60 protein-coding genes and 1 tRNA gene (2 of these 61 running past the window's edge) are annotated in these 54600 nt (G+C 71.0%); 27 read left to right on the forward strand and 34 right to left on the reverse strand.

The window, feature by feature from the left end:
• Both gcvH and ACFFR3_RS02000 read left to right on the forward strand, forming a co-directional pair.
• A protein-coding gene (gene gcvH, locus ACFFR3_RS01995) for a glycine cleavage system protein GcvH (RefSeq protein ID WP_345397800.1) crosses the window boundary here: on the forward strand, positions 1 to 226 show its 3' portion. It extends 164 nt beyond the left edge of the window; the window shows 226 of its 390 coding nt (coding positions 165–390); its start codon lies beyond the left edge, outside the window; it ends in the stop codon at positions 224 to 226.
• Between the two features lie 57 nt (positions 227 to 283).
• Positions 284 to 1660: an L-serine ammonia-lyase gene (locus tag ACFFR3_RS02000; RefSeq protein ID WP_379482500.1), complete on the forward strand. Its 1377-nt coding sequence runs from the start codon at positions 284 to 286 to the stop codon at positions 1658 to 1660.
• Here ACFFR3_RS02000 and ACFFR3_RS02005 read toward each other — a convergent pair.
• Together ACFFR3_RS02005 and ACFFR3_RS02010 are read right to left on the reverse strand one after the other, a co-directional pair.
• Positions 1641 to 2156, reverse strand: coding sequence for a hypothetical protein (locus tag ACFFR3_RS02005; RefSeq protein WP_364378665.1), 516 nt, complete (start codon positions 2154 to 2156; stop codon positions 1641 to 1643). The two genes, ACFFR3_RS02000 and ACFFR3_RS02005, sit on opposite strands and share 20 nt — an antisense overlap.
• Positions 2156 to 2755, reverse strand: a complete 600-nt coding sequence (locus ACFFR3_RS02010; RefSeq protein ID WP_345397791.1) for a DUF6286 domain-containing protein — start codon at positions 2753 to 2755, stop codon at positions 2156 to 2158. Before ACFFR3_RS02010 ends, ACFFR3_RS02005 begins: the two co-directional genes overlap by 1 nt.
• Before the next feature lie 137 nt (positions 2756 to 2892).
• Between ACFFR3_RS02010 and ACFFR3_RS02015 the strand changes: the two genes are divergently transcribed.
• Positions 2893 to 4086, forward strand: coding sequence for an alanine racemase (locus tag ACFFR3_RS02015; RefSeq protein ID WP_379482501.1), 1194 nt, complete (start codon positions 2893 to 2895; stop codon positions 4084 to 4086).
• Positions 4087 to 4090: 4 nt separating this feature from the next.
• On the opposite strand, the gene ACFFR3_RS02020 is transcribed toward ACFFR3_RS02015, so the two are convergent.
• Complete coding sequence (locus ACFFR3_RS02020; RefSeq protein ID WP_364378673.1) at positions 4091 to 4423, reverse strand: DUF3618 domain-containing protein; 333 nt, start codon at positions 4421 to 4423, stop codon at positions 4091 to 4093.
• A 147-nt stretch (positions 4424 to 4570) separates the two neighbouring features.
• On the opposite strand from ACFFR3_RS02020, the gene bcp reads away from it, so the two are divergent.
• Complete coding sequence (bcp, locus tag ACFFR3_RS02025; RefSeq protein WP_364378676.1) at positions 4571 to 5044, forward strand: thioredoxin-dependent thiol peroxidase; 474 nt, start codon at positions 4571 to 4573, stop codon at positions 5042 to 5044.
• Between the two features lie 155 nt (positions 5045 to 5199).
• Positions 5200 to 5272: transfer RNA gene (locus tag ACFFR3_RS02030), tRNA-Leu, on the forward strand.
• Between the two features lie 38 nt (positions 5273 to 5310).
• On the opposite strand, the gene ACFFR3_RS02035 is transcribed toward ACFFR3_RS02030, so the two are convergent.
• Positions 5311 to 5772 carry a hypothetical protein gene (locus ACFFR3_RS02035; protein WP_364378679.1) on the reverse strand — a complete coding sequence of 154 codons (462 nt, stop codon included), beginning with the start codon at positions 5770 to 5772 and terminating at the stop codon, positions 5311 to 5313.
• Between the two features lie 164 nt (positions 5773 to 5936).
• On the opposite strand from ACFFR3_RS02035, the gene ACFFR3_RS02040 reads away from it, so the two are divergent.
• The 4 genes from ACFFR3_RS02040 (at position 5937) to ACFFR3_RS02055 (ending at position 11136) form a co-directional block, all read left to right on the forward strand.
• Positions 5937 to 7109, forward strand: a complete 1173-nt coding sequence (locus tag ACFFR3_RS02040) for a sensor histidine kinase (protein WP_364378682.1) — start codon at positions 5937 to 5939, stop codon at positions 7107 to 7109.
• Complete coding sequence (locus tag ACFFR3_RS02045) at positions 7106 to 7783, forward strand: response regulator (protein WP_345397773.1); 678 nt, start codon at positions 7106 to 7108, stop codon at positions 7781 to 7783. Before ACFFR3_RS02040 ends, ACFFR3_RS02045 begins: the two co-directional genes overlap by 4 nt.
• A gap of 112 nt (positions 7784 to 7895) precedes the next feature.
• Entirely contained in the window at positions 7896 to 8648 is a 753-nt protein-coding gene (locus ACFFR3_RS02050) for an ABC transporter ATP-binding protein (protein ID WP_364378688.1), read from the forward strand.
• A gap of 1 nt (position 8649) precedes the next feature.
• Positions 8650 to 11136 carry an ABC transporter permease gene (locus ACFFR3_RS02055; RefSeq protein WP_379482502.1) on the forward strand — a complete coding sequence of 829 codons (2487 nt, stop codon included), beginning with the start codon at positions 8650 to 8652 and terminating at the stop codon, positions 11134 to 11136.
• Positions 11137 to 11318: 182 nt separating this feature from the next.
• Here ACFFR3_RS02055 and ACFFR3_RS02060 read toward each other — a convergent pair whose 3' ends face one another.
• From ACFFR3_RS02060 to rph, 6 genes are all read right to left on the reverse strand, one after another.
• On the reverse strand, positions 11319 to 11588 hold the full coding sequence (locus tag ACFFR3_RS02060) for an SUKH-4 family immunity protein (RefSeq protein ID WP_379482503.1): 270 nt from the start codon (positions 11586 to 11588) through the stop codon (positions 11319 to 11321).
• Positions 11585 to 12445: a toxin glutamine deamidase domain-containing protein gene (locus ACFFR3_RS02065; RefSeq protein WP_364378697.1), complete on the reverse strand. Its 861-nt coding sequence runs from the start codon at positions 12443 to 12445 to the stop codon at positions 11585 to 11587. The genes ACFFR3_RS02060 and ACFFR3_RS02065 overlap by 4 nt, the downstream gene beginning before the upstream one ends.
• A 95-nt stretch (positions 12446 to 12540) precedes the next feature.
• Entirely contained in the window at positions 12541 to 14190 is a 1650-nt protein-coding gene (locus tag ACFFR3_RS02070) for a molybdopterin-dependent oxidoreductase (protein ID WP_379482504.1), read from the reverse strand.
• Positions 14191 to 14248: 58 nt separating this feature from the next.
• Positions 14249 to 14833 carry a GNAT family N-acetyltransferase gene (locus tag ACFFR3_RS02075; protein ID WP_345397759.1) on the reverse strand — a complete coding sequence of 195 codons (585 nt, stop codon included), beginning with the start codon at positions 14831 to 14833 and terminating at the stop codon, positions 14249 to 14251.
• 168 nt (positions 14834 to 15001) lie between these two features.
• Complete coding sequence (rdgB, locus tag ACFFR3_RS02080; RefSeq protein WP_364378703.1) at positions 15002 to 15592, reverse strand: RdgB/HAM1 family non-canonical purine NTP pyrophosphatase; 591 nt, start codon at positions 15590 to 15592, stop codon at positions 15002 to 15004.
• Positions 15589 to 16308 carry a ribonuclease PH gene (rph, locus tag ACFFR3_RS02085; protein ID WP_355421280.1) on the reverse strand — a complete coding sequence of 240 codons (720 nt, stop codon included), beginning with the start codon at positions 16306 to 16308 and terminating at the stop codon, positions 15589 to 15591. The genes rdgB and rph overlap by 4 nt, the downstream gene beginning before the upstream one ends.
• 92 nt (positions 16309 to 16400) lie before the next feature.
• Here rph and ACFFR3_RS02090 point away from each other — a divergent pair, with 92 nt between their 5' ends.
• Positions 16401 to 17639 (forward strand): MFS transporter, encoded by a 1239-nt coding sequence (locus ACFFR3_RS02090; protein ID WP_364378706.1) that lies wholly within the window; start codon positions 16401 to 16403, stop codon positions 17637 to 17639.
• A 22-nt stretch (positions 17640 to 17661) separates the two neighbouring features.
• On the opposite strand, the gene ACFFR3_RS02095 is transcribed toward ACFFR3_RS02090, so the two are convergent.
• The 3 genes from ACFFR3_RS02095 to ACFFR3_RS02105 form a co-directional block, all read right to left on the reverse strand.
• Positions 17662 to 18414: an MBL fold metallo-hydrolase gene (locus ACFFR3_RS02095; protein ID WP_345397751.1), complete on the reverse strand. Its 753-nt coding sequence runs from the start codon at positions 18412 to 18414 to the stop codon at positions 17662 to 17664.
• The gene (gene murI / locus ACFFR3_RS02100; protein WP_364378709.1) at positions 18411 to 19235 is read right to left on the reverse strand and encodes a glutamate racemase; all 825 of its coding nucleotides are present in this window, start codon (positions 19233 to 19235) and stop codon (positions 18411 to 18413) included. The genes ACFFR3_RS02095 and murI overlap by 4 nt, the downstream gene beginning before the upstream one ends.
• Positions 19236 to 19337: 102 nt before the next feature.
• A complete protein-coding gene (locus tag ACFFR3_RS02105) occupies positions 19338 to 20129 on the reverse strand; it encodes a thioesterase family protein (RefSeq protein WP_364378712.1) in 792 nt (263 codons plus the stop codon).
• A 101-nt stretch (positions 20130 to 20230) separates the two neighbouring features.
• Here ACFFR3_RS02105 and ACFFR3_RS02110 point away from each other — a divergent pair, with 101 nt between their 5' ends.
• Positions 20231 to 20557 carry a hypothetical protein gene (locus tag ACFFR3_RS02110; protein WP_364378715.1) on the forward strand — a complete coding sequence of 109 codons (327 nt, stop codon included), beginning with the start codon at positions 20231 to 20233 and terminating at the stop codon, positions 20555 to 20557.
• Between the two features lie 85 nt (positions 20558 to 20642).
• A complete protein-coding gene (locus tag ACFFR3_RS02115; protein ID WP_379482505.1) occupies positions 20643 to 22532 on the forward strand; it encodes a DUF3352 domain-containing protein in 1890 nt (629 codons plus the stop codon).
• 69 nt (positions 22533 to 22601) lie between these two features.
• On the opposite strand, the gene ACFFR3_RS02120 is transcribed toward ACFFR3_RS02115, so the two are convergent.
• The 5 genes from ACFFR3_RS02120 to clpS all read right to left on the reverse strand — a co-directional run bounded on the left by ACFFR3_RS02120 (position 22602) and on the right by clpS (position 25300).
• Positions 22602 to 23549, reverse strand: coding sequence for a PLP-dependent cysteine synthase family protein (locus tag ACFFR3_RS02120; protein WP_379482506.1), 948 nt, complete (start codon positions 23547 to 23549; stop codon positions 22602 to 22604).
• Position 23550: 1 nt separating this feature from the next.
• Entirely contained in the window at positions 23551 to 23823 is a 273-nt protein-coding gene (locus ACFFR3_RS02125; protein ID WP_345397736.1) for a MoaD/ThiS family protein, read from the reverse strand.
• A gap of 207 nt (positions 23824 to 24030) precedes the next feature.
• Positions 24031 to 24432: a M67 family metallopeptidase gene (locus ACFFR3_RS02130; RefSeq protein WP_345397733.1), complete on the reverse strand. Its 402-nt coding sequence runs from the start codon at positions 24430 to 24432 to the stop codon at positions 24031 to 24033.
• A 9-nt stretch (positions 24433 to 24441) separates the two neighbouring features.
• Positions 24442 to 24966, reverse strand: coding sequence for a DUF2017 domain-containing protein (locus tag ACFFR3_RS02135; RefSeq protein WP_345397730.1), 525 nt, complete (start codon positions 24964 to 24966; stop codon positions 24442 to 24444).
• A gap of 40 nt (positions 24967 to 25006) precedes the next feature.
• A complete protein-coding gene (gene clpS / locus ACFFR3_RS02140) occupies positions 25007 to 25300 on the reverse strand; it encodes an ATP-dependent Clp protease adapter ClpS (protein ID WP_345397727.1) in 294 nt (97 codons plus the stop codon).
• Positions 25301 to 25346: 46 nt separating this feature from the next.
• Between clpS and ACFFR3_RS02145 the strand changes: the two genes are divergently transcribed.
• The 3 genes from ACFFR3_RS02145 (at position 25347) to ACFFR3_RS02155 (ending at position 27864) form a co-directional block, all read left to right on the forward strand.
• Positions 25347 to 26630 (forward strand): nicotinate phosphoribosyltransferase, encoded by a 1284-nt coding sequence (locus ACFFR3_RS02145; protein WP_364378728.1) that lies wholly within the window; start codon positions 25347 to 25349, stop codon positions 26628 to 26630.
• Positions 26631 to 26645: 15 nt separating this feature from the next.
• Positions 26646 to 27215, forward strand: coding sequence for a nicotinamidase (locus ACFFR3_RS02150; RefSeq protein WP_345397718.1), 570 nt, complete (start codon positions 26646 to 26648; stop codon positions 27213 to 27215).
• Positions 27216 to 27339: 124 nt separating this feature from the next.
• Positions 27340 to 27864 (forward strand): hypothetical protein, encoded by a 525-nt coding sequence (locus tag ACFFR3_RS02155; protein WP_345397715.1) that lies wholly within the window; start codon positions 27340 to 27342, stop codon positions 27862 to 27864.
• Positions 27865 to 27870: 6 nt separating this feature from the next.
• Here ACFFR3_RS02155 and ACFFR3_RS02160 read toward each other — a convergent pair whose 3' ends face one another.
• The 7 genes from ACFFR3_RS02160 to ACFFR3_RS02190 form a co-directional block, all read right to left on the reverse strand.
• Positions 27871 to 28248: an STAS domain-containing protein gene (locus ACFFR3_RS02160; RefSeq protein WP_364378732.1), complete on the reverse strand. Its 378-nt coding sequence runs from the start codon at positions 28246 to 28248 to the stop codon at positions 27871 to 27873.
• A gap of 179 nt (positions 28249 to 28427) precedes the next feature.
• Complete coding sequence (locus ACFFR3_RS02165) at positions 28428 to 30179, reverse strand: DEAD/DEAH box helicase (protein ID WP_345397709.1); 1752 nt, start codon at positions 30177 to 30179, stop codon at positions 28428 to 28430.
• A 124-nt stretch (positions 30180 to 30303) separates the two neighbouring features.
• Complete coding sequence (locus ACFFR3_RS02170) at positions 30304 to 31416, reverse strand: hypothetical protein (RefSeq protein WP_379482507.1); 1113 nt, start codon at positions 31414 to 31416, stop codon at positions 30304 to 30306.
• A gap of 83 nt (positions 31417 to 31499) precedes the next feature.
• The gene (locus ACFFR3_RS02175; protein WP_345397700.1) at positions 31500 to 32885 is read right to left on the reverse strand and encodes an MFS transporter; all 1386 of its coding nucleotides are present in this window, start codon (positions 32883 to 32885) and stop codon (positions 31500 to 31502) included.
• A 23-nt stretch (positions 32886 to 32908) separates the two neighbouring features.
• Complete coding sequence (locus tag ACFFR3_RS02180) at positions 32909 to 33694, reverse strand: zinc metalloprotease (protein ID WP_364378742.1); 786 nt, start codon at positions 33692 to 33694, stop codon at positions 32909 to 32911.
• Between the two features lie 345 nt (positions 33695 to 34039).
• Positions 34040 to 34297: a DUF3039 domain-containing protein gene (locus tag ACFFR3_RS02185; protein ID WP_237101223.1), complete on the reverse strand. Its 258-nt coding sequence runs from the start codon at positions 34295 to 34297 to the stop codon at positions 34040 to 34042.
• An 84-nt stretch (positions 34298 to 34381) separates the two neighbouring features.
• Entirely contained in the window at positions 34382 to 35977 is a 1596-nt protein-coding gene (locus ACFFR3_RS02190; RefSeq protein ID WP_379482508.1) for an MFS transporter, read from the reverse strand.
• A 150-nt stretch (positions 35978 to 36127) separates the two neighbouring features.
• Here ACFFR3_RS02190 and ACFFR3_RS02195 point away from each other — a divergent pair, with 150 nt between their 5' ends.
• Complete coding sequence (locus ACFFR3_RS02195; RefSeq protein WP_364378749.1) at positions 36128 to 36751, forward strand: TetR/AcrR family transcriptional regulator; 624 nt, start codon at positions 36128 to 36130, stop codon at positions 36749 to 36751.
• Between the two features lie 26 nt (positions 36752 to 36777).
• Here ACFFR3_RS02195 and ACFFR3_RS02200 read toward each other — a convergent pair whose 3' ends face one another.
• Positions 36778 to 37356 (reverse strand): YqgE/AlgH family protein, encoded by a 579-nt coding sequence (locus tag ACFFR3_RS02200; protein ID WP_364378752.1) that lies wholly within the window; start codon positions 37354 to 37356, stop codon positions 36778 to 36780.
• Between the two features lie 111 nt (positions 37357 to 37467).
• On the opposite strand from ACFFR3_RS02200, the gene ACFFR3_RS02205 reads away from it, so the two are divergent.
• A complete protein-coding gene (locus ACFFR3_RS02205; protein WP_345397683.1) occupies positions 37468 to 37974 on the forward strand; it encodes a hypothetical protein in 507 nt (168 codons plus the stop codon).
• Between the two features lie 92 nt (positions 37975 to 38066).
• Here the strand turns inward: ACFFR3_RS02205 and ACFFR3_RS02210 are convergent, their stop codons facing one another.
• Positions 38067 to 38696 (reverse strand): TetR/AcrR family transcriptional regulator, encoded by a 630-nt coding sequence (locus tag ACFFR3_RS02210; protein ID WP_345397680.1) that lies wholly within the window; start codon positions 38694 to 38696, stop codon positions 38067 to 38069.
• 99 nt (positions 38697 to 38795) lie between these two features.
• Between ACFFR3_RS02210 and ACFFR3_RS02215 the strand changes: the two genes are divergently transcribed.
• The 4 genes from ACFFR3_RS02215 to ACFFR3_RS02230 all read left to right on the forward strand — a co-directional run bounded on the left by ACFFR3_RS02215 (position 38796) and on the right by ACFFR3_RS02230 (position 43338).
• Positions 38796 to 39545: an IclR family transcriptional regulator gene (locus ACFFR3_RS02215; RefSeq protein WP_345397677.1), complete on the forward strand. Its 750-nt coding sequence runs from the start codon at positions 38796 to 38798 to the stop codon at positions 39543 to 39545.
• 86 nt (positions 39546 to 39631) lie between these two features.
• Entirely contained in the window at positions 39632 to 41116 is a 1485-nt protein-coding gene (gene glpK, locus ACFFR3_RS02220; RefSeq protein ID WP_345397674.1) for a glycerol kinase GlpK, read from the forward strand.
• Positions 41113 to 42663 (forward strand): glycerol-3-phosphate dehydrogenase/oxidase, encoded by a 1551-nt coding sequence (locus ACFFR3_RS02225; protein WP_379482509.1) that lies wholly within the window; start codon positions 41113 to 41115, stop codon positions 42661 to 42663. Before glpK ends, ACFFR3_RS02225 begins: the two co-directional genes overlap by 4 nt.
• A 177-nt stretch (positions 42664 to 42840) precedes the next feature.
• The gene (locus tag ACFFR3_RS02230) at positions 42841 to 43338 is read left to right on the forward strand and encodes a hypothetical protein (protein ID WP_364378760.1); all 498 of its coding nucleotides are present in this window, start codon (positions 42841 to 42843) and stop codon (positions 43336 to 43338) included.
• A gap of 15 nt (positions 43339 to 43353) precedes the next feature.
• Here ACFFR3_RS02230 and ACFFR3_RS02235 read toward each other — a convergent pair whose 3' ends face one another.
• The 6 genes from ACFFR3_RS02235 to ACFFR3_RS02260 form a co-directional block, all read right to left on the reverse strand.
• Positions 43354 to 44487 carry a CU044_5270 family protein gene (locus ACFFR3_RS02235; protein WP_379482510.1) on the reverse strand — a complete coding sequence of 378 codons (1134 nt, stop codon included), beginning with the start codon at positions 44485 to 44487 and terminating at the stop codon, positions 43354 to 43356.
• Positions 44484 to 45104, reverse strand: a complete 621-nt coding sequence (locus ACFFR3_RS02240) for an RNA polymerase sigma factor (RefSeq protein WP_364378766.1) — start codon at positions 45102 to 45104, stop codon at positions 44484 to 44486. The genes ACFFR3_RS02235 and ACFFR3_RS02240 overlap by 4 nt, the downstream gene beginning before the upstream one ends.
• Before the next feature lie 217 nt (positions 45105 to 45321).
• The gene (locus ACFFR3_RS02245; RefSeq protein WP_345397665.1) at positions 45322 to 46731 is read right to left on the reverse strand and encodes an NAD-dependent malic enzyme; all 1410 of its coding nucleotides are present in this window, start codon (positions 46729 to 46731) and stop codon (positions 45322 to 45324) included.
• 56 nt (positions 46732 to 46787) lie between these two features.
• Positions 46788 to 47417 (reverse strand): cytidylate kinase-like family protein, encoded by a 630-nt coding sequence (locus ACFFR3_RS02250; RefSeq protein WP_345397662.1) that lies wholly within the window; start codon positions 47415 to 47417, stop codon positions 46788 to 46790.
• Between the two features lie 9 nt (positions 47418 to 47426).
• Positions 47427 to 48365 (reverse strand): tetratricopeptide repeat protein, encoded by a 939-nt coding sequence (locus ACFFR3_RS02255; protein WP_345397659.1) that lies wholly within the window; start codon positions 48363 to 48365, stop codon positions 47427 to 47429.
• The gene (locus tag ACFFR3_RS02260; protein WP_345397656.1) at positions 48349 to 48900 is read right to left on the reverse strand and encodes a MarR family winged helix-turn-helix transcriptional regulator; all 552 of its coding nucleotides are present in this window, start codon (positions 48898 to 48900) and stop codon (positions 48349 to 48351) included. The genes ACFFR3_RS02255 and ACFFR3_RS02260 overlap by 17 nt, the downstream gene beginning before the upstream one ends.
• A gap of 229 nt (positions 48901 to 49129) precedes the next feature.
• Between ACFFR3_RS02260 and ACFFR3_RS02265 the strand changes: the two genes are divergently transcribed.
• The 4 genes from ACFFR3_RS02265 (at position 49130) to ACFFR3_RS02280 (ending at position 52057) form a co-directional block, all read left to right on the forward strand.
• Complete coding sequence (locus tag ACFFR3_RS02265; protein WP_364378773.1) at positions 49130 to 50515, forward strand: hypothetical protein; 1386 nt, start codon at positions 49130 to 49132, stop codon at positions 50513 to 50515.
• Between the two features lie 63 nt (positions 50516 to 50578).
• Positions 50579 to 51250 carry a DUF4230 domain-containing protein gene (locus ACFFR3_RS02270; RefSeq protein WP_345397650.1) on the forward strand — a complete coding sequence of 224 codons (672 nt, stop codon included), beginning with the start codon at positions 50579 to 50581 and terminating at the stop codon, positions 51248 to 51250.
• Positions 51251 to 51392: 142 nt separating this feature from the next.
• Positions 51393 to 51545, forward strand: a complete 153-nt coding sequence (locus tag ACFFR3_RS02275; RefSeq protein ID WP_345397648.1) for a hypothetical protein — start codon at positions 51393 to 51395, stop codon at positions 51543 to 51545.
• 209 nt (positions 51546 to 51754) lie between these two features.
• Entirely contained in the window at positions 51755 to 52057 is a 303-nt protein-coding gene (locus ACFFR3_RS02280) for a hypothetical protein (protein WP_345397645.1), read from the forward strand.
• Positions 52058 to 52065: 8 nt separating this feature from the next.
• Here ACFFR3_RS02280 and ACFFR3_RS02285 read toward each other — a convergent pair whose 3' ends face one another.
• On the reverse strand, positions 52066 to 53253 hold the full coding sequence (locus ACFFR3_RS02285) for an acetyl-CoA C-acetyltransferase (protein ID WP_379482511.1): 1188 nt from the start codon (positions 53251 to 53253) through the stop codon (positions 52066 to 52068).
• An 85-nt stretch (positions 53254 to 53338) separates the two neighbouring features.
• Here ACFFR3_RS02285 and mce point away from each other — a divergent pair, with 85 nt between their 5' ends.
• Positions 53339 to 53761, forward strand: a complete 423-nt coding sequence (mce, locus tag ACFFR3_RS02290; protein WP_364378782.1) for a methylmalonyl-CoA epimerase — start codon at positions 53339 to 53341, stop codon at positions 53759 to 53761.
• A gap of 204 nt (positions 53762 to 53965) precedes the next feature.
• Positions 53966 to 54600: the start of a DivIVA domain-containing protein gene (locus ACFFR3_RS02295; protein ID WP_345397642.1), read on the forward strand. Its footprint extends 664 nt past the window's final position; only the first 635 of its 1299 coding nucleotides appear in the window; the start codon lies at positions 53966 to 53968; its stop codon lies beyond the right edge, outside the window.

Genomic DNA, 54600 nt, shown 5'->3' on the forward strand with positions numbered 1-54600 from the left:
GGGTGACTCCGTCGGCGAGGTGGAGTCGACCAAGTCGGTGAACGAGATCTACACGCCGGTCGGCGGTGAGGTCGTCGAGGTGAACCAGGCGGTCGTGGACGACCCGAGCCTGGCCAACAGCGACCCGTACGGCGAGGGCTGGATGTTCAAGGTCCGTGTGGAGGGCGACCCCGAGGAGCTGCTCTCGCCTGAGGAGTACACCGCCCTGACCGCGGGCGACTCCTGACCCACCCGCCGGGGCCCGCCGAGCCGGGCCCCGGCCCTTCATGAAGGGCGCACATCAATGGCGATCAGCGTCTTCGACCTCTTCAAGATCGGCATCGGCCCGTCGAGCTCCCACACGGGCGGCCCGATGGCCGCCGCTCACAAGTTCGCCCGCGGCCTGCACCAGGACGGAATGCTCGACCAGGTGTCCCGCGTGGAGGTCATCCTGTACGGCTCGCTCGGCCTGACCGGCAAGGGCCACGGCAGTGACAAGGCCGTCCTGCTGGGCCTGTCGGGCGAAAAGCCGGAGCTGGTCGACGTCGACACCGTGGACGCCCGCATCGCCGCCATGCGCGAGTCGGGCACGGTCCCGCTCTTCGGCACTCATGAGATCCCGTTCGTCGTCGGCGAGCACCTCGTCTTCGAGCGTAAGATCTCGCTGCCCGAGCACCCCAACGGCATGCGCTTCACCGCCTGGGACGCCTCGGGCGAGCGGCTGCGGGAAAAGGTCTACTTCTCCGTCGGCGGCGGCTTCGTGGTGGACGAGCAGGCCACCGGCGCCGACCGCATCAAGCCCGACGACACCGTCCTGCCCTACCCGTTCACCACCGCCGAGGAGCTGCTCAAGCACTGCTCCGCCACCGGCCTGTCGATCTCCGCGCTGATGCTGGAGAACGAGAAGGCGTTCGGCCGCACCGAGGAGGAGATCAGGGGCGGCCTGATGAACCTGTGGCGGGTGATGTCCGAGTGCGTCACGCGCGGCATCGCCAAGGAGGGCGTGCTGCCCGGCGGCCTCAAGGTCAAGCGCCGCGCCAACCAGCTGCACCGCCGCCTGCAGTCCGAGCCGCCGGAGAAGGACCCGTTGCAGGCGATGGACTGGGTGACGCTGTTCGCGCTGGCCGTCAACGAGGAGAACGCGGCGGGCGGCCGGATCGTCACCGCCCCGACCAACGGCGCCGCCGGCATCATCCCGGCCGTGCTGACCTACTACACCCGGTTCGTCCCGCACGCCGACGACGACGGCGTCATCAGGTTCCTGCTGACGGCGGGCGCGGTCGGGGTGCTGTTCAAGGAGAACGCCTCGATCTCCGGCGCCGAGGTGGGCTGCCAGGGCGAGGTGGGCTCGGCCTGCTCGATGGCCTCTGCGGGGCTCACCGAGGCGCTGGGCGGCACGCCCGAGCAGGTGGAGAACGCCGCCGAGATCGGCATCGAGCACAACCTGGGGCTGACCTGCGACCCGATCGGCGGCCTGGTGCAGATCCCGTGCATCGAGCGCAACGCGGTGGCCTCCAACAAGGCGATCACCGCGGCCAGGATCGCGCTGCGCGGCGACGGCAAGCACTTCGTCTCGCTCGACCGGGCCATCAAGACCATGCGCGACACCGGCCGCGACATGCTCGACAAGTACAAGGAGACCTCGCGCGGCGGCCTCGCGGTCAACGTGATCGAGTGCTGACCTGACGCCGTACGTGCAGGCGGACCACGGCGGGGCACTCGTCGTCGCGGACCTCGCGCCGGATCCGCCCCACGATGTCCTGGTCCAGCTTGCTCACGATCGCGCCCACGTCGGCGGCGGCCGGGCAGGTCAGGCCGATGCGCAGGCCGTCGGCGGCCACCCGGACCCCTGCCCTGCCGAGCCCGTCCACGCCCTTGAGCCCGACGAACAGCATCGCGGTGCCGGTGCCGTTGTGGGTGCCGCGGCGGCCCCAGCCGAGGCTGAGCAGCAGCCAGCGCAGCGCCAGCAGGGTCAGGAACAGCAGGGCGAAGGCGACGAACCAGAGCGGCCACGGCTCCTCGGCCAGCGTCTTCCTGGCGGCGGCCGGCAGCACCTTGGCGCCCGGCGGCAGGTCGAAGAAGCGGTCCTGGCCGCGCAGCCACGCGTACCCGCCGAGGGCCAGGAGGATCGCCCCGACGACGGCGAGGCCCACCCGGTTGCCCGCGTACTGGCGCATCAGGCGGCCCTCCTGCGCAGACGGACGACGACCTCGCAGGTGCTCAGCGTGCCGACGCCGGCCAGGCGGTCGCCCACGACGGTGCCGACCTGCCTGAGCATCTGCCCCGAGCTCTCCCCGCTGGTCATGACCGTGACCTCGATCGTGCGGCGGCGCAGCCTGACGCTCGCCCGCTCCACGCCGGCCACCTGCTGGGCGGCGGCGCGCAGGGTGCGGCGCAGGCCCGCGCGGGTGATGCCGATGACGATGAGCGGGTCGTCGGTCTCCACCGGCACCAGCCGGGTACGTCCCGGCATGATCGCGAGCAGCAGCATGAGCGTGCCCGCTCCGGCCAGGCCCATCGCCACGATCTCCAGCTCCGGCCAGGTGCTCCGGCTCGCCAGCTCGATCAGCTCGTTGACCGGCACCCAGCCGAGCGGCCTGCCGAGCAGCGCGGCGACCACCTCGGCCGCGGTCGCCCCCAGGCCGGCGGCCAGCGTGAGCGCCACGAGGGCGCCGGGAACGGTACGCGCCGGCCGCAGCGCCCTGGTCGCCCGGCGCAGCCCGGTGTTCCGCGGGGCGACGACGGCACCGGGCAGGAGCTGCTGAAGCGTGGTCATCACACCGACAGACGTACATGCAGGGCGCCGGGGCGGTACCGCGCCCTCGCCGCCGGTTTGCCCGAACATTACGGGGACCGCAACTAACACGAACAAGCCTCATGTTCATTTGCCCGATATGCGGATACGCTGCCGGTATGGATGATCGGCAGCGGTACGACCGGGCCACCGCCGCCCTCGAACCGCCGTTCGCGCTGCTCGACCTCGCCGCCCTGCGGGCCAACGCCGCCGGCCTCGTACGCCGCGCCGCCGGCAAGCCCATCAGGGTGGCCACCAAGTCCGTACGCAGCCGGGCACTCCTCGACCGCGTCCTCGCCATGGACGGCTTCCGCGGCCTCATGGCCTTCACCCTGCCCGAGGCGCTCTGGCTCGCCGGGCACGGCCACACCGACATCCTCGTCGCCTACCCCACCGCCGACCGGCACGCCCTGGCCGCACTCGCGGGAGACGCGCGGGCCGCAGAACGGATCACGGTCACCGTCGACTCGGCCGCCCACCTCGACTTCGTCGAGGCCGCCGTGGCGGGCGTCCGGCCGCGCGCCGAGATCAGGCTCTGCCTCGACATCGACGCCGGCTACGTCGCCTTCGGCGGCAGGTTCAGGGCCGGCGCGCTGCGCTCCCCCGTCCGCGAGCCCGACCAGGCCGCCGACCTCGCCGCGAGCATCGCCGGACGGCCCGGCCTCCGCCTCGCCGGGCTGCTGGCGTACGAGGCGCAGATCGCCGGCGTCGGCGACGACCCGCCGGGCAACGCCGTCCACACCCGGCTCATCAGGCTCATGCAGGCCCGCTCCGCCAGGGACCTCGTGCTGCGCAGGGGCAGGATCGTCAACGCCGTACGCCAGGTCGCCGACCTCGAGTTCGTCAACGGCGGCGGCACCGGCAGCGTCGAGCGGACCGTCCGCGAGAAGGCCGTCACCGAGGTGGCCGCCGGGTCCGGCCTGTTCCATCCGCGGCTCTTCGACTTCTACCGCGCGTTCACCGGCGTGCCCGCCGCCCTCTTCGCACTCCCCGTCGTACGCCGCCCGGCCAGGGACGTCGTCGCCGTGCTGGGCGGCGGTTACATCGCCTCGGGGTCACCGGCGCCCAGCAGGGCGCCGCAGCCCTACCTACCGGCCGGGCTGCGCTACGCGCCCGACGAAGGCGCGGGCGAGGTGCAGACCCCGCTGCTCGGCCAGGCGGCCGAGGACCTGCGGATCGGCGACCGGGTCTATTTCCGGCACGCCAAGGCGGGCGAGCTGTGCGAGCGCTTCGACACGCTGCATCTGGTCGAGGGCGACGCGCTGGTGGAGTCGGTGCCGACCTACCGGGGCGAGGGGCGTACGTTCCTCTGAGCGGTCAGCGGCGCCTGCGGCGGCGGCGCATGAGCACGATGGCCGCCCCCACGACCAGCACCGCGCCGATCCCGATCAGCACCGGGCCCAGGTCGGGCCGCTCGTCGTCCCACATCTCGTCGGGGTTGTCGCCGAACTCCGCGGGCCTGGCCGTCACCCCCAGCGCGTCGCCCACCGACGCGACGAAGTGCCCCGCCCTGGTCTTGACGTCTTCCACCGTGCGCTCGGCGACCCGCTTCGGGCTCACCCGGTCGGCGATGGCGTCGACCGTCCGCGCCAACTCCGCGCGCGTCCGCGCGATCTGCCGCTCCAGCTCATCGGGATCGGTGTCAGCCATGGCTCTCCTTTCGACCGTACGCGTGCCCTCAGCGGCGAGGCGTTCGTTCTGGTCGTGATCAGTCTGTCAGGTCGGCGCCCCGGACGGCACGGCGGCCGCACAGTGAGTCGGGCCGGTAGGTTGGTGGCAGTTCATCAGGAGGACCCAGTGACAGAAACCAAGCTCGCGCCCGGCGACGCCGCACCGGAGTTCGCGCTTCCCACCGCCGACGGCGGCACCGTCTCGCTCGACGCCTACCGCGGCAAGCGCGTGATCCTCTATTTCTACCCCGCCGCGATGACCCCCGGCTGCACCAAGCAGGCGTGCGATTTCCGCGACAACCTCGGGCAGCTGACCGATGAGGGTTTCGTCGTCCTCGGCGTGTCGAAGGACAAGCCGGCGAAGCTCGCCAAGTTCGCCGAGCGCGACGCGCTGACCTTCCCCCTGCTGTCCGACCCCGAGCTGACCGTCCACCAGGCCTACGGCGCCTACGGCACGAAGAAGCTGTACGGCAAGGAGGTCGTGGGCGTGATCCGCTCGACGTTCGTCATCGACGGCGACGGGAAGATCGAGCAGGCGCTCTACAACGTGAAGGCGACGGGTCACGTGGCCTCGCTGAAGAAGAAGCTCGGCCTCGCCTAGACCTCTCCGGCGGGCGGCGTTATTCGCGTGATAACGCCGCCTACCGGGCGGGCGCCGGACCGCGTACGCAAGCGGTAAGATTGGCGGCACGTGGCACTTCCCGTGCCCGAATTGTCATTTCCCGACCGAAACTCTCGGGGCATGGCAATGGCAAAGGGGTCGTAGCCCAATGGCAGAGGCGCAGTCTTTAGGTGGCTGTTAGTGTGGGTTCGAATCCCACCGGCCCTACAAGCGATGGTGATTCCGCGCCCCTGACCGGCCGTTTCTCAGTCGTCGTGGGTGGGCGCGACGGGCGCCGCAGGGGCTTCCTCGGGGCGCGGCGGTCGTGGCACTCGGGGCGGCGAGGGCGCACTGCAGCGCACCTCGTTCTCGCGCCCCCAGCAGCTCACGTCAGGCACGGTGTGGATGCGGAAACGGTCCGGGCGCGACATGTCGTACCGGACGCCGAACCTGTCGTGATCATGGTCGGCATCGTTGACGGCGGCCACGCTGACACCGCCGATCAGAGCTCCCGCGAGCAGCCCGACGAGTCCCGCGCCGATGAGCCTCTTGCGCCCGCGACGGCCGCCGCTTCGCGGCGTCTCCCAGTCGGCATGCTGCGTCGGAGGGATCTCGGCGTAGGCCTGATCGGCCTGTTCGCCGTACTTCAGAGCCGGCTGCTCGGGACTCGGGTCGCGCGGCGCTTCCTCATCGCCGCGCGACCCGACATCGCGATCATGATCCGCCATCACGATCTCCCTTTACTCGCCCCGCAGGGGGCGCTCCCGGTAATGAGAATGCCAAATACACCGTAAGCCGTGCGTAAGCTCCCCGCCATGTAAGACCTGGGTCGTACTCACACTTCAGTCTTCAGGCGGACAGAAACGTCGGATGCGCTGCATATCGTGAGGATGTGTTCGGCAGGGTACGGGCGTGGTCGCGACGCCACGAGAAGCTGGCGGGCGCCCTGTGGGCGAGCCCTCTGGCGCTGTTCTGCGTCCTGACCGGGGTGGCGGCGGAGGGCGCCGCGCAGCTGGGCGGCGGTTCCGCGCCCGGCCTGCCCGGTTACCTCGCCCTGACGGCGCTCCTGCTGCTGCCGCTGGTGTGGCGCGACCGCCCGCTGCTGTCGTTCTCGGCCGTCGCGCTGGTCAGCTTCGGGCAGTGGCTGGCCGGCCTGGCCCCGGTGCCCGCCAACCTGGCCGTGCTGGTCGCGCTCTACGCGGTGGCCTCGCAGTGCCTGTTCCGCTGGGCGGTGGCGGCCTGCCTGGTGGCGGAGCTGGGGGTGGCGCTGGCCATGGTCAACTGGTACCGCCCCACGTTCGGCATGTTCTTCAGCTGCTCGATCCTCGTGGTGACGGTCTGGCTGACCGGCCTGTACGCCAATACCCGCCGCCGCTACCTGGAGAGCCTGGAGGAACGCGCCGAGCGCGCCGAGCGCGAGCGCGACCAGCAGGCCAGGATGGCCGCGGCGGCCGAGCGGGCCAGGATCGCGCGGGAGCTGCACGACGTCGTGGCCCACAACGTCAGCGTCATGGTGGTGCAGGCCGACGGCGCGAACTACGCCCTCGGCACCGACCTCGACCAGGCCCGCGCGGCCGTCGCGACCATCTCGGCCACCGGCAGGGCCGCTCTGGCCGAGATGCGCAGGCTGGTCGGCGTGCTGCGCGAGAACGAGACCGCGCCCACCGACTACACCCCGCAGCCCGGTCTCGGTCAGCTCGACGAGCTGGTCAGCGGCTTCGCGGTGCCCGCCAGCCTGCGCGTCGCGGGGACGCCGGCCGAACTGCCCGAGGGGCAGCAGCTCGCCGTCTACCGCATCGTCCAGGAGGCCCTGACCAACGCGCTCAAGCACGGCGGCCCCGGCGTCAGCGCCACGGTCGAGATCGACTACAGCGGCACGGACGTGCTCGTCCGGGTCACCGACGACGGCAGGGGCGCCGCCGCGCCGCGCGGCGCCGGCGGCCACGGCCTGATCGGCATGCGCGAGCGGGCCGGCATGTACGGCGGCGCTGTGTCGGCCGGGCCCCGCCAGGGCGGCGGCTTCGAGGTGCTGGCCAGGCTGCCCCTGGCGAAGGAGGCGGCGTGATCAGGGTGATGCTGGTCGACGATCAAGAGCTGCTGCGGGCCGGCTTCAGGATGGTGCTCGGGGCGCAGCCCGACATCGAGGTGGTGGCCGAGGCGGGCGACGGCGCGGCCGCCCTGCGGCTGCTGGAGCGGGTCCAGGTGGACGTCGTGCTCATGGACGTCCGCATGCCGGTCATGGACGGCGTGGAGGCCACCAGCCTGATCAGAGGACCTCGGGTGCTCATCCTGACCACGTTCGACCTCGACGAGTACGCCTTCGCGGCGGTCAAGGCGGGCGCGGCCGGGTTCCTGCTCAAGGACGTACCGCCCGCCGACCTGGTCAGCGCGATCAGGGTGGTGCACGCGGGCGAGTCAGTCATGTCGCCGAGCACGCTGCGCCGCATGCTCGACCGCTTCGCCGCCCAGCTCCCCAGCGGGCAGGCGCCGCCCGGAGCGGGCGACCTGACGCCGCGCGAGCGCGAGGTGCTGCTCATGGTGGCGCGCGGCCTGTCCAACACGGAGGTCGCGGCCCGCCTGGAGGTGGCGGAGGCGACGGTCAAGACGCACCTCGGCCGGGTGCTGGCCAAGCTGGGGCTGCGGGACCGGGCGCAGGCGGTCGTGTACGCGTACGAGGCGGGGTTGATCGTCCCCGCCCAACCGCCCGCCCAGCCGCCCGCGCATCGGCCGGAAGGCTGACCCTGGGTCATCTGGCGGCGCACACGAAGTCCCTCCTCAAGGCCCAGGGAAAGGGACATTTCCGCTCCTAGCGTTGGTCGCGTTCCACGACCCCCGCGACCAAGGAGTGAACGTGACGCTCACCGAGACCCGGCGGCAGGCACCGGCCGCCGTGGTGGCAACAGAACTGACCAAGGTGTACGGCCAGGGCGGCGCCCAGGTCCACGCGCTGCGCGGGGTGAGCGTGTCCTTCGCCACGGGGGCATTCACCGCGATCATGGGGCCGTCCGGGTCCGGCAAGTCGACGCTCATGCACTGCCTGGCCGGGCTCGACACGGCCACCTCCGGCACCGTGCACGTCGGCGACGTCGAGCTGACCGGGCTGAGCGACCGCCGGCTGACGCTGCTGCGCCGCGAGCGGATCGGGTTCGTCTTCCAGGCGTTCAACCTGCTGCCGACGCTGACGGCCGAGCAGAACATCCGCCTGCCCCTCGACATCGCGAGCCGCCAGGCCGACGAGACGCTGTTCGAGCGGGTCATCGACACCGTCGGGCTGCGCGAGCGGCTCGCGCACCGGCCCGCCGAGCTGTCCGGCGGCCAGCAGCAGCGGGTGGCGGTGGCCAGGGCACTGATCAGCAAGCCGCAGGTCATCTTCGCCGACGAGCCCACCGGCAACCTCGACTCGCGCAGCGGCGCCGAGGTGCTGGCCTTCCTGCGGACGTCCGTACGCGAGCTGGGCCAGACCATCGTCATGGTCACGCACGACCCGGTGGCGGCCTCGTACGCGGACCGCGTGGTCTTCCTGCGCGACGGCGAGCTGGTCACCGAGGTCGCCGCGCCGACGCCGCAGTCCGTGCTGGACACGCTCGTCCGGCTGGAGGCGTGAGGTGCTGAGGACCACGCTGGCCGGGCTGCGCGCGCACCGGCTGAGGTTCCTGCTGACGTCGCTGGCGATCCTGCTCGGGGTGGGCTTCATCGCGGGCACGTTCGTGCTGAACGACACCGTCGAGGCCGGCTTCGCCCAGCGGGTGACAGCCGACGCGGGCAAGGTGGACGTGGCCGTGCTGCCCAAGGGCTCCGGCGACCCGCTGCCCGCCGGCCTGCTCGACCGGATCAGGAGCCTGCCGGGCGTCACCGAGGCGCAGGGCATCGTACGCGGCCCCGCGCCCCTGCTCGGCAAGGACGGCAAGGCCGTCGGCACCCTGCCCACCACGGCCGTCTCGGTCGTCACAGGCCCGCTCGACCGTACCGACGTGGTCGCGGGCACCGGGCCCGGCACCGACGACCACGCCGCCGTCCTGGACGAGAACACCGCCGAGGCCCAGGGCCTGCGCCTCGGCGACACGATCACCGTGCTCGACTCCCGCCGCAGGCCGCACGCCTTCCGCCTGGTCGGGCTCATCGACACCGGGCTCGACCAGCAGCTCGCCTTCACCGGCGCGGTCGGCTTCACCACGGACACCGCGCGGCGCATGACCGGCGCCGAGGGGTACGCCGAGATCGACGTCAAGGGCTCCGGTGCCGGGCTGAAGCAGGCCGTCGCGGCGGCGGCCGGCGGCTCGTACGCGGTCAGAACCGGCGCCGAGCTGGCCGACGAGCTGGCCGCGTCCGCCGGCGTGGACACCCGGCTGCTCACGGTGGGGCTGCTGATGTTCGGGCTCGTCGCGATGCTGGTGGCCGCGCTCGTCATCTACAACACCTTCACCATCCTCGTCGCCCAGCGCACCCGCGAGATGGCGCTGCTGCGCTGCATCGGGGCGACGCGCGGGCAGGTGTTCTCCCAGGTGCTGCTGGAGTCGGCCGCCGTGGGCCTGCTGGCCTCGCTGGCCGGTCTCGCCGCCGGGTACGGCCTGGCCGCGCTCACGCTGACCGTGCTCGGCGCGCTGGACGCCCCGTTGCCCACCGACGCGGCCGTCACGCTCTCCCCCGTCACCGCCGGCATCGCCCTGACCGTGGGCGTGCTGGTCACGGTGGGCGCGGCGGTGCTGCCCGCGAGGTCCGCGACCCGCGTGGCGCCGGTCGCGGCGCTGCGCAGCGAACCTGAGGAGCGCACGTTCCGCGCCGGGCGGGTGCGGATGCTGTTCGCGGCGTTCTTCCTGCTGGCAGGAGCCGGTACGACCGGCGCGGGCGCGTTCGCGCTGCCCCCGGGGCAGGTCGCGCTGGTCGTCGTCATGGCCGGGGGCGCGCTCACCTTCCTGGCGGTGCTGATCCTTGGGCCGGTGCTGGTCAGGCCGCTGAGCGCGGTCGTGGGATGGGTGCCGCGCCGCTCGTTCGGGGTGCCGGGCAAGCTCGCGGTGGAGAACTCCGTCCGCAACCCCAGGCGGGCGGCCACCACCACGGTCGCGCTGACGATCGGGGTGACGCTGATGACGCTCATCTCCGTGATCACCGCCTCGACCCGGCTCACCATGACGGCCAAGCTGGACGAGCAGTTCCCCGTCGACTACCTGCTGGTGGACCAGGAACGCGAGCCGCTCATCCCGCGCTCGGTGGGCGAGGAGCTGCGCACCCGGCCGGAGCTGGCCTCGGTGGGGCAGATCCGCAGGGTCGAGGCCGGTTTCGGCGGCAGGACGCAGAGCGTGGGGACGTTCGCCGGGCACGTGGAGCCCTACGTGACGGCCGGGTCCCTGCGCGGGTTCGCGGCCGGGCAGGTCGCGGTCGATGAGCGGACGGCGGCCCGGCTCGGGCTGCGGCTCGGCGGCACGGCGACGCTCGCGACCCAGCGGGCGGGCACGGTCTCCCTGCGGATCGTCGCGCTGCTCGACGGCGACCAGACGATGCTGCCCTCCGTCACCGTGCCCGAGCGCGCGTTCGACGCCTACTTCGGCGCGGTGCCCGACACGCAGGTGCTGGTCACGATCGCGGACGGCGTGCCCGCCGCGCGGGCCCGCGCGGTGGTGGACGCCGCCACGGCCCCCTATCCGACCGTGCTGGTCAACAGCGCGACCGAGGTACGCGGGCAGTTCGACGAGACGCTCGACATGGTGCTGATGATCATGACGGGGCTGCTCGGGCTCGCCATCCTCATCTCGTTGCTCGGCATCGCCAACACGCTGTCGTTGTCCGTCCACGAACGCACCCGCGAGTCCGCCCTGCTGCGCGCCCTCGGCCTGACCCGGCCGCAGTTGCGCCGCATGCTGTCCGTCGAGGCGCTGGTGCTCGGGCTGATCGGGGCGCTGGTGGGCGTCGCGCTCGGGCTCGTCTTCGGGTGGGCGGCGACGCGGGCGATGCTGGAAGGCTCGCGGTACGCGGTGCCCGTCCCCCAGGTGCTGCTGTTCGTGGTGCTGTCGGGGGCGGCGGGGGTGCTGGCGGCGGTGATCCCGGCGCGGCGGGCGGCGCGGGCGTCCATCGCGGGGTCGCTGGCGGCCGGCTGACTTCGGACGAATAACGACATTCTCGAATAAACCCGAAAAAGCCGGTTAGAGGGTACGAAGCAGGTCGGGCGTCCGATGGGGGCGACGCCCGGCCTCGCCCGTGAACGCTCACCGGAACAACGCCCCATACCCGCCGACTGCCGGCCGGAGGCCCGGCTCGGCGCCCTTCGGTCGTTCGGGGGTCAGCGGGGGGTGCGACCGGGCCACAGCTCCGCGACGGTCTCCACGTCCAGCAGCGGGCGCGCCACCACCTCGCCGGTCGCCCGGTCGATCACGATGCAGGCGCCGCCGGCCGTATCCGGCAGACTGGCCGGGTCGTCGGGCTCCAGGTCGCGGACCCAGCCGACGTACCCGCCCTCGAAGCCGTACACGCCCACGGGGACCGCCTCCTCGGGCGGGCGCACCCCGTTGTAGTACTCCTCGGCCAGCGCCCTGGCCTGCTCCAGGTTCATCGCGGCCGCCCCCACCGGTCGAGGATCACGCAGAACACCCCGGTCACCGTCCGGTACGGCGGCTCGACCGACATGTGACCCCGCTGCGCGTCGATCCAGATGACCTCGCCGTCGAAGTTGACCGCGTTCCAGGCGTGACTCCCGCCGCCCGGCCAGCGCACCACGATCACCGCGCTCGCCCCGTGGCCGGCCTCGACGAGCCGGTGGGCGATCATCGGGTAGGCGTGCCGCCCCTGCCCGGCGTACTGCAGGCGGTGGCCCACCCAGCTCTCGATCCTGGCCACGCTCCCCTGCTCGCCGGTCAGCACGGGGCGGCCGATCCGGTCGTACTCGGGCAGCCGGGGCGCGGCCGCCGCAGGCTCGCCGTGCCAGGTGGACAGCACGGCCAGCGCGCAGTCGGCGGCGTTGGAGGCCCGGAACGGGTCGTCGGCGGGCCCGCCCCCGTTGACCAGGCGCACCCAGGTGCCGCGCGGGTCGGGGAAGCGGGCGCCGCCGCGTACGGCGTCGGCGAGGTCCCGCTCCACCTGCGGGTCGGGCTGCGCGAGCCCGCCCGGCACGCCGTACGGGCGGCTGTCGGCCAGCCTGGGCGGCCGGTTCGGGCCGTCGAACCAGTCACCGTCCTCACCGCCGGTCAGGGGCTCGGCGGCGAAGGACCCGTCAGAGGGCCCGGCGGTGGACCCGGCTGAGGACCCGGCTGAGGCGGCTGCAGGCGAGTCGGCATCGGTCTCGGCGGCGTGCTCGTAGTCGAGCCACCGCATCCCGTCGGCCACGACGGGGTTGTATCGGCCATCGGGAAGAACCCATCGGACACTCGGCTTGTGCTCGCGGAACACGGCCTGCCTCCTGTCATGCTTCAACGAACGATCGTAGAGGCGACGCGGTGACAAGGGGGCGAAGTCGGAGAGATTCTCCGTCCGAGCTAGGCGCTCTACCTGGGCAAACGGGGCATACCTCAGCTCACTTGCACGGTGACCGTGTGCCAGCCGGTGGCGCCGTCGGGAGCCGGCGGGGCGAGCTGGTCGGTCTGCGTACGCCCGGCCGCGTCGGTCGCGCGCACCTGGATCGCGTGCTCGCCCGGAGTCGCGTCCCAGTCGATCGACCACTGCCGCCAGGTGTCCGGGCCCGGCACCTCGGCCAGCTTCGCCACCCGCCACTGGCCGCTGTCCACCCGCACCTCGACGGCGTCCACGCCGGTGTGCTGCGCCCAGGCCACCCCGGCGATCGTGGTGCGGCCCGCCTTGAGCCGGTCGCCGTAGCCGGGGATGTCGATGCGCGACTGGGTCTTGATCGGGCCCTTGGCGGCCCAGCCGCGCGGCGTCCAGTAGGCCTCGTCCTCGTCGAACCTGGTCACCTTGATGTCCACGACCCACTTGGTGGCCGAGACGTACCCGTACAGGCCGGGCACCACCTGACGTACCGGGAAGCCGTGGTCCACCGGGAGCGCCTCGCCGTTCATCGCGATCGCGAACAGCGCGTCGCGGCCGTCCATGATGACGTCCACCGGGGTGCCGCAGGTGAAGCCGTCGGCGGAGGTGGACAGCAGCATGTCGGCGTCGGAACGCAGGCCCGCCTCGCGCAGCACGTCGGCCATGCGCACGCCCAGCCAGCGGGCGTTGCCGACGTACGGGCCGCCCACGTCGTTGGAGACGCAGGTCAGGGTCACGTCGGCCTCGGTGAGCGGGCGCCCAAGCAGATCGGCGTAGGTGAGCTCGACGGGACGGTCGACCAGGCCGTGGATGCGCAGCGTCCAGTCGTCGGGGTCCACCTGGGGGACGACGATCGCGGTGTCCACCCGGTAGAAGTCCTTGTTCGGCGTGACGAACGACGACAGGCCGGGGAGCTTGAAGTCGACGCCCGCGGGGAGCGGTTTGGCCGGGGTGGCGGGCTTGGGCAGGGCCACGCTGGTCCTGGCGGCGTCCACCGCCTGCCGGCCGCCGAACTCCCGGCCCAGCCAGGTCGCGGCGCCCGCCACGACCACGCCGCCGGCGACGCCGGTCAGCAGCCGCCGCCGGTCGAACTCGGGCACCCAGCCACCGGCCCGCATCACCGCAGGACGCTCGGGCTCGTCCTCCGGCCCCTCTTCGAGCCGCGCGTCCTCATCGTCCACGGATGCGCCCGGCACCATCGCGGGCTGGGGAGCCCGGTCGTAGGCGGGGGCCAGGGCTGGGGTGAACGTGGTGGCGCGGCGCAGCAGCGATCTGAGGGCCCACGCGCCGGCGAGCGTGCCCACGACGGTGGGCAGCAGGTCGAGCACGCCCGTGTCGGGCCTGGTGAGCACGGCCAGCAGCCCGACCACCCCGAACACCGCGAACCCGGCGAACCCCAGGCTGAGCCGACGCCTGGCCAGCACCCCGATGAGCGCCGCCACCACGGCCAGCACCACCAGCACGCCACCGACCAGCACGGCCTTGTCGTTCTCGCCGAACGCGGCGATGGCGAAATCCTTGAGCGGCGCGGGCGCCGCGTCTACGGCGGCGTCTCCGACGGCCACCACGGGAAACGCCGCGGGCCCGACGACCCCGGCCACGAGCTGCGCGACCCCGAGCGCCACACCGCCCGACACCAGCCCCACAAGCCCGCCCGCCCAAGCGGGAACGCTCACATTCCTCATCACAACCCGACGCTACGCCCCCGCACGCGGCAGGTTTCTTACGCGATGGTTACGGGTGCCCTCCGAGCGTGGGCCATTCCTCGGCCAGGAGCGCGTACGAGAGACCGTCGACCCATCCCCTGGTGCGGTGGAGTGAGTCTTTCACCGTGTGCTGTTCGCGGCGCATGCCGACCCGCTCCATCAGCCGCCACGAGGGCTCGTTGTCATAGAAGCAGTCCGCGTGCAGGCGGCGCAGGCCAAGACGCTTGAAGGAGATGTCAATGAGGGCGCGTACCGCTTCGGTGGCGTAGCCCTTGCCGCCGTAGGCGGGATCGAGCGTCCACCCGAGCTCCCCTTGGACGCTTCTCGCCTGGTCAGCGACCTCTTCCTGGGCCCAACCGTCCTGGACCCTCAGTGTCAGGTCGCCGATCACCCGGCCGTCCAGTTCCACGATGAGCAGGTCTGCGAGGCGATCCTCGCGCAGGAAACGCTCACGGTAGTCGTCGTAGGTCTCTGTGGCGGCCGCGATCCATTCGTGAGTCTCCGGCAGCTGCCGGAAGGCCCACGTTGCGTCGAGGTCGCCGGGGGCAGCCCGGCGCAACAGCAGCCGCTCGGTGAGAATCGGCCAGTCCAGCGTGTCAAGAGGGTGAGGCATGGGCCCTCATACTGACAGCGGGCCGTGGTGACAGACAAACGGATTATCGCGGACGGCGTCTCCGACAACGACGCGGCGATCGCCCTGCAGAAACCGACCGCCGAGAGCACGAAGGCCGGATGGGGTTGAAAGCCACCCCACTACCGCCGAGAGCAGGAGGGGTGGGGGTCAGGTGGTGAGGAGGGTTTCGACCATGGGGGCGAGGGCGCGGAAGGCGCGGCCGCGATGACTGATCGCGTCCTTCTCCTCAGGCGCCATTTCCGCTGTGGTGCGCTCTTCGCCCTCGGGGACCAGGATCGGGTCGTAGCCGAAGCCGTTGGTGCCCCGGGGTGTCCTGATCAGGCGGCCGGGCAGGGTGCCGCTCGCGACGCGGTGCTCGCCCGAGGGCAGGGCCAGGGCGGCGGCGCAGGCGAAGTGGGCGGTGAGCTTGTCTTCAGGCACGTCGGAGACCTGGGCGAGCAGCAGCTCAAGGTTGGCCTGGTCGTCGCCGTGGCGGCCGGCCCAGCGGGCCGAGAAGACGCCTGGCATGCCGTTGAGCACGTCGACGCAGAGCCCCGAGTCGTCGGCGACGGCGGGCAGGCCGGAGCCCTGGGCCACGGCGTGCGCCTTGAGCAGGGCGTTCTCCTCGAACGTGACCCCGGTCTCGGCGACCTCGCCGATCGAGGGGAACTCTTCGAGCCCGACGATGTCGAACCCGTCGAGGATGCGGCGCAGCTCCGCGATCTTGCCCGCGTTGCGGGTGGCCAGGACGATCTTCATGACGCCAGCGCCTCCTGCTGCAGCAGGGTCAGCTCGGCGCAGCCGGTGACGGCGAGGTCGAGGAGCTGGTCGAGCACGCCCCGGTCGAACGGCGTGCCCTCGGCGGTGCCCTGCACCTCGACGAAGCGGCCGTCGCCGGTCATCACGACGTTCATGTCGGTCTCGGCGGCGACGTCTTCGCCGTAGCAGAGGTCGAGCATCGGGACGGTGCCGACCACGCCGACGGACACGGCCGCGACGGAGCCGATGAGCGGCTCACCCGGGCACATGCGGCGCTGGCGCATCCACGCGACGGCGTCGGCGAGCGCGACGTAGGCGCCGGTGATGGCGGCCGTCCTGGTGCCGCCGTCGGCCTGCAGGACGTCGCAGTCGAGCAGGATGGAGTTCTCCCCCAGCGCCTTGTAATCGACGCAGGCCCGCAGCGACCGACCGATCAGCCGGGAAATCTCATGAGTGCGCCCGCCGATTTTCCCGCGGACCGATTCGCGATCGTTACGAGTATTGGTCGCCCGCGGCAGCATCGCGTATTCGGCCGTAACCCAGCCCTGGCCGCTGCCCCTGCGCCAGCGAGGCACGCTGTCCTGCACGGACGCCGCACAAAGGACCTTGGTGCCGCCGAATTCGACCAGCACCGATCCTTCGGCGTGGGCCAGCCACTGCCGGGTGATGGTGATGGGACGGAGCTGGTCAGGGTTGCGGCCATCCTGTCGAGACATACTGCGGCCATCCTGTCGGGACATACAGATCACCCTATCTCCGCGCCACCGCACGCTTGACCAAATGTGTCCGCCACATGGATCCTTACGCAATGACAACGGGGGTGTTGCGTAACCCTGACTTCCTCCGGTTCCTCAGCTCGCACGCCGCGAACGAACTCGGAGCGAACATCTCGCGTGTGGCGCTGCCGCTCGTCGCGGTCATGACGTTGCACGCCGGTCCGGCTCAGGTCGGTCTGTTGTCGTCGCTGCAGACGGTGGCGTTCCTCCTGCTCGGCCTGCCTGCGGGGGTGTGGGTCGACAGGCTGCGCAAACGCCGCGTCATGATGGCGTCGGACCTCGCGCGGTTCGTGCTGCTCGGCAGCATCCCGGTGGCGGCCGGTCTCGACCTGCTCAGCATCGAGCTGCTGTTCGTGGTGGCGCTGCTGGCGGGCGTCTCGCAGGTGTTCAACGACGTGGCCGACTCGACGTACCTGCCCAACCTGGTCAGCACCACGCAGCTGAGCGACGGCAACGCGAAGCTGGAGACCGTACGGGCGAGCGCGTTCCTCGCCGGCCCCGGCGTGGGCGGGGCGCTGGTGCAGTTACTCGGCGCGCCCCGGACGGTCCTGACCACCGCTCTCGGGGCGCTCGCGTCAGTGTTCTTCCTGTCCACGGTGAAGGTGCCGGACAAGCCACCGGCCGACACCGAGCGCGGCCCGATGCTGCGGGGCATCAAGGAAGGACTGGCGTACGTGTGGCAGGACCGCCTGATGCGGGCCTTCGGCGCCTCGTCCGCGCTCGGCAATCTGTGCGTGAGCGGCGTGCTCGGCCTGTCGGTGCTGTTCCTGGCGGAGACGGTCAAGCTGGCCCCGGGCGCTGTCGGGGCCTTACTCATGTCCGGCGGCATCGGCGGGGTGCTGGGCGGCCTGACCGGCGGCTGGCTGTCGCGCAGGTTCGGCAGCGCCAGGACGACCCTGGTCGCCACCGCCGTCGGGGCCCCGTTCGGGCTGCTGCTGCCGCTGACCGAGCCCGACTGGCGGGTGGTCTGCTTCGCGCTCGCCTCGATGGGGATCTCGTGGGCCGCGGCCATGTCGAACGTCGGCCAGAGCACCTATCGCCAGACCGTCACCCCCGATCACCTGCTCGGCCGGGTGAACGCGTCCGTGCGGTTCGTGACGTGGGGCGTGATGCCGCTGGGCGCGCTGCTCGGCGGCATCGTGGCGCAGCAGATCGGGGTGCGGCAGGCGCTGTGGCTGCTGATGGTGGGCAGGGCGGTGGCGTTCGTGCCGCTGCTGTTCTCGCCGCTGCCGCGGATGCGTGACTTCGCCGACGCACGGCCTCACCAGTGACGGGCTCGCGAACAGGCCGGGCTCAGCCCAGCTCGTAGACGGCGCCGCTGCGCGCCAGCTCGACCGGCCCCGCGAAGCCGCCCGCCGACGCCTCCTCCAGCACGGTCGCCGAATCGTTCCACGGCACGAGGTGGGTCAGCACGAGCCGGCCGACGCCCGCCTTCGCGGCGTGCTCGGCCGCCTGCCGGCCGGTCAGGTGGAGGCCGGGCGGCAGGTCGGGCCCCTCGACGAAAGACGCCTCGCACAACAGCAGGTCGGTGCCCGTCGCCAGCTTGACCAGTTCCTGCGACTCGCCGGTGTCGCCGGAGTAGGCGACACTCCTGCCGCCGTTGGCGACGCGGAAGCCGTACGCCTCGACCGGGTGGTTGACCAGGCCGGCGGTCAGCGTGAACGGGCCGATCTCGAACGAGCCAGGACGCAGCGGGACGAACTCGAAGGCCGTCTCCAGCGCGGGCTCCTCCGGCATGCCGTACGCGCCCGCCAGCCGCCTCGGCGCGTCGGCCGGGGCGTAGACGGGGACGAGCGGGTAGGGCGCGGCCGGCCCGTACGTCCTGGCCACGTGGTAGCCGCAGATGTCGAGGCAATGGTCGGCGTGCAGGTGGGACAGGCAGATCGCGTCCACGTCGTACAGGCCGATGTGGCGTTGCAGCGCGCCCAGCGAGCCGCTCCCGAGGTCGAGCACCATCCTGAACCCGTCGGCCTCGAGGAGGTAGCAGGACGCGGGACTGTCGGGCCCGGGGTAGCTGCCCGAGCACCCGACGATGGTCACCTTCATGTGGGCCTCCCGTTAAAGGTAGTACCCCCCACTGGTGCGACTTCGACCGCGTCGATCTCCGGCCCCAGGAAACGCCGGCCGAGCCGGGCGAAGAGCAAGGAGTCGCCGGTGGCGCGGAAACGGTGCCGGGGGGTGGCCTCGCCTCCTGCCGCCAGTCCGCGGTCGTGCAGGATCCGATAGACGTCCTTGGCCGTCTCGTCGGCGCTGGAGATGAGCGTGACCCCCTCGCCGGCGACGTAGGAGATCGCGCCGGCGAGCAGCGGGTAGTGGGTGCAGCCGAGGATGAGCGTGTCGCAGCCGGCGGCCCTGACGGGCTCCAGGTAGCCGCGTACGACCTCGATCAGCTCGTCGCTCATCGTCTCGCCGCGCTCGACGTACTCGACCAGGCGTGGGGCGGCCACGCCGGTGAGCTGCACGTCGGGGGCGGCGGTGAAGGCGTCGTGGTAGGCCATGGACTCGATGGTGGCCCTGGTGGCGATCACGCCGACCTTGCCGTTGCGGGTGGCGCGCACCGCCCGCCGCGTGGCCGGCATGATCACTTCGACGACCGGGACGTCGTACCGCTCACGAGCGTCGCGCAGCACGGCCGCGCTGGCGCTGTTGCAGGCGATCACGAGCATCTTCACGTTCTGCTCGACCAGGTGGTCCATGACCTCCAGCGCGTACGCCCGCAGCTCCGCGATGCGTTTCGGCCCGTACGGCTGGCGGGCCGTGTCGGCCACGTAGGTGATGGACTCGTGGGGCAGCTGGTCGATGATCGCTCGCGCGACCGTCAGCCCGCCCACCCCGCTGTCGAAGATCCCAATGCTCGCGTCCGGCACGCTCTTGAGGGTAGGCGACCTGCACGATCAGCACTGCGTAAGAATGCTCACACCTGCGACACATGAGCTTGATGCGGTGTTGCCTTGGTCACAGGCCGACCTTCAGCCTCTTCCGACGCGGGCGAGCTGGCGCGACTGGGCGACCAGGCGGCCGGTGGAGTCGCGTACCTCGACCTCCTCGTCGAACCAGCCGTCGGCGACCAGCCGGCCGCTGCCGAGCAGGGTGAGCCAGCCGGGGGCGGGCAGGGCGCGCAGGTGCCAGGTGAGGTCGACGGTGGGCGCCCAGCCGCGCGAGCCGGAGGAGAAGATGACCGGCGGCAGCACGTCCACGGCCAGCGCCAGCACGTACGGGTCGGGGTCCTGGGGCTCGGCCATCCTGAAGTACGCCCGCGACTCGGGCCTGCCGCTGGGCCGGCCGTGCAGCCAGCCGATGGTGGGCGGGTCGAAGCGCAGCTCCATCTGGGCGTTGAGGGTCATGCCCGACTCGGGCTTGGGGTCGGGCAGCTTGGCGCACTCCTCGACGGGCGGCATCTCAAAAGCCGGTTCGTCAGCATAAATCGGCTCGACGTCCTGCAACGTGGCCGTCGTGATCAGGCTCTCGATCTGCGTCACGCCGTCCTGCACCAGCCTCGCGCGCGCGAACGCCACGGTCCTGCCCGCCTTCAGCGGCTCCACGACGACCTGCGCGGGACCGGCCACGGGCGCCTTGTGGAACTGCGCCGTCGTGCTCACCGGATGCTCGAACGGCGAGGCGTCCACCGCCGCCCGCAGGATCACGGCCATCAGATAACCGCCGTTGAGCGGCCCGCCGATCGCGTATCCGGGATCGAGACAGACGTCATAGGTGTGCTCGTCGACCCTGATCGCCTGCGTCGCCTCGTCGAACTTCGTCATCAGTCCCGCCTCATGTCCGAACTATGTTCTAGACATGCTAGGGCATTCGCCCATCAGCGCGCCTACCTGCGAAAACGTGATTCGGCTGACAACGTTTGATCATGGCAAGTGTCACCGAACTCATCGGTCAGTCCGTTTGGGACTCCAACGGGGTGTGGGTCGGTTTCGTGGTGGACATCCGCGTGGTCAGGCACAAGGGCGAGCTCCAGCAGAGCCACACCGTCTACGGCCTCGTCGTCTCCGGCCTGCGGGCGCCGTTCCTGCTCGGGCTCACCCGTGATCGCCAGGGCCGATCGGCCTGGTTGTCACAGCTGCTCGCCCGGGTCGTCTACGCGGGGTGCACGTTCGTCCCGTGGGAGAACGTCGTCGATTACGGAGGCGGGGAGGTGTACATCGATGTCCTGAGAAAAGAGCTGAATCGGGTCTAATCTCAACTTCAGTACATTGCAAGCGCCCGTCTAGCAACATCAGCTACCTTCTCTGTGGTCAAAAGTCCACATTGTGAGTTGAGTGATGTCTGCTAACAATCCCCCCTATGGCCAGGATCCTGACCGGACCACGGCGTACAACTGGAACCAGGGGCAGCAGCCGGAGGGCGCGCCGACGGCGCAGTATCCGGGGCAGCCCTACCCTCCCCAGCAGCCTTATGGCCAGCAGCCGGCTCAGGGGCAGGGGGCATACGGCCAGCAGGCGTCCTACGGCCAGCAGCCCCCCTACAACCCCCAGTACGGCCAGCAGCCCCCTCAGCAGCAGCCGTACGGCGGCCAGCAGGCCCAGGGCGGCTGGCAGCAGCAGCCCCAGCAGCAGTACCCCCAGCAGGGCGGCTGGGACCAACAGCAACAGCAGCAACAGCAGCAACAGGGCTGGCAGTACGAGCAGCAGGGCCCGCAGCAGGGTCCGCAGCAGGGCGGCTGGCAACAGCAGGGCTGGCAGCAGCAGGGTCCTGAGGGCTTCGGCCCGGCGGAGCCCGCCAAGAAGGGCCGCAAGAGCTGGATCATCGCGGCGGCGGCGGCGCTGGCCGTCGTCCTGCTCGGCGGCGGCGCGGTGTGGGCCGTGGGCGCACTCGGCGGCGGCGGCACCCAGCCGAGCGACGTCCTGCCGGCCGACGCGATCGCCTACGCCCGCCTCGACCTCGACCCGGCCGCGAACCAGAAGGTCGCGTTGTTCCAGCTGGCGGGCAAGTTCACCGCCACCAAGGACTCCTTCACCGGGGACGACCCGCGCAAGGCGCTGTTCGACCTGCTGAACGAGGACGGCGACAGCAAGATCGACTTCGCCAAGGACGTGGACCCCTGGCTGGGCAGCCGCGTCGGCTTCGCCGCCATGCCGTCGGGCAAGACGCAGCCCGACTTCGCGGTGGCCATCCAGATCACGGACGAGGAGGCCGCCAAGGCCGGCATCGCCAAGATCATGGAGAACGACAAGTACGGCATCGCCTTCCGCGACGACTACGCGCTGGTGACTCCGACCCAGGACCTCGCCACCAAGTACGCCCAGGCCGAGGGCAGCCTGTCGGACAACGCCGGGTTCAGCGAGGACATGGGCGCCCTCGGAGAGCAGGGCGTGCTGTCGTTCTGGGCCTCCATGGGCGGGCTGATCGAGCTCGCCAAGAAGGAGGTCCCGGCCAACCAGGCCGCGGTGCTCGACCAGGTCAAGGACGCCAGGTTCGCCGGCGCGCTGCGCTTCGACAGCGCCTACGTGGAGCTGGCCGGCGTCGTGCGCGGCGCCAAGGGCATGGCCCCGGAGGGCGACCTGCCGAAGGCGAACATCGGCACGCTGCCCGCCACCACGGCCGGCGCCGTCTCTATCTCCGGCCTCGACCAGGTGCTCACCAAGCAGTGGGCCGAGATCGAGAAGCAGGCGAGCGCGACCGGCGGCGCCCAGGTCGCGCAGATGCTGCAGCAGGTCAAGACCCAGTTCGGCCTGAGCCTGCCCGGTGACCTCGCCACCGTCGTCGGCAAGAACTTCACCGTCGCCGTCGACAGCGAAGGCCTGGACACCAACCAGATCAAGGGCGGCGTCCGGGTCGCCACCGACGCGGCCAAGGCGCAGGCGATCGTGGACAAGGTGCTGAACGCGATGTCGCAGAACGGCCAGCCCGCGCCGCAGGTCGCCAAGGTCGCGGGCGACGGCGTCTTCACCCTGGCCACCTCTCAGGACTATGCGAAGAAGCTGGCCGAGGAGGGCACGCTGGGCGAGTCGGAGACGTTCCAGACGGCCATCCCGAACGCCGGCGATGCCAACTACGCCATCTTCGTCGACCTCGACAAGGTCGAGAAGCTGTACCTCGCGTCGATGCAGGGCGACGACAAGGCCAACGCCGAGGTGTTGCGGGCGGTCGGCCTGAGTGGCAGCCAGACCGACACGGAGGCGACGTTCTCGCTGCGTCTGCTGTTCAACTGACCCACCCGGAGAGAACGCGAAAGGCGGCCGGCCCCTGAGGGGACCGGCCGCCTGGCGTTTTCGTGGGAGTCAGGCCCAGAGCTGTCCTTCGAGGCGTTCCTCCGCCTCGTCGAGCGTGCCCTCGTACGCGCCCGTCGACAGGTATTTCCACCCGCCGTCGGCCACCACGAACACGATGTCGGCCCGCTGCCCCGCCTTGACCGCCTTCTTCGCCACCCCCAGCGCCGCGTGCAGCGCGGCGCCGGTGGAGACGCCGGCGAAGATGCCCTCGGCGGCCAGCAGCTCGCGGGTGCGCCGCAGCGCGTCGGCCGAGCCGACCGAGAAGCGGGTGGTCAGCACGGACTCGTCGTAGAGCTCGGGGATGAACCCCTCATCGACGTTGCGCAGCCCGTAGACCAGCTCGCCGTAGCGCGGCTCGGCGGCGACGATCTGCACGTCGGGCACGCGCTCGCGCAGGTAGCGCCCGACGCCCATGAGCGTGCCCGTGGTGCCGAGCCCGGCCACGAAGTGGGTGATCGCGGGCAGGTCGGCGAGGATCTCGGGGCCGGTGGTCTCGTAGTGGGAGCGCCAGTTGGCCGGGTTGCCGTATTGGTAGAGCATCACCCACGACGGGTTCTCCGCCGCCAGCTCCTTCGCCACCCGCACGGCCTCGTTGGAGCCGCCGGCGGCGGGCGAGGAGATGATCTCCGCGCCCCACATGCGCAGCAGCTGGCGGCGCTCCTCTGAGGTGTTCTCCGGCATCACGCAGATCAGCTTGTAGCCCTTGAGCTTGGCCGACATGGCGAGCGAGATGCCGGTGTTGCCGCTGGTGGGCTCAAGGATCGTGCAGCCGGGGGTGAGCAGCCCGTCCTTCTCGGCCTCCTGGATCATCCAGAGCGCCGGTCTGTCCTTGATCGACCCGGTCGGGTTGCGGTCTTCGAGCTTGGCCCAGACGCGCACCTCGTCGGAGGGTGACAACCGGGGCAGCCCGACCAGCGGCGTGCGCCCGACCGAGTCGATCAGCGAGTCGAAACGCATGTCATCCGCCGGCGACGGCAGGCAGGACGGTCACCGTGTCGCCGTCGGACAACGGGGTGCCGAGGCCGCCGAGGAAGCGGACGTCCTCGTCGTTCAGGTAGACGTTGACGAACCGGCGCAGGCTGCCGTCGTCGACCAGGCGGTCCTTGATGCCGGGGTGGCGGGACTCGAGATTGCTGATCAGCTCTTCGAGCGTGGCGCCCTCGGCGTTCACGGCCTTCGCGCCGTCGGTGTAGTTGCGCAGGATCGTCGGAATGCGTACCTCGATGGCCATCGCGGTCAGTCTCCTCAAGGTGTCAGTCGTCGTCCCATCGGCAGCAACGCCGATGGAGGGGTGCGGATTCCATGGGCTCGTACGCCGACAGCGCCACGCGCGGACGAAGGTCCTACGGGCGGGAAACCGGCGGTTCGCCCGCCGGACAGTCGTAGACGACGACGGCAGGAGTGTGTGCGAACAGGAAGCTCTGCACAGGCCTGACCATCATGGGAGAAACCTTACCTCTTCCTCGGTGATCTGCCCGTCGAGGATCCGGTAGGAGCGGAACTCCACCTCGTTCTCGTCCCGCGTGGAGACCAGCACGTAGTGGGCGTCGGGCTCTGAGGCGTAGGAGACGTCGGTGCGCGACGGGTACGCCTCGGTGGCCGTGTGGGAGTGGTAGATGACGACGGGCTCTTCGTCGCGTTCGTCCATCTCCTTCCACACCCTGAACTGTTCCATCGAGTCGAAGCGGTAGAAGGTGGGCGAGCGCTCGGCGTTCTCCATCGGGATGAAACGCTCGGGCACGCCGTTACGGCCCGCGATGACGCCGCACGCCTCGTCGGGGTGATCGGCGCGGGCGTGGGCGACGATCTTGTCCGCCAGTTCCTGCGAGATCGACAGCATGCCCGGAAGCTACCAGAGGGCCCGGACCAGGCTGTCCTGGAGGTAGGTCAGCCAGTCGTAGGTGACGTAGGCCGGGTAGCGGGGGTCGTCCTCGGACATGACCGCGATCTCGTCGTGGACCTCCTCGGTCACGTCGAGCTTGGTGCCGAGCGTCAGGCGCAGGTCGTTGAGCGAGCGCAGCCACGCCTGGGCCTCCTCGGCCGACAACTCCGCCCGGCCCGCCCTCGCGGTGGCGTGCACGGTCTGCGCGTCGGCCCGCTTGCCGTCGCGCAGCGTCGCCTCGGTGTAGCGGCGGAACTCGGCGGAGTCCTTGTCGTCCTCGTACGCCGAGGGGAACAGCCTGGCCAGCACCGGATCGGACGGCGCCGCGCTGTCACCGATGCCGAGCGCCCGCTCGAGCGGGTCGTCGCTGGTCTGACCCGGCGAGACGATGCCCAGCATCATGGAGACCAGCGAGCGCAGCAGCGAGATCTCCGCCGCCTCGAACTCGGCGACGACGCCGCCGTCCTTGCCCCGCGAGAACCCCGAACTCACCTGTGCCTCTTCCCGGTAGGAGTGCCGCGGCCCGTGGATCTCACTTGACCGAGTCCGGCTGGAGCGTCGCCCACAAGCCGTAGGAGTGGAGAATCTGCACATCCCTTTCCATCTCCTCGCGCGTGCCGCTGGACACGACGGCCTTGCCCTTGTGATGCACGTCGAGCATCAGTTTCTCGGCCTTCTCGCGGGTGTAGCCGAAGACCGTTTGGAAGACATAGGTCACGTAGGACATGAGGTTGACGGGGTCGTTCCAGACGATGGTCACCCATGGCAGATCGGGCCGGACGTCCGATGACGGACGCTCAACGGCGATTGGAGCGGTGCTACCCACATCCCCGAGTCTGCCCTATCTGGGCCGTAGTCTTCGAGTCGTGAGAATGACCATGAGCACTGCGTTGCTCACAGATCACTATGAGCTGACAATGTTGCAGGCCGCCCTGCGCAGCGGCGCGGCGCACCGGCGGGCGGTTTTCGAGGTGTTCGCCCGGCATCTCCCCGGTGGGCGGCGTTACGGTGTCGTCGCAGGTACCGGGCGCGTCCTGGACGAGCTGGAACACTTCCGTTTCGGTGACAATGAACTCACCTTTCTGCGCGACCACCACGTCGTGGACGAGGCGACCCTGGCGTTTCTCGCCGATTACCGGTTTTCCGGCAACATCTACGGCTATCTCGAAGGCGATCTCTACTTCCCCGCCTCCCCGATCATGGTCGTGGAGGGCACGTTCGCCGAGGCCGTGCTGCTGGAGACGCTCACGCTGTCGATACTCAACCACGACTGCGCCATCGCCTCCGCCGCCTCCCGCATGACCAACGCGGCGGGCAAGCGGCCGATCATCGAGATGGGCTCGCGGCGTACGCACGAGCACGCCGCCGTGGCCGCCGCCAGAGCCTCCTACATCGCCGGGTTCGCCTCCACCTCCAACCTGATGGCCGGCCACCTGTACGGCGTGCCCACGGCCGGCACGGCGGCCCACGCGTTCACGCTGCTGCACGACAGCGAGCGCGACGCGTTCCAGGCCCAGATCGCCTCGCTGGGGCCGGAGACGACGCTGCTGGTGGACACGTACGACGTGGCCGAGGCCGTGCGCACCGCCGTCGAGCTGGCAGGACCGAAGCTGGGCGCGGTCCGCATCGACTCGGGCGACCTGGCCGCCGCCGCCCAGGAGGTGCGCGAGCAGCTCGACTCCCTCGGCGCCTTCGACACCCGCATCCTCGTCACCTCCGACCTCGACGAGTACGCCATCGCCGCGCTCGCCGCCGCCCCCGTCGACGGCTACGGCGTCGGCACGTCCCTGGTGACCGGCTCAGGGGTGCCGACGGCGGCCCTGGTCTACAAGCTGGTGGCCCGTGAGACGGCCACGGGCAAGCTGGAGGCCGTGGCCAAGCGGTCGGTGGGCAAGCCGTCGCGTGGGGGGCGCAAGGACGCGTACCGGATGGTCGACGCGGCCGGCCACGCCGAGACCGAGCTGATCACCACCGGCGGGCTCGTCCCCCAGGGCGGAGTCCCGCTGCTGCACGAGCTCGTCCGCGACGGCGAGGTCGTCGGCCGCGAGCCGCTGTCGGCCGCCCGCGACCGCCACGCCGCCGCCGTCGCCACCCTCCCCCAGGAGGCGCTGCAGCTCGGCAGGGGGTACGCGGCGATTCCGACCGAGTTCGCCTGACGTAAGGTGCTACCTATGGGCACCGCACTGATCATCGTTGACGTGCAGAACGACTTCTGCGAGGGCGGCAGCCTGGCCGTCACGGGTGGGTCGGAGGTTGCCGCGGCGATCAGCCGCCACGTGGCCGGCCACCCCTACGACCACGTCGTGGCCACCCGCGACTACCACGTCTCCCCCGGCGACCACTTCGCCGAGACCCCCGACTACGCGGCCAGCTGGCCCGCCCACTGCGTGGCCGGCTCGCCCGGGGCCGAGTTCCACCCCGACTTCGACGTCTCGAAGGTGGAGGAGGTCTTCAGCAAGGGGGCCTACGAGGCGGCCTACAGCGGCTTCGAGGGCGCCTCCGGCGACGAGGTGCCGCTGGATCAGTGGCTGCGCGAGCGCGGGGTCACGGAGGTCGACGTGGCGGGCATCGCGACCGACCACTGCGTCCGCGCCACCGCCCTCGACGCGGTCAAGCACGGCTTCGCGGTGCGGGTCCTGCTCGACCTGACGGCCGGCGTGGCGCCCGCGACGACGCAGGCGGCGCTGGCGGAGATGGAGCAGGCGGGCATCACCCTCCAGGGCGCCCCCGCCGTCGGCTGAGCCGATCACGAACCGTACACAGTTTGCAACGCTACGGTCATGTGATATCGAGGAGAACGGACGCCGCTCCGAAGCCGGAGTACCACGGAGAGTGATCACTCTTCCAAGCGGTGGGAGGTTCTCCATGCTGCCTCTGTCCCTCGGCGTGGCCTGGCTCGCCCTCGGGCCCCTCGCCCTGTGGTTGCTGGTCAGGGGCACCACGATCGACCGCGCCGCCGGCGTCGTGACGCTCGTCCTGCTGGAGGCGGGCACCATCGCCATGAGCGCCCTGCGCCCGCCGCCCGCGCCCGCCGCCGAGCCCTCCCCGCCGGCCGTGGCCGTCGCCGCCACCCCGGCCGCGCCGCCGTGCCGTGGGCACGCGCCCGTCCCCCGCACCGCCGACGTGAGCCGGCACCTGGTGCTGACGTGGCCCGCGGTCCCCGGCGAGTGCCGCACCGCCGAGGTCGTCGTGCTCCCCCGCGGCGACAAGCTGCTCATCTGGCTGTACGCCGCCGGCCACGCCGGCCGGGCACCCTCGCGCCACTCCTACGCCCGGCCCGTCCACGTGAAGAACGGCACCGCCTCGCTGACGGTGCCGCTGCACCCGGAGAAGGGCGTGGTGCCGGTCGACGGCCGCACCGGCCGCCCGATCCCCTCACGCGCCGCCTGAGCCGTGTCAGGCGTGGGTGACGGTCAGCCGCAGCGCGTCGTCGATCCTGGCGTACACCTCGAACGCGTGCCGCAGCCCCGTGATCGACAGCACCCGCGCCATGACCCCCTGCACCCCGCCCAGCACCAGCCTGGTGCCGCCCCCCTCGCAGCGCTGCATGAGGTGGACCAGCTCGTTCATGCCCATGGAGTCGCAGAACGAGACCTCGCTGAGGTCGAGGATCAGAAAGGGCTGGGGCAGCAGCTCCCAGATCTGCTGCACGTGCTCCTGGAAGATCGGCAACGCGTTGACGTCGAGCTCGCCTTCGAGCCTGACGATGATGGCGTTTCGAGAGAGGCCTGAAGTGACGGTGAGCGTCGGCTTTCCGGTGGCCTCAGACGACATGGGCAAAGTCCTTCTGCGTATCCCAAGACAGCCAAGAGTGGTTGTTGCCGGTTCCGTCGAGCTTCTAACAGAAGGCCAGTGCTCTGTGACCAAATGCGCATAGTCACGTACCGTGACGGCCATCTCCACCCTTGCTGACCTGCGCCTCGGCCGGCGGGCGCGCCCGCCGGCCGAGACGGTCAGCGGCGCTGGGTGGCCCAGCGGCGGATCATGGCGATGCGCTCCTGGATCTGCTCCACCGTCGCCTGCGCGATCGGCGGCCCGCCGCACGCCCGCCGCAGCTCGTTGTGGATCACCCCGTGGGGCTGGCCGGTGCGGTGGTTCCAGGCGCCGACGAGGCCGTTGAGCTCGCGCCGCAGCTCGGCGATCTGCTCGTGGGGCGCGAGCTCCTGCCGGGGCTCAGCGCTCTGCTGCTTGCGCCTGGCGGCCTGCTGATCGGACTGCCGCTTGCGCAGCAGCGTGGCCACCTGGTCGGGCTCGAGCAGGCCGGGCAGGCCGAGGAAGTCCTCCTCCTCGGCGGAGCCGATCTCGGCGCCCGTGCCGAACTCGCCGCCGTCGAACAGCACCCGGTCGAACGTCGCCGACGTCTCCATGGTCTCGAACGGCAGCTCGTCGCCGAGGACGTCGGGGTTGTCCTTCTGCCGGTTGGCCTGGTCGAGCAGGGTGTCGTCGAGGCCGTCCTCGGGTGGCCGCTTGTTGAGCACGTGGTCGCGCTCGGCCTCCATCTCGTTGGCCAGGCCCATGAGGGTCGGCACCGAGGGGAGGAAGACGGACGCGGTCTCGCCGCGCTTGCGGGCGCGCACGAAGCGGCCCACGGCTTGGGCGAAGAAGAGCGGGGTCGAGGTGGAGGTGGCATAGACGCCCACGCACAGGCGCGGGATGTCGACGCCCTCGGACACCATGCGGACGGCGACCAGCCAGCGGTCCTCGGAGGCCGCGAACTGCTTGATCTTCTTCGACGCGCCGGGGTCGTCGGACAGCACGACCGTGGCGCCCTCGCCGGTGATGTTGCGGAGGTGGCGGGCGTAGGCGCGGGCGGTCTCGTGGTCGGTGGCGATGACCAGGCCGCCCGCGTCGGGCACGCCCCTGCGCACCTCGGTGAGCCGGCGGTCGGCGGCCTGCATGACCTGGCGGATCCAGTCGCCCTTGGGGTCGAGCGCGGCCCGCCACGCCTGGGAGAGCTGGTCTTTGGTGAGCGGCGTGCCGAGCGTCGCGGCGATCTCGTCGCCGGCGCGGGTGCGCCACTTCATCTCGCCGGAGTAGGCGAGGAAGATCACGGGACGGACGACGCCGTCGGCGAGCGCGGGGCCGTAGCCGTAGGAGTAGTCGGAGACGCTGCGCTTGACGCCCTCGCCGTCCTCCTCGTAGGCGACGAACGGGATGGGGTTGTCGTCGGACCTGAACGGCGTGCCGGTGAGCTGCAGCCGCCGGGTGGCGGGCTCGAACGCCTCGCGCACGCCGTCGCCCCACGACTTGGCGTCGCCGGCGTGGTGGATCTCGTCGAAGATGATGAGCGTCCTGCGGGCCTCGGTGCGCGCCCTGTGGAGCGCGGGATGCATGGCGACCTGCGCGTAGGTCACCGCCACCCCGGTGTAGTCGCGCGAGGTGGTGCCCTGGCTGTTCTTGAACTCGGGATCGATGGCGATGCCCACCTTGCCCGCGGCGTCGGCCCACTGGCGCTTGAGGTGCTCGGTGGGCGTCACGATGGTGATCGCCTTGATCACCCCGTTGGCGAGCAGCTCGCTGGCGATGCGCAGGGCGTAGGTGGTCTTGCCGGCGCCCGGCGTCGCCACGGTGAGGAAGTCACGCGGCTCGCGCCTGAAGTAGAGGTCGAACGCCTCCTGCTGCCAGGCCCTGAGCTTGGGAGCGGTGCCCCATGCGGCGCGGTCTGGATAGGAAGGCGAAAGGTGGGACGCGGCGAAGGTGCTCACCGCATCACCTCTGAGGTTGGTGTGCTTCGCTCTCTCACAGTGACCCAAGGGTAATCGGGCCCACCGACAAGACGTGCCGTGAGCCGAGGATTCTGGCCAACGTTCTCCTCACGTGCTATGCGGCTTATCGGAGGCTCGTCAGCACCGTGTCGAGCGCCTGCCTGCGGCTTTCCTCCTCAGGCTGGAGCAGCCCGAGCAGCAGCACCGGCCTGCCCTGGCGAGTGACGAGCGTCACGCGCAGGTACGCCGGCCGGTTGACCACGTCGCGGTATTCGGCGCGCAGCGCCCGGGTGTGGCCGTCCTGGGTGCGGCGGTCGTCCACGACCGTCACGCGGTCGCCCTTGAGCAGCAGCTTGGAGTAGAGCTCGGCGGCCTGGGCCGTGGCCTTCTTGGCGTCCTCGATCGGCCCTTCCATCGGGCGGGCCATCACCAGCCCGCCGGCGTCGTCGCGGGCGACCGAGGTGAAGCCCGTGACCGGCGGCACCGGGTCCGTCTGCCAGCCCTCGGGGAGGGTCGCCGTCACGCCGGCCCGCGGGTCGCTCAGGCGGCCCGGCTCGGGCTCCTCGGCGACGAAGCGCAGGGCGGTGACCGTGGCCGCCGCCACGAGCGCCGCTGCGGCCGCCAGGGCCGTCAGCACGGCCACCTTCCACGGCACCTTCCGCGGCGTCCCCGTGCCGCTCTGGGCGCCTCCCGCGCGCTGTCTGGGGGCGGTGGGAGCGCCGTAGAGGTGCGCCGACGGCGGCAGGTCGTCGGAGTCGTCGCGGGCGGCGCCGCGGATGCGCGGGCTCCACGACGGCTCGTCCGCGTCGTGGAGGTCGTCTTCGTTCCAGAACGACTCGTCCGGCTCCAGGTCCAGCGGATGCCGCCGCTGCCGCCGGTCTTCGGTGCGCGCCCACCCCGAGCCGTCGGAGCGGCCCCACTCCGCGTCGTCGGGCGGCTCGTCGCGGCGCCTCCAGGCGGCCGGCGGCTCGGACGGGGGCGCGGACGGGGGCGCGGCGGGGCGGGCCTCCGCCCAGTGTTGCTCGGCGCGCCGGCCTTCGACCTGGCGCGGCTGGTCCTGGTGCTGTTCGGCGCGCCGGCGTTCGAGCTGGCGCTGCTGGTCCTGGTACGGCGGCCGCGTCCTCTTGGGGCGCGGCGGCGGGACGTCGTCGGGCGGGGCCGGGTCGGGGGGAGGGGACGGCGGGCGGCGGTGCCTGGGCCCCGGTTGCGGGGGCCAGACCCGGTGATCATCGTCCATGTCACCTCCTCGCCCGCTGTCCTATCACTCCTGGCGACCGGTGACAGGCGAAGTGTGACCGGTGTGACGGGAGGGACGGAATTTCAGCGCGTACGACCGGCGAGCAGCGTCCCGCTGAGCGCGATGGCCGCCATGAGGCCCGCGATGACGAGGAACCCGGTGGCGATCTGCTGCGGCGCGTGACCGATCACGTTCACCAGCGCGCCGCCGATCCCGACGGACAGCGCCGAGCCGAGCTGGTCGGAGACCGACAGCGAGGCCGAGTTCGCGCCCTGCTCGTTCACCGGCGACTGCTTGAGCGCGGTGACGTTGGTGGTGGTGATGCCGTAGCCCATGCCGAGCCCTGCGAGGATCCACGCCGGCACGGCGATCCACCCCGTGACGCCCGGCAGCACGGACAGCAGGCTGACCAGGATGCCCGCGGTGACGAAACCGGCGCCCAGCCTGATCCGCCTGTGCGGGTCGGCGGACTGCCTGCTCTGCAGGTACGCCCCGGCCGACCAGCCCAGCGCGCCCGTGGTGAGCGCGACGCCGGCCGCGGTGGTCTCGAACCCCTTCACCTCCTGCAGGGCCAGCGGGATGAAGGAGTTGACCCCGAAGAACGAGGCCGAGAAGAACCCGCGCATGAGGACGGTCGTCGGCAGCCCGCGCCGCAGCAGCAGCGAGCCAGGCGGCAGCAGGCGGTAGAGCCCGACGACGAGCAGCGCCAGCCCGGCCACGCTCGCCACCACGGCGGGCAGCACGTCGCGGTGCAGCCCGTCCACGCCGTACAGCAGCAGCCCGGCGCCGCCGGCGGTCGAGGTGGCGGCCAGCGTCATCGCCACCGGCTTGGAGCGCGGCCCGGTGGCGGGCTGGGCCTGGTGCGCCGAGCCCATCCGCAGCGCCGGCACGAGCATCACCAGCGCGGGGATGACCAGCGGGACGATGCCGTAGAAGACGTAACGCCAGCCCCACGTGTCGCCGACGAACCCGGCCACGGACGGCCCCACCATGGCGGGCACGACCCAGGCGGCCGACAGCGCGGCGAACGCCTTGGGCCGCACGTCCATGGGGTAGACGCGGGCGATCATCACGTACAGGGCGACGATCGCGGAGCCGCCGCCGAGCCCCTGCACGACCCGCGCCAGCAGGAACATCTCCGCGGACGACGCGGCGCCGGCCAGCCCCATGCCGGCCGCGAACAGCACCACCCCGGCCAGGAACGGCGCCGGGTAGCCGCGCTTGTCGGACCAGAGCCCGGAGACGACGTTCATGAACAGGCTGGCGATGAGGAAGGCGGAGAAGCTGATGCCGTAGAGGTCGAGGGCGTTCAGCTCCTTGGCGATGGACGGCATCACCACACCGACCGACATGCCCTCGAAGGCGATCAGCGTGACCACCAGGAGGATCCCTAACGTGGCCGCCCGGTACGCGGTGTCGAAGATGCCGGGCGGTTTTGTGGGAGTGTCGAGTGCTTTTGGTGCTGTCACCCGGACATCGTAGTTCGCCCCGTTCAGGTCGCGGACGAGGCCCGGAACGCGGCCCACATCTCGTGCATGCGGTGAGCCTGGCCTGCGGTGAACTCCCACATGCAGCGGTCGTGGGCGTAGTCCATGAAGTTGTGCGCCGGGTCCTTGCCCGGCCGGTCGGCGCAGGTGTCCTTGTCCTGCGGGCACGCCTCGGTGGGCCTGGCCTCGGCCGGCGTGTCGTCGATGCCGTCGCCGGGCTCGCGGCAGCCGTTCTCGAACGTGTGGAACAGGCCGAGCCAGTGGCCGATCTCGTGGACGCCGGTGAAGCCCTGGTTGTAGTTCGTCATCGCGCCGCCCGGCAGGCTGCGCCAGTCGATCACGACGCCGTCGAGCGCGGGGGCGCCGGCGTACCAGTAGGGGTAGCTGGCGAAGCCCAGCATCAGCTCGCTGAGCTGGGCGATGTAGAGGTTGAGCGTGTCGGCCCCGCCTTCGTGCAGGGCCTTCTTCATGACCTTCTCGTTGCCGACGGGGTCGGTGAACCAGGCCGCGCTGCGCCGGACGGAGATGGTGTCGAGGCGGAAGCGCACGCCGGTGTCGACGCCGCCGAACTTGCCGGCGTACGCGGCGTTGAGCACCTCGATCTGGGCCTTGACCGTCTCTTCGGAGACCTGGCGGTCGGGGCCCGAGGCGATCACGTGCACGCGCGTGGGCACGGTGATGTGGGTCGGCGGGGTGACCCCGGCCAGGCGGCGGCCGAGCTCGCCGACGACCTTGGCGACGTCTTCCGGCTTGGGCGAGCGCGGCACGGGCGCGCGGGCAGGACCGGGCATCGGACGCTGCCCAGTGTGGGGCTCGGCGTGGCGTCCAGCGCGAGGCTCGGCGTGCTGCCCCGCGGGGTGTCCAGCGCGATACTCGGCGTGCTGCCCTGCGTGGTGCCTGGGGTGCTGCTCGGCGTGTTGTCCCCCCGCGCACCGATCCGCCGGCGCGGCCCCCGACCTCAGCGCGGCGCCGGCGCCCGCCGCCGATCCGTCAGGAAGCGGCGGGATGAGCCCGGCGGCGAGCAGGCATGCCAACGAGACGGCGGTCGCGCGCCGGACCATGCATATCCCCCACGGCTTGAGACGATCTGGCTACAGACCGTAACCCTCCGTGTGGGGATTAGCGCACAGCAACACTCACTGCTTGTCGTCGCCCTCGCCGCCGCCGGGAGGCAGACCTTCGTAGATCTCCTTGCACTCCGGGCAGACCGGATATTTCTTGGGGTCGCGGCTGGGCACCCAGATCTTGCCGCACAGGGCGCGAATGGGCGTGCCGGTCACCATGCTCTCGGTGATCTTGTGCTTGTCCGCGTAGTGGGCGAACCGCTCGTGATCGCCGTCGCCGTGCGACGTCCGCGGAGTGGTCTCCTGCTCGGGGAGGATCTTCGTGCTCACCCCATCGAGTTTATGCCCGCCCAGGACCCCGCACAGCGCGACGGCCCCCGCCCGCGAGGGACGGAGGCCGTAGGTGAGAAGCGATCAGCCCATGTGGACGGGAGCGCCCTCGGTCTTCCTGCCGGCCCTGACGAACATCGTCAGCGCGGCGGTCAGCACCGCGATGCAGGTGCTCACCACGAAGGCGAGGTGCATGCCGTCCATGAAGGAGTTGTGCACGGCGCTGACGACGGGCTCGGGCAGCCCGGGCGGCGCCGCGCCGAAGGCGGCGGCCTTCTCCAGCGCCGTCATCTGCTCCGGCGGGATCTGCTGGGCGATCGGGCCGAGGTAGCCGGGCATATTGCTGGAGATCTCGGACGCCATCACGGCGCCCAGGATCGCGGTGCCGAGCGCGCCGCCGACCTGCATGGCCGACTGCTGCACGCCACCGGCGACGCCGCTCAGCTCGACGGGAGCGTTACCGACGATGATCTCGGTGGCGCCCACGAAGACGGGCGAGAGGCCGAAGGCCAGCAGCACGAACGGGATGCCGCTCTCGATGAACGAGGCGTCGATGCCGAGCCGCGACATGAGGAACATCGCGAACGCGGTGATCAGCAGGCCGCCCGCCATGGTGATCTTCGGTCCGAACCTGCTCAGCATCATGCCGGCCAGCGGCGAGGCGACGATCATGCCCGCGCTCATCGGCAGCATGCGCAGGCCGGCGTCCAGCGGCTCGAGCCCGTGCACGCCCTGGAAGAAGAAGCCCAGGAAGAACATCGCGCCGAACATCGCGAAGGCGACCATCATCATCAGGAACGTGCCGATGGAGATGGACGGGTTGGCGAACAGCGACAGCGGCACCAGCGGCTGGCTCGCGCGGCTCTGCCAGAAGATGAACAGGCCGATGAGCACCACGAACACGGCGAGGAAGGTCAGCGTCGTGCTGTCGCCCCAGCCCCAGTCGGGGGCCTTGATGATCATCCAGACCAGCGAGAACATCGCGCCGGACAGCAGCACCACACCGAGCCAGTCGATCCTGGCCAGGCTCTTGGCGCGGTTCTCCTTGATCAAAATGATGCCCATGACCAGGGCGATGACGCCCACGGGGGCGTTGATGAAGAAGACCGACTCCCAGTTGCCGCCGCCGACGAGCAGGCCGCCCACGATCGGTCCTGCCGCGCTGGACAGGCCGATGATGGCGCCCCAGGCACCCATCGCCTGGTTCAGCTTCGGCCCGGGGAACGCACTGCGCAGCAGCGCCAGGGCGGCGGGCTGCAGCAGGGCGCCGAACAGGCCCTGCAGCACCCGCAGGCCGATCAGCGCGCCGATGGGCGTGACACCGGGAACGACGTCGGCGAGCTCGGCGCTGAAGCCGATGCCCACCGACGAGACGGCGAAGCCCCCCACACCGATGAGAAAGACGCGCTTGTGCCCGAACAGGTCACCGAGCTTGCCGGCGGTGATCAAGAAGACCGCGAGCGCCAGCAGATAGCCGCTGGTCACCCACTGCAGGTCGGAAAGCGACGCCTTGAGGTCCGTCTGGATGACCGGGTTGGCGATGCCGACGACCGTGCCGTCGAGCATCACCATGATGACGCCCAGACTGACCGCCAGCAGAACGAGCCACGGGTTGCCCCCGGTCCCCGTGCCGGCCGGGCCGGGCGATGACGGTGCGTCGACCGCCTTCGCGTGAGCCATTAAGTCCCCCTATTTCCACAGATCGCCCCACACCGGGGCAAAAAAGTCCTAAGCCTCCGGTAATCTATGGCACAGGGTGACACTTCACAACTGACTTAAAGACGGCGGGCTATGACTTATGGCACACTATGACAGCTTTGTGTCGAGGAGATGACGACCGTGGGTCTGCGGGAACGCAAGAAGGAGAAGACGCGCCTGGCGATCCTCGACGCGGCGCTCGACCTCTTCCTCGAACAAGGATACGAATCGACCACCGTGGAGCAGATCGCGGGGGCCGTCGAGATCTCCCCCCGCACCTTCTTCCGCTACTTCACCAGCAAGGATCACCTGGTGCTGTGGTTTCACGACCACGGCGAGGAGATCATGCTCGACGCCCTGACCGAGCGCCCGCACGACGAGCCGCCATTCGCCTCGCTCATGTGGGGACTGCGCGCCCTGCTCGCCGACCTGGATGAGTCAACGCCCGAGGACGCGGAGAGGTTCCTCAAGCTTCGCAGATTGTTCGAGTCACACCCGCACCTGGTCGGCCTCTCGGCGGCCAGAGGCGCCGAGACCGAGCGGCGGCTGGCCGAGAAGGTCGCCGCGCGCCGCGGCACCGACCCCGACGAGGACCAGCTCGCTCACCTGATCGTGGCGTTCGCGATGTCCACCATGCGGGTCGGGTTCGAGTGCCCGCGCCGCGACGCCCCGATGGCGGAGATCAAGGAGCGGATGGCGCAGACGCTGGAGCTGACCGAGCGCTGCCTGCGGCCCGGGTGGGACCAGCAGCCCTGACGCGGCCTCAGTCCATCGTCGGGTCGTCAGTTCATCGTCGGGTCATCGGGGCAGGTCGCCACGAACGCCAGCTCCCCGGGCTGGCGGCGCAGCACCTGGCGCCACAGGGAGGACGGGTCGGCGTGGAAGGTGTCGCCGACCTCGGAGTCGACGATGTACCAGGCCCCTTCGGCGATCTCGCTCTCCAGCTGTCCCGACGTCCAGCCCGCGTAGCCGGCGAAGATCCGCATCTGGGCGATCTCGCCCTGGAGGATCTCGGGGGGCGCGTCGAGGTCGACCGTGCCCAGCCTGGACACCGCATCGGTGCCCGCGTGCAGCCGGCGCCAGCCCAGCGGCTCCTCGCCGCTCGGCACCGCGGCCAGCGCGAGCGCGCTGTCGGTCTGTACGGGCCCGCCCTCGAACAGCACCGGCGGCCCGGTCACCAGCGGATCCCAGACCGGCAGGACCTGGGTCACCGAGATGTCGCTCGGCCTGTTGAGCACGACGCCCAGGGTGCCGCCGTCGTGGTCGTGTTCGAGGATGAGCACGACGCTACGCCGGAAGTTGGGGTCGTCGAGAAGCGGCGTCGCCACCAACAAACCGCCGACGTAGATCGCTTCCGCCATACCTCCATCATGAAGGCTCCGGTGGGGTGCGCGCTCCCCCGAGCCCCCCATGTTACTTTTCGTACACGCTTGGGAACTTTAGGTAGCGAAGATCACATTCGGGAGGAGCACATGCGCATCGGTACTCGGCTCGTCATGGTCTGCCTCCCCTTGGGGGCTTTCCTGCTCTTCCTGACGCTGCCGGCCCACGCCTGGCCGGGGTCCGACACCGGCGACCCGTTCACGATGACGGTGGACGGCGTGGCCTGCCGTACGGGCCGCGCCACCGTACGCCTGCACAACCAGACCCGCCAGCTGGCCAGGTTCGACCTGAAGTCCGACGGGGTCAGCGTGGCCAGCGGCTCGATCCCGGCGCGCAAGACGATCGTCCGGCACGTACGGGTGGCAAGGGGCAGCGGCGCCGAGATCGAGGCGTTCTCGGTGAGCGACAGCGCCCCCGAGACGCTGATCGACTCCACCCGGCTGGAGAACGACTGCCCGTGGGGTCACCACCGCAAGCAGTTGCCGTTCACGGGCCCGCCCACCGATCTCCTGGCCAAGCTCGCGACGGCGGGCGGCATGGTGGTGATGGGCGGGATCCTGTGGTGGTACGGCTCGATCTGGCCGCGCTCGTCCTAAGGAGAGCCCGTCCCAAGGAGAACGCGTCCCAAGGAGAGCTCGTCCCAAGGAGAGCTCGTCCCAAGGAGAGCTCGTCCCAAGGAGAGCTCGTCCTAAGGGGAGCGGTCTCCTGCGGTCACGAAGGCTCCCGCCCTGGCGGCGGCCAGCGCGCGGGCCACGGACGCCTCCGCGACCTCCCGCGTGACCGGCTCGCGCGTGACGACCAGCCGGTAGTAGAGCGGCGCGGAGACGGCCCTGATGAGCTCCTCCGCATGGGTGCCCTGGGGCAGCTCGCCCCTGGCGACGGCCAGCTCCACGACGGTGGCCCACTCGTCGATGCGGCGCAGGTAGAAGGTGCGCAGCGCGAGCGCCGCCTGCTCGTCGCTGGTGGCCGCCGCGATGACGGCCTGGAGTGTGACACCGAGCCGCGGGTCGTTGAGCGCCTCCATCACCATCAGCGCGTTGGCCCGCAGGTCGCCCTCGATGCTTCCGGTGTCGGCGTGCGGCGAGGACTGGTTGGCGAACTCGTTCATGAGATCGGTCACGAGGCCGGCGGGGCTTCCCCAGCGCCGGTAGACGGTGGTCTTGCCGACGCCCGCCCTGGCCGCGATCTGATCCATGGTCAACGCGTGGAAGCCGTGCTCGACCAGCGCGTCCTGGGTGGCTTCCAGGACGGCGGCGCGCACCCGCGCGGTACGGCCACCCGGCCGTACGGTTCCCGCGGAACGGGAGGGTTGGTCCATCGAGTCTCCTCGCCGTGTAGCCGACCATATTATCGAAACTCTTGTTTCATTAGCAGTCCGTTCGGCATTACCGAACGAAATTGCGCTAGTGTCGCTCCTGTGGGAGAGACGATTCAGTCCGTCGAACGAGCCGCCGCGATTTTGCGGCTGCTCGCCTCCGGCCCGAGACAGCTCGGGGTCGCCGAACTGGCCAGAGCCCTGGGCCTGCCGAAGGGGACGCTACACGGCATCCTGCGGACTCTGGTGCGCGTCGGGTTCGTCGAGCAGGACCAGGCGACGGGAAAGTACCGCCTCGGGGCCACGCTGCTCCACCTCGGCAGCAGCTACCTCGACGTCAACGAGCTGCGCGGCAGGTCGATCAACTGGGCCGACGCACTGGCCGGCCGCAGCAGGGAGAGCGCCTGGATCGGCACCCTGCACGAGGACCACGTGCTGGTCATCCACCACGTCTTCAGGCCCGACGACAGCATGCAGACCCTCCAGGTGGGCACATATCTGCCGGTGCACGCCAGCGCGCTCGGCAAGGTGCTGCTCGCCTACGACCCGTACGACGAGCCGCCCGCCGCCCCTCTGGAGCCCTACACCAAGCACACGCTGGCCGATCCCGCCGCGCTGGCGGCGGAGCTCGACCGGGTGAGGTCGCGCGGCTGGGCGTGCGAGATGGAGGAGCTGACCGAGGGCGAGGTGGCCATCGCCGCGCCCATCAAGGACCCGCGCGGCATCGTCGTGGGCGCGATCGGCATCCGCGGCGCCGTCGAGCGGCTGGCTCCCGGCGGCGAGCTGCACATGGAGTTCGTCTCCTACGTCCGCGACGCGGCCCGGGCGATAAGCCGTGACCTGGCCAGATGACACTTGAACACCTACCAGCGACCACATAGCATTCGTTCGGCAGACCGTTCGACAATGTCGAACCAGCAGCACTAGCGAGGAACCCCGTGCCTGCACCCCAGTACATCGCAGCCATCGACCAGGGCACCACGTCCAGCCGGTGCATCGTCTTCGACGAGGGCGGCCACATCATCTCCGTCGCCCAGCGCGAGCACCGCCAGATCTTCCCCCGCCCCGGCTGGGTCGAGCACGACGCCGACGAGATCTGGCAGTCCGTGCGCGGCGTGCTGGCCGAGGCGGTGGCCGGGGCCGGCATCGACGACGGGCAGATCGCCGCGCTCGGCATCACCAACCAGCGCGAGACCACCGTGCTGTGGGACCGCGCCACCGGCCGCCCGGTCTGCCCCGCCGTGGTCTGGCAGGACACCCGCACCGACGCGCTCACCCGGTCGCTGGCCGAGCAGGAGCCGCTGTTCAGGGAGCGGGCCGGGCTGCCGCTGCACACCTACTTCTCCGGGCCCAAGATCCGCTGGCTGCTCGACGCGTACGACCTGCGCGAGCGCGCCGAGCGCGGCGAGGTGCTGTTCGGCACGATGGACAGCTGGCTGCTGTGGAACCTCACCGGCCGCCACATCACCGACGTGACCAACGCCAGCCGCACGATGCTGATGAACATCCACACCCTGTCCTGGGACGACGAGCTGCTGGCCGCGCTCGGCGTGCCGCGCGCGATGCTGCCGGAGATCCGGCCGTCGGCCGAGGTCTACGGGCACACGGAGGCGGGCGTGCCGGTGGCGTCGGCGCTGGGCGACCAGCAGGCGGCCCTGTTCGGCCAGACCTGCTTCTCCCCCGGCGAGGTGAAGAGCACGTACGGCTCGGGCAGCTTCCTGCTGATGAACACCGGGCACGAGCCGGTCGTCTCCAAGCACGGCCTGCTGACCACCGTGGGCTACCAGATCGGCGAAGGACCGGCCACGTACGCGCTGGAAGGCGCCATCGCGGTCACCGGCTCGCTGGTGCAGTGGCTGCGCGACAACCTGGGCCTGATCTCCAGCGCGGCCGAGATCGAGACCCTCGCCAAGACCGTGGACGACAACGGCGGCTGCTACTTCGTCCCGGCCTTCTCGGGGCTGTTCGCGCCGCACTGGCGCTCCGACGCGCGCGGCGTGATCGCGGGGCTGACCGGGTTCGTGACGAAGGGGCACATCGCGCGGGCCGTGCTGGAGGCCACCGCGTGGCAGACCCGCGAGGTCGTGGACGCCATGAACGCCGACTCGGGGCTCGACCTGACGACGCTGCGCGCCGACGGCGGCATGACGGCCGACAACCTGCTCATGCAGATGCTGGCCGACGTGCTGGCGGTGCCGGTGATCAGGCCGATGGTGTCGGAGACGACCGCGCTCGGCGCCGCGTACGCCGCCGGGCTGGCCACCGGCTACTGGCCCGACCTCGACAGCCTGCGCGCCAACTGGCACAAGGCGGCCGAGTGGCGACCGGCCATCGACGAGGAGGTCCGCGAGCGCGAGTACCGCAACTGGAAGAAGGCCGTGGCGAGGACCCTCGACTGGGTCGAGCAGGAGGAGACCGCATGACGACCACGATCGGCACCGACCGGGCGCAGGTCCGGCAGGAGCTCTCCACCACCACCTTCGACCTGCTGGTGATCGGCGGCGGCATCCTCGGCACCTCGGTGACCTGGATGGCCGCGCAGGCCGGGCTGCGGGTGGCGATGGTGGACGCGGGCGACTTCGCCGGCGCCACCTCCAGCGCCTCGTCCAAGCTCGTCCACGGCGGCCTGCGCTACCTGCAGACCGGCAACGTCAAGCTGGTGGCCGAGAACCACCGCGAGCGCCGGGCCCTGGCCGCCGACATCGCGCCGCACCTGGTCAAGCCGCTGACCTTCCTGGTGCCCATCTACAAGGGCGGTCCGCACGGCGCGGCCAAGCTGGGCGCGGGCGTGTTCCTGTACTCGGCGCTGTCGGTGTTCGGCGACGGCATGGGCAAGGTGATCACGCCGCATCAGGCCCTCGCCAAGGTGCCGGCGCTGCGTACGGAGGGGCTGCGGGGCGCCGCCGTCTACGGCGACCACCAGATGAACGACTCCCGCGTGGCCGTGATGACCGTACGCGCGGCCGTGGACGCGGGCGCCACCGTGCTCAACCACGCCCAGGTCGTGGGCCTGCGCAAGACGGGCGGCACCGTGACGGGCGCCGAGCTGCGCGACCGGCTCGACGGGGCCGAGTTCGGGGTGTCGGCCAGGCTCGTGCTCAACGCCACCGGGCCGTGGGTCGACCACCTGCGGCGCATGGAGGACCCGGGCGCCGCGCCGAGCATCCGGCTGTCCAAGGGAGCCCACCTGGTGCTGCGCCGGCACGAGCCGTGGAAGGCGGCGCTGACCACGCCGATCGACAAGTACCGGGTGTCGTTCGCCATCCCGTGGGAGGACCACCTGCTGCTCGGCACGACGGACGAGGCGTACGAGGGCGACCCCGCCGACGTCCGCCCGACCGAGGCCGACATCGCGCAGATCCTCGACGAGGCCGGCCATTCCGTACGCGACGCCCAGCTCAGGCGCGAGGACATCACCTACGCCTTCGCCGGCCTGCGGGTGCTGCCCGGCGGGCCGAAGGAGGTGACCGCCGCCAAGCGGGAGACCCTGCTGAGCAGGGGTTCGGGCGGCATGCTGTCGGTGGCGGGCGGCAAGTGGACGACGTACCGGCACATCGGCAAGCACGTGCTCGGCACCCTCGCCCACCTGCCCGGCCGGCCGCTCGGCGACGACCTGGCCGACATCCTGCCCGCGGTGCCGCTGCCCGGCCTGGCCAGCCCCGACGCGGTGGCGCTGCGGCTGTGGACCGACCGCGACCGCGACGCCCGCATGGACCCGCTGGTCGCCAGGCACCTCGCCACCCACTACGGCTCGATCGCGTTCGACCTGGCCAGGCTCATCCGCGAGGACCCGGCGCTCGGCGAGCGCATCCACCCCGACGGGCCCGACATCTGGGCGCAGGCGGTCTACGCCCGTGACCACGAGTGGGCGGCCACGGTGGACGACGTCGTACGCCGCCGCACGACCCTGACCGTCCGGGGCCTCGACACGCCCGAGGTGCGGGAGCGGATCGCCGCCCTGCTGGGGTGAGGTCACGTGGTCGCCTGGCGGAGGAACAGCGGCCGGGGCGGTGTCGCACTTCGACCGGATCAGCGAAACTTGTAACTCCGCGAGCACCTTTTCGCGACTCGTGCATAGAGCTTCTCTGCAGAGGGAGTCGCACCTGAACAAAGGTGGCGCGGGGCCAGGACAGGGCAGAGGGAGGGCATGCGTACACCGATGAACGAAGCCCTGATCAGGCACTTCACGGACCTGCGCGACGGCGTGCACGGCCAGGCCGTCACGCGGGACAACAAGGAACGCCTCTTCGCCCGAGCCGTCGAGCTGCTCGACCCGGTGGCGCGCAGGGCGCTCGACGAGGCGAACGCCGACCTGCTGCTCGGCACCGGGGAGGTGGTCGCGAGCGGCGTCACCCGGTCGAGGGAGGGCGGGCTCAACGCGATGTGGTCGCTCACGTGGCCCGAACAACGCGCCGCCGGCGAGCAGCCGATCGCGGTCGTCGCCCACTTCGGCTGCGACTTCCACCACCCGCACCTGCGCGGCAACACGGTCGGCGACTGGCCGCTGAACGTCTTCGACGAGTCCGACGCGGCGGGGCAGCTCGACCTGCTCCGCGCGATCGCCGCCGCCGACGCCCACAACCTGGTCTTCCAGGAGAGCTACCGCCTGATGCCCGCGCTGACCACCGCCATCCCCACCTCCTGAGCACCACGGGACGCCCTAGCCGGGAAGGGCGGGCTTGGCGTCGCTCCAGCCCGAGTCCATGATCAGCCAGGAGTCCAGCGTCCTGCCGGGAACCTGCCACTTCTCGCTGTTGGGGCCGGGTTCGAGCTGGACGTGGCGACGGCCGAGGACCTTGCCGGTCCGCTGGTCGAAGAGCACCTCCTCCTGGAGGGTGCCGCGCCCGTCAGCGGTTTCGAACGAGGCCGCGAGGCCGACCGCGGGACGGCCGAGCGGATCCGTGACGGCGCCCAGCCGCCGCACGCCCGGATAGTCGGTGATCAGGCGCATGAGACCGGCTCGCACCTTGGGCGGCACGGGTGTGCCGGTGAGGACGGAGAAGGCCTGGTCAAGCACCTTCTTTGGTTTGTCGCAACGCTTCGGCGCCCCCGACCCGCCGCCGAGGAACCTGACCGAGCCCTCGCACAGCAGCTCGTACAACCCTGCTGAGTCGGTGGGCAGCTCCTGGAGCTCCTGATAGGTGAACTGGCCGAGGCCGGGGATGTGGAAGACGCCGCCACCTTGGTCGTCCGGATCGTCCTCCTGCCAGGCACCGGACGTCGCGCTGACGGTCCTGGTCACGCCCGACGAGCGCACCGTCCAGCTCGACGGGGAACCCGCCGCGCGCCAGGCGTCGGCGTCCGCGCCGGTCTGGGGCCCGCCCGCGAACGTACGGCCGTAGAAGGAATTGCCGTCGCCGCGGGCGCGTCCCGTCCACATGAAGTACTCGTGGCGCTCCTCCACGACGTACCCGCCGGTCCTGCCGCGCGCGAGCGTCGCGAAGGCGGTGCGCTGGTGGGAGTACCAGTAAGGGCCCTGCCGCTGCCGCTCCGCCTGGGAGGCGGCGGCCAGCATCATGCCGCGCGGCGACCGGGCGTCAGCGGGCACGGCCTGCACGCCCGTCCGCGGCGGCGGGGCGCCGGTGGTGAGCGTCACACCCGCGACGACGGCCGCGGCGGTGGCGGCGGCGGTGGCGGCGGCCAGCAGGCCGACGGGCAGGCGCCAGGCACGGCGGGAGCGCGGCCGTGCGGTGTCGTCCTGGCTCAGCATCCTGGCGCGGGCGGCCGCGGTGGCCTGGTCGGAGGGCGGGGGCGGGTCGTCGTAGACCCCTCGTACGAGATGCAGGTCGTTCATCGCTGTGCCTCTTCCTCGTCGAGCAGCGGATTCGTTCCGCCCAGCGCCTTGCGCAGCTTCTTGCGCGCCCGGTTGAGCCGCGAGGAGACCGTGCCGAAGGGCACGTCCAGCGCCTGCGCCACCTCCTCGTACCTCAGCCCGGCGAGCGCCACCAGCAGCAGCACGTCACGCTGGTCCGCGGGCAGGGCGGCGATGGCCCTGGCCAGGGCGCCTTTGACGGCCTGCGCGCTCACCTTCGCCGTCACCTCCTCCTCGTGGCCGCCGATCGGCTTCGCCCCCGGTCGCAGCCGGTCCACGGCGCGGAGAAGGCGTGCCTCGTCGCGCCGGTGCCGGCTGATGAGGTTGGTCGCGATGCCGTAGAGCCAGGGACGGGCGCTGCGACGGCGCAGGTCGTAGCGGCGGCGCTCGCGGAAGGCCAGGGCGAACGTCTCGGCGCAGACGTCGTCGGCGGCCTGCGGGCCGAGCCTGCGGGAGGCGTACCGGTGGATCTCCGCGTAGTGCGCGTCGAAGACGGCGCCGAAACGCTCGGGCTCCTGCCAGGACCGTTCGATCGCCCCGGCGTCGTCCTGCGACGGTGAGGCGGTGTCCGGGGGGTCGGCCAGGTGCGGCTCATTCATGGCGAGGCCTCGTGATCGGCGGGACGTCGGTCACCTGTTGTTGCCCGCAGGCCGCCGTCGCCTTCCCCCTGACTTCACCGTTCCCCCTGAATTCACCGCGCCTGTGCGGCAAGCACACAGCCCGACCGGCCCAGGTTCGGTGGGCGGGTCGGGCTGGAGGAGAGAAACGCTCGCGAGGCGGGTCCGGGGCGGTCACCTGGCGCCCCGGCCCGGGAGGTCAGGCCTCGGTGAAGCCGCGGGCGCGGCCACCGGCCGACTCGCGGACGGCGGCGGCAACCGCGGTGGCGACGTCGGGGTGGAAGACGCTGGGGATGATGTAGTTGGGCCCCAGCTCCTCGGGGGTGACGACGGCGGCGAGCGCGCCGGCGGCGGCCAGCAGCATCTCCTGCGTCACCTCGGTGGCCTGCGCGTCGAGCAGCCCGCGGAACACCCCGGGGAAGGCCAGCACGTTGTTGATCTGGTTGGGGTAGTCGGAGCGCCCGGTGGCGACCACGGCGGCGTGTTCGCGGGCCTCATCGGGCGAGACCTCGGGCTCGGGATTGGCCAGCGCGAACACGACCGGGTTGTCGGCCATCGCGGCGATGTCGTCGCCGGTGAGGATGCCGGGCGCGGAGACACCCACGAACACGTCGGCGCCCTTGACCGCGCCGCGCAGGTCGCCGGCGTAGCCCTCGGCGTTGGTGTGGTCGGCGATCCAGCGCAGCGACTCGTCGAGGTCGTCGCGCCCCTTGTGGACGGCGCCGAGGTAGTCGCAGACGACGACGTTGCGGGCGCCGGCCGCCAGCAGCAGCCGCAGCACGGCGTTGCCCGCCGCGCCCGCGCCCGCCATGGTGATCTTGACGGTCTCGATGCTCTTGTCGACCACCCGCAGCGCGTTGGTGAGCGCCGCGAGCACGCAGATGGCGGTGCCGTGCTGGTCGTCGTGGAAGACCGGGATGTCGAGCAGCTCGCGCAGCCGGCGCTCGACCTCGAAGCAGCGCGGCGCCCCGATGTCCTCGAGGTTGATGCCGCCGAACCCGGGCGCGATGACCTGCACGGTGCGGACGATCTCGTCGACGTCCTGGGTGTCGAGGCAGATCGGCCAGGCGTCGATGCCGGCGAAGCGTTTGAACAGCGCCGCCTTGCCCTCCATGACCGGCAGCGCCGCCTCAGGCCCGATGTTGCCGAGGCCCAGCACGGCCGAGCCGTCGGTGACGACGGCCACGGTGTTGCGCTTGATGGTCAGGCGCCGCGCGTCCTCCTTGTTGCGCGCGATCGCCATCGATACGCGCGCCACGCCCGGCGTGTACGCCATGGACAGCTCGTCGCGGTTGCGCAGCGGCACCTTCGACTTCATCTCGATCTTGCCGCCGAGATGCATGAGGAACGTGCGGTCGGACACCTTGTGGATGACGACGCCCTCGACGGCCTCGAGCTGGTCGACGATGGCCTGGGCGTGGTCGGTGTCCCTGGCCGCGCAGGTCACGTCGATGCGGAGCTTCTCGTGCCCCGCGTTGGTGACGTCGAGGGCGGTGACGACGCCCCCAGCCGACTCTACGGCGTGGGTGAGCAGGCTGACGGCCTTGCCGCCTGCGGGCACCTCGAGCCGCACGGTGATGGAGTACGACACACTCGGGACGGTCGCCACGTCAATCGCTCCTTCGGGACTGACCAAGAATGCCTCCCATGTTAGGGGGCTTTCGGTCAACCCAGTGCCTCGGCGGCCAGGACGATCAGCTCGACGCACGTCGTCACGGGAATGGTGGTGCTGTCGAGAACCAGGTGATATTGGCACGGATCGGCCGGGTCGACGCGGTAGAAGTGGCGTACGTACGCGGTCCTTGCCCGGTCGTTGTCCTCGATGACGCGCCGCGCCTCGCGCTCGCTCAGCTCGGCGAGCGTGGCCGTCTGCCTGACGCGCCGCGTGAGCGGCGCGTCGAGCCGGACGTGCAGCGCGCCTGGATGGTCGGCCAGCACCACCGCGCCCGCCCGGCCGAGGAACACGCCGCCCTGGTCGCCGGCCATCTCCTTGAGCAGCCGCTCGGTGTGGCGGACGAACTCCTCGGGCGCGAGCGGCATCGCGCCGGGGACGTACATGTCGACGCCGCCGAACGTCACCGTGGGCAGCCGCATGGCCCCGGAGAACAGCCGGCCGAGGCCGTGCTCGGCGCGGTCGTCGTGGGCCAGCGCCTCCTCCAGCGTGCAGCCCAGCTGCTGGGCCACCGCGCTGGGGATGGCCCGGTCGACGAAGGGCACGGCGAGCCGCTCGGCCACGGCCGGGCCGATCTGGTTGCCGGCCGTGCCGTATGTCGCCGATATGGTGACGACCCGCATATCCCCAGGTTAGAACAGGGCGCTCGCCAATGCCCTACGCGCCTTCGCCAAAGATGGGTCTTCGGCCGGCAAGGCGTCGAAAAGCCCCAGCAAATGCTTTCTCGCCCGGTCACGGTCGTCACCCGAGGTGCGCTTGACCACGGCGATGACGCGGTTGAACGCCTCGTCGACCGAGCCGGACAGCATCTCGAGGTCGGCGGCCATGAGCTGGGCGTCGAGGTCGTCGGGATCCTGGGCGCGCCGCTGCACCTCGGCGGGGTCGGCCTCGGCCGTGCGCTTGATCAGGCTGACCCCCGCCAGCCCCATCTTCGCGTCCTCGTCGCCGGGCGCGCGGGCCAGCAGCCGCTCGTAGGCCGCGATCGCCGCGTCGTAGTCGCCCGCGTCGATGGCCTGCTCGGCCGCCACCAGGTCGGGGTCGGCCGGCGGGCCGGCCTGCGCCTCGGGCTCGCCGCCCTCGGCCTCCGGCGGCCTGGCGCCGGGGTTGGCCTGGTAGAACTGCTCGACCGCGCCCATCAGCTCGTCGAGCCAGCGCCGCACCTCCTGCTCGGGCAGCACCTGCTGGAAGCCGGTCACGGCCTGGCCCTGGAAGATCGCCAGCACGGTCGGCACGGCCTGCACGCGCAGCGCCTGGGCGATCTGCGGGCTGGCATCGACGTTGACCTTCGCCAGGACGGCCTTGCCGCCCAGGTCGCCGACGACCTTCTCCAGCACCGGGCTGAGCTGGGCACTGCCAGGAGCCCGCGGCGACCAGAGGTCGAGGACGACCGGCACGGTCATCGAGCGCTCGATGACATCGGCCGTGAACGTCTCCTCGGTCACATCGACGACTGAGGCCGACGCCGCCTGGGGACCTGCCGCCTCCCGCCGGGCCTGCGCCTCAAGAGCCTGCTTGCGCGCGCCCAGGTCTATCGCTCCGTAGAGTGACCCGGGCTTAGAGAAGTCCGCCATGCCCTTCATCTTGCCGCATGGACGAAGCCGGGAAGTCACCCGCCGCCACCCGTAGCGTGCGCAACTGGTCGAACATCTGGCTGAGTTCGTCCTCGGCGTACATCGACAGGCCGAACTCGGCGGCCATGAGGTCGGCGGTGGCGCGGCGCACGACGTCGCGGCCGGCCTCGGTGATCTCGGCGAGCACGCCGCGGCCGTCGCGGGGGTTGGGGCGACGCGTCACGAACCCGGACTTCTCCAGCCTGTCCACCGTGTTCGTCACGCTCGTGGGATGAACCATGAGACGTTCGCCGATCCTGGACAGCGGGAGCGCGCCCGTCCTGCTGAAGGTCAACAGCACCAGCGCCTCGTATCTGGCGAAGGTCAAGTCGTATGGCTTCAGGAGCGAGTCAAGTTGCGACAGCAGGATCTGATGCGCTCTCATGATCGAGGTGACGGCGGCCATGGCGGAGGAAGGTCCGAAGTGAGCGCGCCAGCTTTCCGCGGCGCGGTCGATGGGGTCGAACGGCAGGTTGAGCGGCTTCGGCTGCGACACAGCGATACGGTAGCGCGCCGGTCATCCCGGTTCGTCTGATTACGCTCAGCGACAGCTCTCTTTGCTTGACCAAGAATCCGGACGTCAATCATCACGCTCAGTTATGGTTCTCGTACGTATGGTGACGCGGACGCCAAGTTCACGGCCTGTGGGGACGGGCCAGGACCGCGCGGCGGCCGCATCGCCTAGGGGCACGGGGGGTGCTTGATGAACGTCAACGGGGACAAGGGTGCGTGAGCACGCGGGCGTTTCACGGGAGGAGCTGAAGCACAGCGCGGCCGTCACGGTTGCCGTCCTGCTTGCTGTCGGCCTGATCGCGGCGTGGAACGTCCTGATCCCGGGTGTCGACGCGTGGGAGAACATCGTGGCCGCGGTCATCGGCTCGCTCCGGCTGACCGGGCCCGTCGCCGCGGCCTTCGCCGCCTGGGTGGCGCTGCGCAAGCGCCGCGCGCTGCGCGGGCGCTCACTCACGACGTGGCGGGCGCTCAAGGCGCCGCTGGCGATCGTGGTGGTGGTGCTGGGCTCGTTCGGCGCTACGGTGCTGGTGCTCGCCGTCAAGACGGTGCTCACCGACCAGGCCGGCCGGCTCAGCCTGTCGGGGCTCGGCATGGGCATGGCGGGGCTGGCGCTCTACTCGGTGATCGGGTGGGTGGCCGGATGGGTGGTGCCGAAGCCGTACACGCCGCCGATCGCGGGTCTGGCCTGCTACGGGGTGTTCTCATGGCTGGCCGACGACCGCGGGTGGGCCGACAAGCTCGCGCCGGGCACCGGCGAGCCGTATGACCTGTTCCAGGGGCTCAGCGGGGCGCCGTTCTTCGACCAGACGATCTGGCTGCTCGGCCTCACCGCCGCGCTGCTGCTCGGCTGGGCGGCGCTGGTGACCAGGCAGGCCATGGTGCTGGCGTGTGCGCTGCTCGCCGTGCTAGCGGCCGGCATGGGCGTCTCACGGGTGCTGACCCAGGCGAAGCCGGCCGCGGCGGTGGACATCGCCTACAGCTGCCAGGAGTGGCCGATCACCGTGTGCGTGCATCCCGGCATGCGGGCGGGGCTGACCGAGCTGGGGGCGGCGTTCACGCAGATCGCCTCGCGGCTCGCGGGCACGCCCGCCGCGTTCACGCGGGTGGAGCAGCGCCCGCTGGACGACGCGCTCAAGCCGGCCAACGGGCTGGCCCCCGTGCACGTGCCCGACCTGTCGGCGGGGTTCGCCGAGGAGGCGGCGTACGAGTACGTCGAGTCGCTCGCGCCCCGCTGCCCCACCACGGTCGCCGAGGGCTACCGCCAGATCGTCACGGCCTGGCTGCGCGGCGAGCCGCTGCCGGGCACCCCGCTGCCCGAGCACCAGTACGCGACCCAGTGGTTCTCCTCGCTGAGCGAGCCGCAGCGCCGCGAGTGGCTGCGCATGTTCTACACCGACTTCCAGGGCTGCCGGCTGTCGAGCACCCACTTCGGCGGCGGCCCCGCGCAGGCGGGCATGACCCCGTCGGTGCGCCCGACCCCTGAGTCGAGCCACGTCTACCCCGTCTACCCAACGCCCGGCGGTTCCGCCAGGTCGGCGCCGCAGACGCCCGGTGCGGGCGGGGTCAGTTCGGTGGCGAACACCGGGGACGTCTCCTAAAAGGAGCCAAGTTGTCACCATAGGGCGGGCACTGATGATCGCCCAGCGGGTAGTCATGCTCGCATGACGACTTCCCAGACGACGCCGCCCGCGGTGGCCTCGGGGCGGCGCCGGTGGTGGCGGCTCGCGGCGGGCCTGCTGGTCGTGGCGGTGCTGCTGGTGGTGGCCGGGCGGCTGGCCTGGTCGTGGCTCGACCCGCTGGGCGAGCGGACCATCGACCGCAGCCAGCCGGTGCTGCTGCAGTCCATCAAGGACCTGAGCAGGTTCGAGGCCGCGACGGGGAACTTCCAGGTGGTCGTCGACCTGGAGAAGGACGCCGCCTTCCTGCCGGACGCCATCAAGGGCACGCGCACGTTGTTCGTCGGAGCGGGCGGCGTGGACGCGTACGTGGACTTCTCGACGCTCGCCACGAACGGCGTGACGGTGTCGCAGGACCGCACCGAGGCCACCGTACGCGTGCCGCGCGCGCAGCTCGAGAAGCCGAACCTGGACAACAACCGCTCCTACGTCTTCGCCCACCAGCGCGGCCTGTTCGACCGGGTGAGCGACTTCCTGTCCGGCTCCCCCGCCGACCAGCGCGAGCTCTATCTCCTGGCGGAGAAGAAGATCTCCGAGGCGGCCGTGGCGAGCGACCTGCGGGCCAGGGCCGACGCCAACACCAAGGCGATGCTGTCCGGCATGCTCAGGTCGCTGGGCTTCACGAAGGTCACGGTGAAGTTCACCGACGAGCCCTAGAGGCGCCTTAGGCGTTCCTCGCACCCGTCTAAGTACTTACCGTCCGCGCCTGTGCCGAGAGATAGGACATCCGCCCGATGTGCGGATGGGGGCCTTAGGCGGAGTCTTGAGAGTGCAGGGAACGAACCGAAGGAGCACTCGGATGCACGCCGAACTCGAATACACCGTCATGCAGCACCACGCCTCCGAACTGCGCCGCGCGGCCGCCGAGCACCGCCGCGCACGCGAGGCGGGGCAGGAGCGGCCGGCCGAGCGCCGGCACCGCTCGGTGTTCGCCCGTCTGCTGTCCTCATGACCGCCCACAAGCAGCCCGGCCGCACCCTCCCTCGCGGCCGGGCTGAAGCGCCCCCTTAGCGGGGCGGCCGCGTTCCAGCCCGAATCCTGGTCGGGCTCAGGGAGACGGCATCACGAGGCCCCGGTCCCGTTCCTGGCGGACCGGGGCTTCGCGTCTGCCCATCTGCCGTCACATTGTGCGATCGTCCGTGTACGGAGGATGATGCCGGTATGAGCAGGCGCGCACTGGTGTGGAGCGGCTCCGCGGTCGCGGTCGTCGCCCTGGCGGGGCTGGTCGTCTACGTCGCGCGGGCGGGGCTGGACGAGGCCGACAAACTGGCCGGGGTGATCGGCGCGTTCGTCGGCCTGGCCGGGCTGGGAGTCTCGGTGTACGGCGTCGTCCGCGGCGACCCGCCCACAGGTCCTGGACCGGGCTCCGGACCAGGCTCCGTGGTCGTCAAGGGCGACAACTCAGGCGTCATCACCACCGGCGACGCCGCCGACGTCCGCATGACGACGGAGCCCGACCCCTGACATCGGGCTCAGGACCTGGGGACGCTGATCAGCAGCGCGTCGCCCTGGCCGCCGCCACCGCACAGACCGGCCGCGCCCAGCCCGCCGCCCCTGCGGCGCAGCTCGTGGGCCAGCGTGAGCACGATGCGGGCGCCCGACGCGCCGATCGGGTGGCCGAGCGCGATGCCGCCGCCGTTGACGTTGACCTTGTCGAGCGGCACGCCCAGCTCCTTGACCGACTGGAGCACCACGCTGGCGAACGCCTCGTTGATCTCCACCAGGTCGAGGTCGTCGGCCGTGACGCCCTGCCTGGCCATGGCGTGCTTGATGGCGTTGGCGGGCTGCGACTGCAGGGACGCGTCGGGGCCCGCGACGTTGCCGTGGCGGCCGATCTCGGCCAGCCAGGGCAGCCCCAGCTCCTCGGCCTTCGACTTCGACATGACGACGACCGCGCAGGCGCCGTCGGAGATCTGGGAGGCGGAGCCCGCAGTGATCGTGCCGTCGGCGGCGAAGGCGGGGCGGAGCTTGGCGAGCGTCTCGGCGGTGGTGTCACCGCGTACGCCCTCGTCCTCCTTGACGACGACCGGCTCGCCCCTGCGCTGCGGGATCTCGACGGGGACGATCTCGTCCTCGAAGACGCCGTTCTTGATCGCGGCGGCGGCGAGCTGGTGTGAACGGGCCGCCAGGTCGTCCTGCTCCTCGCGGCCGATGCCGAGCCTGGCGTTGTAGCGCTCGGTGGACTCGCCCATCGCGCACTGGTCGAACGCGCAGAACAGGCCGTCGTGCGCCATCGAGTCGACGACCTCCGACCCGCCGTACTTGACGCCCCTGCGCAGCCCCGGCAGCAGGTGGGGCGCGTTGGTCATGGACTCCATGCCGCCGGCCACCACGATGTCGAACTCGCCCGCCCTGATGAGCTGGTCGGCCAGCGCGATGGCGTCGAGGCCCGACAGGCACACCTTGTTGATCGTGATGGAGGGGACGGTCATCGGGATGCCGGCCTTGACGGCGGCCTGGCGTGAGGGGATCTGCCCGGCGCCGGCCTGGAGGACCTGGCCCATGATGACGTACTCGACCGCGTCGGGCGCGACCCCGGCCCGCTCCAGCGCCGCCTTGATGGCGATGCCGCCGAGCTCGACGGCCTGCAGCCCGGACAGCGAACCGAGCAGCCTGCCGATGGGGGTGCGAGCTCCGGCGACGATGACGGAACCTGACATGACAACGGCCTCCTGTGCTCGCGCGTCGGGTCTTTGACACCATACCCACGGGTACGACACCGCTCGCCATGGAGGTGGACCACACATGTTCCTGCGTATCGACCACATAGGGATCGCCTGCCGCGACCTCGAGGAGAAGATCGAGCTGTTCTCCCGCCTGTTCGAACTGGAGGTCGTCGCCAGGGAGGTCAACGAGGAGCAAGGGGTGAAGGAGGCCATGCTGCACATCGCCGACGGCGAAGGCGGGGGCTCCTACATTCAGCTCCTCGAGCCGCTCTCCGACGACTCGCCTGTGGGAAAATTCCTGGCTAAGCGGGGCGAGGGCGTCCATCACGTGGCATTCGGGGTGCCCGACGTCGCCGATGCCATGTCCCAGATCAGCGAGAAAGGTGTGAGACTCCTGGACGAGCGTCCCAGGCACGGGTCGATGGGCTCGGAAATCGCGTTCCTGCATCCCAAGGACGTGGGCGGAATGCTTACAGAGCTGGTCCAAGCGGCCAAGCGATAGCAAACCACCACAAAACGTAAAAACCGTTCATATGTAACTAGTCACGCAGAAAGTTGGACGGGGCTTCGCACGCGGCACCAGCGGAGTACGCTTGACCTTCCACCGGACATGGGGCCTGCCGAGAGGCACAGGCTCCTGGTACGGATGCCCCGAACCCCCCGTCCGGCCCGTGTAGCCGTCTCGACAACCCAGGATCGAGCCTCCATGCAGTCCGACATCGACGCCCAGCTCAACAACTTCTTCGAGGACGCCCCAGCACGCGAGTTCGACGTGGTGCTGCGCGGCTACGACCGGCACCAGGTCCACGACCATCTCAAGCAGCTCGACGGGGAGCTCCGCCAGGCCCGCGAGCAGGTCACCGCCCTCCAGCGCGACCTGTCCGACTCCCAGCGCCAGCTGCAGGAGCAGGAGCGCCCCACCTACTCCGGTCTCGGCGCCCGCATCGAGCAGCTGCTCCGCCTGGCCGAGGAGCAGGCCACCGAGCTCGTCCAGGCCGCCAGGTCCGAGGCCAACGAGATCAAGGCCGCCGCCAAGGTCGAGGCCGCCGACCTGCGCGCCGCCGCCGAGGCCGAGGCCGCCGACAAGCGCGCCCAGGCCACCCGCGAGAGCGACGAGATGCGCACGACCGCCGAGCGCGAGGCCGAGGACATCCGCTCCACCGCCCGCCGCGAGGCCGACGAGCTGACCAACACCACCGAGCGCGAGGCCGCCAAGCTGCGCGCCACCGCCGACCACGAGGTGGCGGAGAAGCGCGCCGACGCCGAGCGGGAGATCGCCAAGCTCCGCACCACCACCGAGCGCGAGGTCGCCCAGCTGCGGGCCTCGACCAAGCGCGAGCG

This window comes from Nonomuraea salmonea, assembly GCF_042428605.1.
Lineage (GTDB): Bacteria > Actinomycetota > Actinomycetes > Streptosporangiales > Streptosporangiaceae > Nonomuraea > Nonomuraea salmonea.

Bases quoted from the DNA above. Each gene is read 5' to 3' on its own strand.
- ACFFR3_RS02010 (WP_345397791.1), bottom strand. From the start codon at position 2,755: ATGACCACGCTTCAGCAGCTCCTGCCCGGTGCCGTCGTCGCCCCGCGG.
- rph (WP_355421280.1), bottom strand. From the start codon at position 16,308: ATGTCTCGACAGGATGGCCGCAACCCTGACCAGCTCCGTCCCATCACC.
- ACFFR3_RS02145 (WP_364378728.1), top strand. From the start codon at position 25,347: ATGACCATGAGCACTGCGTTGCTCACAGATCACTATGAGCTGACAATG.
- ACFFR3_RS02190 (WP_379482508.1), bottom strand. From the start codon at position 35,977: ATGGCTCACGCGAAGGCGGTCGACGCACCGTCATCGCCCGGCCCGGCC.
- ACFFR3_RS02000 (WP_379482500.1), top strand. From the start codon at position 284: ATGGCGATCAGCGTCTTCGACCTCTTCAAGATCGGCATCGGCCCGTCG.
- ACFFR3_RS02150 (WP_345397718.1), top strand. From the start codon at position 26,646: ATGGGCACCGCACTGATCATCGTTGACGTGCAGAACGACTTCTGCGAG.
- ACFFR3_RS02280 (WP_345397645.1), top strand. From the start codon at position 51,755: ATGAGCAGGCGCGCACTGGTGTGGAGCGGCTCCGCGGTCGCGGTCGTC.
- ACFFR3_RS02255 (WP_345397659.1), bottom strand. From the start codon at position 48,365: ATGGCGGACTTCTCTAAGCCCGGGTCACTCTACGGAGCGATAGACCTG.
- ACFFR3_RS02015 (WP_379482501.1), top strand. From the start codon at position 2,893: ATGGATGATCGGCAGCGGTACGACCGGGCCACCGCCGCCCTCGAACCG.
- ACFFR3_RS02060 (WP_379482503.1), bottom strand. From the start codon at position 11,588: ATGAACCTGGAGCAGGCCAGGGCGCTGGCCGAGGAGTACTACAACGGG.
- ACFFR3_RS02285 (WP_379482511.1), bottom strand. From the start codon at position 53,253: ATGTCAGGTTCCGTCATCGTCGCCGGAGCTCGCACCCCCATCGGCAGG.
- ACFFR3_RS02180 (WP_364378742.1), bottom strand. From the start codon at position 33,694: ATGCCCGGTCCTGCCCGCGCGCCCGTGCCGCGCTCGCCCAAGCCGGAA.
- ACFFR3_RS02195 (WP_364378749.1), top strand. From the start codon at position 36,128: ATGACGACCGTGGGTCTGCGGGAACGCAAGAAGGAGAAGACGCGCCTG.
- ACFFR3_RS02200 (WP_364378752.1), bottom strand. From the start codon at position 37,356: ATGGCGGAAGCGATCTACGTCGGCGGTTTGTTGGTGGCGACGCCGCTT.
- ACFFR3_RS02205 (WP_345397683.1), top strand. From the start codon at position 37,468: ATGCGCATCGGTACTCGGCTCGTCATGGTCTGCCTCCCCTTGGGGGCT.
- ACFFR3_RS02155 (WP_345397715.1), top strand. From the start codon at position 27,340: ATGCTGCCTCTGTCCCTCGGCGTGGCCTGGCTCGCCCTCGGGCCCCTC.
- ACFFR3_RS02120 (WP_379482506.1), bottom strand. From the start codon at position 23,549: ATGCGTTTCGACTCGCTGATCGACTCGGTCGGGCGCACGCCGCTGGTC.
- ACFFR3_RS02110 (WP_364378715.1), top strand. From the start codon at position 20,231: ATGGCAAGTGTCACCGAACTCATCGGTCAGTCCGTTTGGGACTCCAAC.
- ACFFR3_RS02115 (WP_379482505.1), top strand. From the start codon at position 20,643: ATGTCTGCTAACAATCCCCCCTATGGCCAGGATCCTGACCGGACCACG.
- ACFFR3_RS02240 (WP_364378766.1), bottom strand. From the start codon at position 45,104: ATGAATGAGCCGCACCTGGCCGACCCCCCGGACACCGCCTCACCGTCG.
- ACFFR3_RS02210 (WP_345397680.1), bottom strand. From the start codon at position 38,696: ATGGACCAACCCTCCCGTTCCGCGGGAACCGTACGGCCGGGTGGCCGT.
- ACFFR3_RS02250 (WP_345397662.1), bottom strand. From the start codon at position 47,417: ATGCGGGTCGTCACCATATCGGCGACATACGGCACGGCCGGCAACCAG.
- ACFFR3_RS02225 (WP_379482509.1), top strand. From the start codon at position 41,113: ATGACGACCACGATCGGCACCGACCGGGCGCAGGTCCGGCAGGAGCTC.
- ACFFR3_RS02275 (WP_345397648.1), top strand. From the start codon at position 51,393: ATGCACGCCGAACTCGAATACACCGTCATGCAGCACCACGCCTCCGAA.
- ACFFR3_RS02105 (WP_364378712.1), bottom strand. From the start codon at position 20,129: ATGACGAAGTTCGACGAGGCGACGCAGGCGATCAGGGTCGACGAGCAC.
- ACFFR3_RS02020 (WP_364378673.1), bottom strand. From the start codon at position 4,423: ATGGCTGACACCGATCCCGATGAGCTGGAGCGGCAGATCGCGCGGACG.
- ACFFR3_RS02095 (WP_345397751.1), bottom strand. From the start codon at position 18,414: ATGAAGGTGACCATCGTCGGGTGCTCGGGCAGCTACCCCGGGCCCGAC.
- ACFFR3_RS02035 (WP_364378679.1), bottom strand. From the start codon at position 5,772: ATGGCGGATCATGATCGCGATGTCGGGTCGCGCGGCGATGAGGAAGCG.
- mce (WP_364378782.1), top strand. From the start codon at position 53,339: ATGTTCCTGCGTATCGACCACATAGGGATCGCCTGCCGCGACCTCGAG.
- ACFFR3_RS02130 (WP_345397733.1), bottom strand. From the start codon at position 24,432: ATGCTGTCGATCTCGCAGGAACTGGCGGACAAGATCGTCGCCCACGCC.
- ACFFR3_RS02160 (WP_364378732.1), bottom strand. From the start codon at position 28,248: ATGTCGTCTGAGGCCACCGGAAAGCCGACGCTCACCGTCACTTCAGGC.
- ACFFR3_RS02075 (WP_345397759.1), bottom strand. From the start codon at position 14,833: ATGCCTCACCCTCTTGACACGCTGGACTGGCCGATTCTCACCGAGCGG.
- ACFFR3_RS02270 (WP_345397650.1), top strand. From the start codon at position 50,579: ATGACGACTTCCCAGACGACGCCGCCCGCGGTGGCCTCGGGGCGGCGC.
- ACFFR3_RS02235 (WP_379482510.1), bottom strand. From the start codon at position 44,487: ATGAACGACCTGCATCTCGTACGAGGGGTCTACGACGACCCGCCCCCG.
- ACFFR3_RS02170 (WP_379482507.1), bottom strand. From the start codon at position 31,416: ATGGACGATGATCACCGGGTCTGGCCCCCGCAACCGGGGCCCAGGCAC.
- ACFFR3_RS02005 (WP_364378665.1), bottom strand. From the start codon at position 2,156: ATGCGCCAGTACGCGGGCAACCGGGTGGGCCTCGCCGTCGTCGGGGCG.
- ACFFR3_RS02125 (WP_345397736.1), bottom strand. From the start codon at position 23,823: ATGGCCATCGAGGTACGCATTCCGACGATCCTGCGCAACTACACCGAC.
- rdgB (WP_364378703.1), bottom strand. From the start codon at position 15,592: ATGAAGATCGTCCTGGCCACCCGCAACGCGGGCAAGATCGCGGAGCTG.
- ACFFR3_RS02230 (WP_364378760.1), top strand. From the start codon at position 42,841: ATGCGTACACCGATGAACGAAGCCCTGATCAGGCACTTCACGGACCTG.
- ACFFR3_RS02090 (WP_364378706.1), top strand. From the start codon at position 16,401: ATGACAACGGGGGTGTTGCGTAACCCTGACTTCCTCCGGTTCCTCAGC.